The 57,671-nt window shown below is 70.5% G+C and carries 42 protein-coding genes and 2 pseudogenes (1 of these 44 running past the window's edge); 28 read left to right on the forward strand and 16 right to left on the reverse strand.

The features are described from left to right. The 3 genes and pseudogenes from FREUN1FDRAFT_RS15865 to FREUN1FDRAFT_RS15875 form a co-directional block, all read right to left on the reverse strand. A pseudogene (locus tag FREUN1FDRAFT_RS15865) lies at positions 1-231 on the reverse strand (transposase); the annotation flags it as partial. A 278-nt stretch (positions 232-509) separates the two neighbouring features. Further along, the gene (locus FREUN1FDRAFT_RS15870; protein ID WP_006541114.1) at positions 510-1,901 is read right to left on the reverse strand and encodes a cystathionine beta-synthase; all 1,392 of its coding nucleotides are present in this window, start codon (positions 1,899-1,901) and stop codon (positions 510-512) included. 409 nt (positions 1,902-2,310) lie between these two features. Next, a complete protein-coding gene (locus FREUN1FDRAFT_RS15875) occupies positions 2,311-2,724 on the reverse strand; it encodes a YccF domain-containing protein (protein WP_006541115.1) in 414 nt (137 codons plus the stop codon). Positions 2,725-3,366: 642 nt separating this feature from the next. Between FREUN1FDRAFT_RS15875 and FREUN1FDRAFT_RS15880 the strand changes: the two genes are divergently transcribed. The 3 genes from FREUN1FDRAFT_RS15880 to FREUN1FDRAFT_RS15890 all read left to right on the forward strand — a co-directional run bounded on the left by FREUN1FDRAFT_RS15880 (position 3,367) and on the right by FREUN1FDRAFT_RS15890 (position 7,868). Then, positions 3,367-5,478, forward strand: a complete 2,112-nt coding sequence (locus FREUN1FDRAFT_RS15880) for a bifunctional diguanylate cyclase/phosphodiesterase (protein WP_006541116.1) — start codon at positions 3,367-3,369, stop codon at positions 5,476-5,478. Between the two features lie 228 nt (positions 5,479-5,706). Next, on the forward strand, positions 5,707-7,302 hold the full coding sequence (locus FREUN1FDRAFT_RS15885) for an AlkA N-terminal domain-containing protein (protein WP_304412148.1): 1,596 nt from the start codon (positions 5,707-5,709) through the stop codon (positions 7,300-7,302). A 38-nt stretch (positions 7,303-7,340) separates the two neighbouring features. After that, a complete protein-coding gene (locus tag FREUN1FDRAFT_RS15890) occupies positions 7,341-7,868 on the forward strand; it encodes a methylated-DNA--[protein]-cysteine S-methyltransferase (protein ID WP_006541118.1) in 528 nt (175 codons plus the stop codon). 168 nt (positions 7,869-8,036) lie between these two features. Here FREUN1FDRAFT_RS15890 and FREUN1FDRAFT_RS15895 read toward each other — a convergent pair whose 3' ends face one another. The 3 genes from FREUN1FDRAFT_RS15895 to FREUN1FDRAFT_RS45140 all read right to left on the reverse strand — a co-directional run bounded on the left by FREUN1FDRAFT_RS15895 (position 8,037) and on the right by FREUN1FDRAFT_RS45140 (position 11,442). Then, complete coding sequence (locus tag FREUN1FDRAFT_RS15895; protein ID WP_050795887.1) at positions 8,037-8,873, reverse strand: hypothetical protein; 837 nt, start codon at positions 8,871-8,873, stop codon at positions 8,037-8,039. A gap of 1,030 nt (positions 8,874-9,903) precedes the next feature. Then, positions 9,904-11,094, reverse strand: a complete 1,191-nt coding sequence (locus tag FREUN1FDRAFT_RS15900; protein WP_006541120.1) for a serine hydrolase — start codon at positions 11,092-11,094, stop codon at positions 9,904-9,906. 204 nt (positions 11,095-11,298) lie between these two features. Beyond that, entirely contained in the window at positions 11,299-11,442 is a 144-nt protein-coding gene (locus FREUN1FDRAFT_RS45140) for a hypothetical protein (RefSeq protein WP_006541121.1), read from the reverse strand. 463 nt (positions 11,443-11,905) lie between these two features. Between FREUN1FDRAFT_RS45140 and FREUN1FDRAFT_RS15905 the strand changes: the two genes are divergently transcribed. The 8 genes from FREUN1FDRAFT_RS15905 (at position 11,906) to FREUN1FDRAFT_RS15940 (ending at position 23,136) form a co-directional block, all read left to right on the forward strand. Beyond that, the gene (locus tag FREUN1FDRAFT_RS15905) at positions 11,906-12,373 is read left to right on the forward strand and encodes a hypothetical protein (RefSeq protein ID WP_006541122.1); all 468 of its coding nucleotides are present in this window, start codon (positions 11,906-11,908) and stop codon (positions 12,371-12,373) included. A gap of 307 nt (positions 12,374-12,680) precedes the next feature. Then, positions 12,681-14,417 (forward strand): ABC transporter ATP-binding protein, encoded by a 1,737-nt coding sequence (locus FREUN1FDRAFT_RS15910; RefSeq protein WP_006541123.1) that lies wholly within the window; start codon positions 12,681-12,683, stop codon positions 14,415-14,417. Further along, positions 14,414-16,363 (forward strand): ABC transporter ATP-binding protein, encoded by a 1,950-nt coding sequence (locus FREUN1FDRAFT_RS15915; protein WP_006541124.1) that lies wholly within the window; start codon positions 14,414-14,416, stop codon positions 16,361-16,363. Before FREUN1FDRAFT_RS15910 ends, FREUN1FDRAFT_RS15915 begins: the two co-directional genes overlap by 4 nt. Positions 16,364-16,523: 160 nt before the next feature. After that, positions 16,524-18,059 (forward strand): lysine--tRNA ligase, encoded by a 1,536-nt coding sequence (gene lysS, locus FREUN1FDRAFT_RS15920; protein ID WP_006541125.1) that lies wholly within the window; start codon positions 16,524-16,526, stop codon positions 18,057-18,059. 181 nt (positions 18,060-18,240) lie between these two features. Then, on the forward strand, positions 18,241-20,010 hold the full coding sequence (locus FREUN1FDRAFT_RS46360; RefSeq protein WP_006541126.1) for a bifunctional NAD(P)/FAD-dependent oxidoreductase/class I SAM-dependent methyltransferase: 1,770 nt from the start codon (positions 18,241-18,243) through the stop codon (positions 20,008-20,010). Between the two features lie 121 nt (positions 20,011-20,131). Then, a complete protein-coding gene (locus FREUN1FDRAFT_RS15930) occupies positions 20,132-20,953 on the forward strand; it encodes an SDR family oxidoreductase (protein WP_006541127.1) in 822 nt (273 codons plus the stop codon). Between the two features lie 250 nt (positions 20,954-21,203). Continuing rightward, entirely contained in the window at positions 21,204-22,718 is a 1,515-nt protein-coding gene (locus FREUN1FDRAFT_RS15935; RefSeq protein WP_006541128.1) for a DHA2 family efflux MFS transporter permease subunit, read from the forward strand. Between the two features lie 49 nt (positions 22,719-22,767). Then, positions 22,768-23,136, forward strand: coding sequence for an RNA-binding S4 domain-containing protein (locus tag FREUN1FDRAFT_RS15940; protein ID WP_006541129.1), 369 nt, complete (start codon positions 22,768-22,770; stop codon positions 23,134-23,136). A gap of 38 nt (positions 23,137-23,174) precedes the next feature. Here FREUN1FDRAFT_RS15940 and FREUN1FDRAFT_RS15945 read toward each other — a convergent pair whose 3' ends face one another. Together FREUN1FDRAFT_RS15945 and FREUN1FDRAFT_RS15950 are read right to left on the reverse strand one after the other, a co-directional pair. After that, positions 23,175-23,651, reverse strand: a complete 477-nt coding sequence (locus FREUN1FDRAFT_RS15945; protein ID WP_006541130.1) for an HIT family protein — start codon at positions 23,649-23,651, stop codon at positions 23,175-23,177. A gap of 509 nt (positions 23,652-24,160) precedes the next feature. Then, positions 24,161-24,436 (reverse strand): hypothetical protein, encoded by a 276-nt coding sequence (locus FREUN1FDRAFT_RS15950; protein WP_157474832.1) that lies wholly within the window; start codon positions 24,434-24,436, stop codon positions 24,161-24,163. A 381-nt stretch (positions 24,437-24,817) separates the two neighbouring features. On the opposite strand from FREUN1FDRAFT_RS15950, the gene FREUN1FDRAFT_RS47705 reads away from it, so the two are divergent. The 3 genes from FREUN1FDRAFT_RS47705 (at position 24,818) to FREUN1FDRAFT_RS15965 (ending at position 30,165) form a co-directional block, all read left to right on the forward strand. Next, the gene (locus FREUN1FDRAFT_RS47705) at positions 24,818-27,199 is read left to right on the forward strand and encodes a hypothetical protein (protein ID WP_006541131.1); all 2,382 of its coding nucleotides are present in this window, start codon (positions 24,818-24,820) and stop codon (positions 27,197-27,199) included. A 206-nt stretch (positions 27,200-27,405) separates the two neighbouring features. Next, entirely contained in the window at positions 27,406-28,821 is a 1,416-nt protein-coding gene (locus FREUN1FDRAFT_RS15960; protein WP_006541132.1) for a glycosyltransferase family 4 protein, read from the forward strand. Between the two features lie 276 nt (positions 28,822-29,097). Next, complete coding sequence (locus tag FREUN1FDRAFT_RS15965; RefSeq protein WP_232295217.1) at positions 29,098-30,165, forward strand: ABC transporter substrate-binding protein; 1,068 nt, start codon at positions 29,098-29,100, stop codon at positions 30,163-30,165. A 91-nt stretch (positions 30,166-30,256) separates the two neighbouring features. Here the strand turns inward: FREUN1FDRAFT_RS15965 and FREUN1FDRAFT_RS15970 are convergent, their stop codons facing one another. Continuing rightward, positions 30,257-30,964, reverse strand: a complete 708-nt coding sequence (locus FREUN1FDRAFT_RS15970) for a DUF2599 domain-containing protein (RefSeq protein WP_006541134.1) — start codon at positions 30,962-30,964, stop codon at positions 30,257-30,259. Positions 30,965-31,236: 272 nt separating this feature from the next. Here FREUN1FDRAFT_RS15970 and FREUN1FDRAFT_RS15975 point away from each other — a divergent pair, with 272 nt between their 5' ends. The 3 genes from FREUN1FDRAFT_RS15975 (at position 31,237) to FREUN1FDRAFT_RS15980 (ending at position 35,043) form a co-directional block, all read left to right on the forward strand. Then, a complete protein-coding gene (locus tag FREUN1FDRAFT_RS15975) occupies positions 31,237-32,802 on the forward strand; it encodes an acyl-CoA synthetase (protein ID WP_006541135.1) in 1,566 nt (521 codons plus the stop codon). A gap of 361 nt (positions 32,803-33,163) precedes the next feature. Beyond that, positions 33,164-33,340 (forward strand): hypothetical protein, encoded by a 177-nt coding sequence (locus FREUN1FDRAFT_RS43885; protein ID WP_006541136.1) that lies wholly within the window; start codon positions 33,164-33,166, stop codon positions 33,338-33,340. Between the two features lie 41 nt (positions 33,341-33,381). After that, positions 33,382-35,043 (forward strand): HEXXH motif domain-containing protein, encoded by a 1,662-nt coding sequence (locus FREUN1FDRAFT_RS15980; protein ID WP_006541137.1) that lies wholly within the window; start codon positions 33,382-33,384, stop codon positions 35,041-35,043. 83 nt (positions 35,044-35,126) lie between these two features. On the opposite strand, the gene fxsT is transcribed toward FREUN1FDRAFT_RS15980, so the two are convergent. From fxsT to FREUN1FDRAFT_RS16000, 4 genes are all read right to left on the reverse strand, one after another. Next, on the reverse strand, positions 35,127-39,860 hold the full coding sequence (fxsT, locus tag FREUN1FDRAFT_RS15985) for an FxSxx-COOH system tetratricopeptide repeat protein (protein ID WP_006541138.1): 4,734 nt from the start codon (positions 39,858-39,860) through the stop codon (positions 35,127-35,129). After that, positions 39,857-40,939, reverse strand: a complete 1,083-nt coding sequence (locus tag FREUN1FDRAFT_RS15990; RefSeq protein ID WP_006541139.1) for a MoxR family ATPase — start codon at positions 40,937-40,939, stop codon at positions 39,857-39,859. Before FREUN1FDRAFT_RS15990 ends, fxsT begins: the two co-directional genes overlap by 4 nt. Positions 40,940-41,081: 142 nt before the next feature. Then, positions 41,082-42,659 carry a hypothetical protein gene (locus FREUN1FDRAFT_RS15995; protein ID WP_006541140.1) on the reverse strand — a complete coding sequence of 526 codons (1,578 nt, stop codon included), beginning with the start codon at positions 42,657-42,659 and terminating at the stop codon, positions 41,082-41,084. 107 nt (positions 42,660-42,766) lie between these two features. Then, a complete protein-coding gene (locus FREUN1FDRAFT_RS16000; RefSeq protein WP_006541141.1) occupies positions 42,767-43,471 on the reverse strand; it encodes an effector-associated domain EAD1-containing protein in 705 nt (234 codons plus the stop codon). Positions 43,472-43,813: 342 nt separating this feature from the next. Between FREUN1FDRAFT_RS16000 and FREUN1FDRAFT_RS16005 the strand changes: the two genes are divergently transcribed. Then, the gene (locus tag FREUN1FDRAFT_RS16005; RefSeq protein WP_006541142.1) at positions 43,814-44,674 is read left to right on the forward strand and encodes a Sir2 family NAD-dependent protein deacetylase; all 861 of its coding nucleotides are present in this window, start codon (positions 43,814-43,816) and stop codon (positions 44,672-44,674) included. Here the strand turns inward: FREUN1FDRAFT_RS16005 and FREUN1FDRAFT_RS16010 are convergent. After that, positions 44,618-45,442, reverse strand: coding sequence for a TetR/AcrR family transcriptional regulator (locus FREUN1FDRAFT_RS16010; protein WP_006541143.1), 825 nt, complete (start codon positions 45,440-45,442; stop codon positions 44,618-44,620). The two genes, FREUN1FDRAFT_RS16005 and FREUN1FDRAFT_RS16010, sit on opposite strands and share 57 nt — an antisense overlap. Before the next feature lie 182 nt (positions 45,443-45,624). Between FREUN1FDRAFT_RS16010 and FREUN1FDRAFT_RS16015 the strand changes: the two genes are divergently transcribed. From FREUN1FDRAFT_RS16015 to FREUN1FDRAFT_RS16040, 6 genes are all read left to right on the forward strand, one after another. After that, positions 45,625-46,425, forward strand: coding sequence for an SDR family NAD(P)-dependent oxidoreductase (locus FREUN1FDRAFT_RS16015; protein WP_006541144.1), 801 nt, complete (start codon positions 45,625-45,627; stop codon positions 46,423-46,425). A 63-nt stretch (positions 46,426-46,488) separates the two neighbouring features. Next, complete coding sequence (locus tag FREUN1FDRAFT_RS16020) at positions 46,489-46,779, forward strand: cytochrome P450 (protein WP_006541145.1); 291 nt, start codon at positions 46,489-46,491, stop codon at positions 46,777-46,779. Between the two features lie 80 nt (positions 46,780-46,859). Further along, positions 46,860-47,765: a nitroreductase family protein gene (locus FREUN1FDRAFT_RS16025; protein WP_006541146.1), complete on the forward strand. Its 906-nt coding sequence runs from the start codon at positions 46,860-46,862 to the stop codon at positions 47,763-47,765. A 62-nt stretch (positions 47,766-47,827) separates the two neighbouring features. After that, positions 47,828-48,730 (forward strand): sulfate adenylyltransferase subunit CysD, encoded by a 903-nt coding sequence (gene cysD, locus FREUN1FDRAFT_RS16030; protein ID WP_035951803.1) that lies wholly within the window; start codon positions 47,828-47,830, stop codon positions 48,728-48,730. After that, entirely contained in the window at positions 48,730-50,652 is a 1,923-nt protein-coding gene (gene cysN / locus FREUN1FDRAFT_RS16035) for a sulfate adenylyltransferase subunit CysN (RefSeq protein WP_006541148.1), read from the forward strand. Before cysD ends, cysN begins: the two co-directional genes overlap by 1 nt. Before the next feature lie 44 nt (positions 50,653-50,696). After that, the gene (locus FREUN1FDRAFT_RS16040) at positions 50,697-51,413 is read left to right on the forward strand and encodes a 3'(2'),5'-bisphosphate nucleotidase CysQ (protein WP_035951804.1); all 717 of its coding nucleotides are present in this window, start codon (positions 50,697-50,699) and stop codon (positions 51,411-51,413) included. Between the two features lie 56 nt (positions 51,414-51,469). On the opposite strand, the pseudogene FREUN1FDRAFT_RS16045 reads toward FREUN1FDRAFT_RS16040, so the two are convergent. Continuing rightward, positions 51,470-52,413 (reverse strand): annotated as a pseudogene (locus FREUN1FDRAFT_RS16045) (AraC family transcriptional regulator). Positions 52,414-52,501: 88 nt separating this feature from the next. Between FREUN1FDRAFT_RS16045 and FREUN1FDRAFT_RS16050 the strand changes: the two are divergent. After that, on the forward strand, positions 52,502-53,422 hold the full coding sequence (locus FREUN1FDRAFT_RS16050) for an NADP-dependent oxidoreductase (protein WP_006541152.1): 921 nt from the start codon (positions 52,502-52,504) through the stop codon (positions 53,420-53,422). A 206-nt stretch (positions 53,423-53,628) separates the two neighbouring features. On the opposite strand, the gene FREUN1FDRAFT_RS16055 is transcribed toward FREUN1FDRAFT_RS16050, so the two are convergent. Then, positions 53,629-54,084, reverse strand: a complete 456-nt coding sequence (locus FREUN1FDRAFT_RS16055; protein ID WP_006541153.1) for a helix-turn-helix domain-containing protein — start codon at positions 54,082-54,084, stop codon at positions 53,629-53,631. A 129-nt stretch (positions 54,085-54,213) separates the two neighbouring features. Between FREUN1FDRAFT_RS16055 and FREUN1FDRAFT_RS16060 the strand changes: the two genes are divergently transcribed. The 3 genes from FREUN1FDRAFT_RS16060 to FREUN1FDRAFT_RS16070 all read left to right on the forward strand — a co-directional run. Continuing rightward, positions 54,214-55,110 (forward strand): NmrA family NAD(P)-binding protein, encoded by an 897-nt coding sequence (locus tag FREUN1FDRAFT_RS16060; protein ID WP_006541154.1) that lies wholly within the window; start codon positions 54,214-54,216, stop codon positions 55,108-55,110. Between the two features lie 36 nt (positions 55,111-55,146). Beyond that, positions 55,147-56,331, forward strand: a complete 1,185-nt coding sequence (locus FREUN1FDRAFT_RS16065) for an NADH:flavin oxidoreductase (protein ID WP_006541155.1) — start codon at positions 55,147-55,149, stop codon at positions 56,329-56,331. Between the two features lie 205 nt (positions 56,332-56,536). Next, positions 56,537-57,671: the 5' portion of a toxic anion resistance protein gene (locus FREUN1FDRAFT_RS16070; protein WP_006541156.1), read on the forward strand. The gene runs 110 nt beyond the window's last position; the window shows 1,135 of its 1,245 coding nt (coding positions 1-1,135); it begins with the start codon at positions 56,537-56,539; the stop codon falls past the right edge of the window.

Genomic DNA, 57,671 nt, shown 5'->3' on the forward strand with positions numbered 1-57,671 from the left:
CGGGCGACGGCCAGCGGCAGGGCGCCGATGGAGGCAGGTTGGTCGACGACGACCGAGCACGGTGCCGTGCTTGGCTTGCAGCCGGGTGAATACCTCCCGCAGTTTCGGTTCGTTGTTGGGTAGCCGCTTGTCGAACGCCTTCTTCCCGGCTGGGGTGAGAGCGGTGGCATGGTGTTCGCCCTTGCCCACGTCCAGGCCCAGGTAGACGTCGATGCCACCGGTATCGATCACGTGCTGTCTCCCGCGAGCGCTGTCTACTTTCCCGGCCTCACCTGCGGCATCAGCGTGCCGGCATCCACGTTACGAAGAGCCTGTCTCGCTCACGATGAGTTCGACGGTCATGCCCCTGATCAGCGGTCTGCCGATGCCTCCGGAACTTGGTGACACCACTTTTTCGATCATGACCGACGAGGGGCTCAAGTCATGCCAGGTCCGGAGGCCGGGAGCCCCGTTGCGGGGCCATCCAGAAGGTAACGGGGCTGCTGAAAAGGGGCTACTGAGGTGCGCCACTACCGGACGGCGAGAAAGCCCAGCAGGTCGGCCCGGGTGAGGATCCCGCTGGGATTGCCTTCGTCGAGGACGAGTGCCGCCGGGTCCTCGCCGAGGGCCGACACGAGCACCGAGAGCGGCTCGCCGACGCCGACGGTCGGCAGCGGCGCGGACATGTGGTCGACGACGAGGGCGTCGACGGCCGCGCGATCGGCGAAGACGGCCTCAAGCAGGTCGCGCTCCACCACGGCCCCGGCCACCTCCGCGGCCCGGACCGGGGGTTCGTGGCGCACCACCGGCATCTGCGAGACCCCGAACTCGCGCAGGTAGGAGATGGCGGCGCCGACCGTCTCGTCGGGATGGACATGGACGAGGTTGGGCGGAGCGGAGGTCTGGGCGTTCTTGTGGGAGAGAACGGCGGCGACGGTCGGCTCGTTCGAGGGCGGGTCGAGGAAGCCGTTGTCGTACATCCACTCGTCGTTGAAAATCTTGGAGAGATACCCGCGGCCGGAGTCGGGCAGCAGCACCACCACACAGCCGTCCGCGGTCGCGGCGGCGTCGAGCTCGCGGGCGACCCGGATCGCCGCGATGACCGCCAGCCCGCAGGAACCACCGACGAGGATTCCAGCCCGGCGAGCGAGCTCCCTGGTCATCAGGAAGGAGTCGCGGTCGCTCACCGCCTCCACCCGGTCGACCACGGACTTGTCGTACGTCGTGGGCCAGATGTCCTCACCGACGCCTTCGACGAGGTACGGCCGGCCGCTGCCGCCGGAGTAGACCGAACCCTCCGGATCGGCGCCGATCACCTGGACGGTGCCGCCGCTGACCCGCTTGAGGTAGCGGCCGATTCCGCTGATCGTGCCACCGGTGCCGATGCCGGCCACGAAATGGGTGACCCGGCCGTCGGTGGCACGCCAGATCTCTGGACCGGTGGTGGCCTCATGCGCCGCCGGGTTCTGCGGGTTGGAGTACTGGTCGGGGCTCCAGGCCCCGGGCGTCTCCCGCTCGAGCCGGCGCGCGACGGAGTAGTAGGAGCGGGGATCCTCGGGCGTGACGGCCGTCGGGCAGACGATCACCTCGGCGCCGTAGGCCCGCAGAACGGCCCGCTTCTCCTCGCTGATCTTGTCGGGCATCGTGAAGACGCACCGGTAGCCGCGCCGCGCCGCGAGCATCGCGAGGCCGACGCCGGTGTTGCCGCTGGTCGGCTCGACGATCGTCCCGCCGGGGCGGAGCCGGCCCTCCCGCTCGGCGGCGGCGACCATGGACAGGGCGATGCGGTCCTTCACGGAGCCGCCCGGGTTGAGGTACTCCAGCTTGCCGAGCACGGGGGTAGTGGTCTCGGCGATCGTCGGGGTCAGCCGCACCAGCGGCGTGCCACCGACCAGATCGGTGATGTCGTCGTACACGTCCATGGCCCGCCCCCTCACCGAGGATCCGCGCCGACCGTTCGGGCGATCGTTCGGATGACCGATCGTCACCGAAGGTGACACGGACGACGCTACCGGTGGCCTCCCCGATTCGCCGCCCGGACGCCGGCCGACACGGGAACTCGCCGGAGACACCGGTAGGCCGGTGCCGGGCATGGCTGGGTGCGTACGGCTTAGGTGCGTACGGCTTCCACGCCGGCCGTCATACTTGCCGGCTCCGTCGGGTTCTCGGCCGCCGCCAACAGCGCGGCTGCCCCCTGGTTTTACATGGCGCAGCGCGAAGATGGAACCCAAGGGGGATTGTGCGCAGGAAGTGGAACTTCGCGGGATTTGGGTAAATCTATGGCGCAGGGGAACCGGGTCGGGCGGATCAGCCGCGGCTGGTAGCGCGCTGTTACCGGCTGAAGGACGCGCCGTAATGGTCCTGGTCGCCGTCCTCGATGCGGACGATGTCCTTTCCGAGGGGAAGCAGCGATATCGGGATGAGCTTGAAGTTGGCCAAACCCAACGGTATGCCAATGATCGTCAGGCAGAGTGCGACCCCGGTTGTCAGATGGCCGAGCGCCAGCCACCAGCCGGCAAACAGGATCCACAGGATGTTGCCGATCAGTGAGGCGTTTCCAGCTGTCGGCTTGTCGACAACTCGACGCCCGAACGGCCACAGTGCGTAGTTGGCCATTCGCAGCGAGGCGATGCCGAACGGAATCGTGATGATGAGGATGAAGCAGATCAAGGCTGCGAGCGTGTAGCCGATCGCCAGCCAGACTCCGCACAGCACCAGCCAGATCACGTTGAGTAGGATTCGCACCCCTATCGCCGCCTCTCTGCTCCGCCCGCTGCGGGAACCCGTGGGAGTTGACCGGCGCCGCGGGCGTCAGTGCCCGGATGTCGGCGCTGTCGCTGGATTGCGGCGGGGCCGCCGGGAAGTCCGGTGTTGATGGTGAACCAGTTTCGGTGGCTCCGACCGGCCCGGACATCCTTCCCCGGACGGACCTGCCCGGACGGGGCTTCGGTCACCAGTTACGCATTACCACGGTCACCAGGGTTGGGTGCCGCTATGATTGGCCACGGCGACCGCCCGGCAGTAGCCGCGGGGCCGCTCTTTCCGTCTCCTTCATGCCTTTCCGGTGGGCCGTCCGGGGTCTCGAGTGTCGGGTGGGGTGGCACTCCTCACAGGCAAAGCGTGGTGGTGCCGGCCTCATGGTGCTTTCGGGCGTGGTCGCGGTGGCTGGATGCCCCGTTCCTGGGTCGTCAAACGATGGCGGCCTGGCAATCGTGGCGCTGGCGCGTATGGGCTGCCGCCCGCCCAGGCCGCGCAGACTGGAGTACGGTTTGCGGCGTTGGCGGAATGGACTGTTTTGCCCAAATGATAACGCGATGTGAGTGCACGGTTTCAGTGAATGAGTGGCGACGCGGAAGCGGTACTCCACGGGCGGGACTGAGGTATCCGGTGACGATCGAGACCGAGACGGCGGACCTGGCGGACCGATGGTTCGCCGAGATCACCGCGGTCGATCTCCTGCCGCTCGCCGTCGCGGACGCCCGAGCCTGGCTCGCGGGCCTCGCTGCCGAGCTGCTCCGGGCGGTGCGCGGCGATTCCTGCCAGCCCGAGGTCGGCTATGACGTCGGCGCCAGGCTTGCGTACGGCCAGGTGGCGTCCGGCGAGGCCCTGGGGCGCACGGTGGCCCTGCTGGGGCGCCACCTGGCCCAACCGTACGGGTCACCGGCGCGGAGCCTGCCGAACGAGCGGATCATGGACCTGCTCGGTGAGCTCGTCCGGGGCCACACGGAGTCGCTGCGTGAGCGCGCCCGGGACGGTCAGGCCGCGCTGCGCCGCGCCGACCGTGGGGCCCTGGTGCGTGCCGAACGGGAACGCCGCATTTCCCAGAGCAGGCTCAACGCCATCGTGAACGGCGCCGCGCTGGGTGTGCTCGTAGTCGACCGCGCCGGCCGGATACTCGAGGCGAGTGACGTCGCCCTGGACATTCTCGGCCTGTCCACGCATCGCCCGCCGGTGTCATGGCCGCTGCACGAGATCGTCCATCCGGCGGATCGGGAAATAGTCGCCCGGCTGTGGCAGGAGGCTCGGCACGGCCGTTCCCGGGGGGAATGCCGCATTCTCCGGCCGGACGGGACGCCGATGTGGGTTGTGATGACCCTGTCGACAACGCAGGCCGGAGCCGGCGCGGGCGGGTGGTTCGGCGTCGCGACGCTCGAGGACATCACCGAGCGCCACCGCCTGCAGGAAGAGGTCCGTTTTCACGCCCGGCACGACCCGCTGACGGGGCTGGCGAACCGGGCGGCGTTCCTCGACCGGCTGGAGACCGCGTTCCGGGAGGCCGGGCCCTCGGCCCGGATCGGCCTTTGCTTCCTCGACATCGACCGGTTCAAAATGATCAACGAGGGTTTCGGGTACGAAGCGGGTGACCAGCTCCTGGTCGAGGTCGCCCGCCGCCTGGACCGAGTCGTCGCCGCGCCCGGGTCGGTGCCCACCGTGGCGCGGATGGGCGGAGACGAGTTCGTCATTCTCGTGCCCGACAGCGCCGGGCTCGACGAGATCACCGCAATCGCCCGCCGGTGCCTGGCCGCGCTGCGCGACCCCATCCGCGTGGATGAACGTGATCTTCCGATTACCTGCAGCATCGGTGTCGTTGAGATGGCCGTCGCCGACACCCGTCCCGGTGACCTGGTCGCCGCGGCCGACGCCTCCCTGACCTGGGCGAAGCGCGGTGGAAAGAACCAGTGGACGGCCTTCGACCCGGACCGGGGAACCCGGGAGGCCACCCGGGGCCTGCTGTCCCGCTCGATGAGCCCGGGCCTGGCCAGGGGCGAGTTCTCCCTGGCCTACCAGCCGATCGTCGACCTTCGCGATGCCACGATGGCTGGCGCCGAGGCACTGCTGCGATGGGACCACCCGCACCTCGGCCCCACCCGCCCGGGGGAGTTCATCGACCTGGCGGAGGACTCCGGCTTCATCGTCGAGCTCGGGCAGTGGGTGCTCGAACGCGCCTGTGAGGTCGCGCGAGACTGGCCCGCGCACATGTTCGTCAGCGTGAACCTCTCCGGCCGCCAGCTGCGGGAACCGGGCCTGGTCAAGGTGGTCGAGCGCATCCTGGCCCGGACCGGGCTCCCCGCGCAGCGCCTCCAGCTGGAGCTGACGGAGAGCGTCCTGATGGATTCCGGAGGCAGGCAGGTCGGCGCACTGCATGAGCTGAACGCGCTCGGTGTCCGCATAGTCATCGACGACTTCGGCACCGGCTGGTCGAACTTCGCCTACCTTTCGACGATGCCGGTGCGTGGCCTGAAGCTCGCCGGCCTGTTCGTCGCGAAGCTCGGCAAGGGCACCGAACCCAGCCGGGACGACCACCTCGTCGAGGCGATCGTGGAGTTCGCGCGCAAGCTCAGGCTTTCGGTGACCGCCGAAGGCATCGAGACCTCCGAACAGGCGGCCGCGCTGCGTGCGTTCGGCGCGGATCTCGGCCAGGGCCACCTGTTCGGCGAGCCGGTGTCGGCGGGCGAGTTCGCCGCGACGACGCTGCCGCGCGCCTGCGCCGCGAGCTGACAGCGGGGGCGTCGCCGATCCGGCGTGATGTCGGATTCTCGCTGGACCTGGCCGGTCCCGCACGCGAATCCTGGACAGGTGCCCGCCACCGACGAGCTGCCTGACACCGGAGAACCCGGCGAGCTGGCCCACACCGGAAAACTGGCCCACACCGAACAACTGGCCCACACCGGAAAGCCCGGCGAGCCGGCTGGCGCCGGCGAGCTGCCGAACGCCGCCGCGGCCACGGTGTGGAGCCTGGGCGGTCGCGACTCGGCCGCGCCGCATCGTGATCCCGAGCTCTGCGCGCGTGCCGTGCGGTCCCGCGACGCCCGCTTCGACGGGTGGTTCTTCGTCGCGGTCACCTCCACCGGCATCTACTGCCGGCCCAGCTGCCCGGCGAGAGCGCCGCGGGTCGAGAACATGCGTTTCCACCCGACGGCGGCCTCAGCCCAGCGCGCCGGCTTCCGCGCCTGCAAGCGGTGCCGGCCCGACGCGAGCCCCGGCTCGCCTGCCTGGAACCACCGCGCCGACGTGGTCGCCCGGGCCATGCGGCTGATCGCCGACGGTGTCGTCGACCGGGCCGGTGTGCCGGGGCTCGCCGCCCGGCTCGGGTACAGCCCCCGCCAGCTCGAGCGGCAGCTGCTGGCCGAGCTCGGTGCCGGGCCGCTCGCCCTCGCCCGCGCCCAGCGTGCACAGACCGCCCGGCTGCTGCTGGAGACCACGACCATGAGCATGGGGGACGTCGCGACGGCCGCCGGGTTCCGCAGCATCCGCGCCTTCAACGGCACGGTGCGCGAGATCTTCGCCCTCGCTCCGGGCGATCTGCGGCGGCGGGCGCTGTCGGGCCCGGCTGTGCCCGCTCGGGCTGTGTCCGCTCGGGCTCAGCCTGCTCGGGCTGTGTCCGCGGCGTCGGCCGATGGTTCGGCCGGTGGTTCGGACCTCATTGCGACGATCACGGTCAGGCTGCCGTTCCGAGCTCCGTTGCACCCGGACAGCCTGTTCGGGCATCTTGTCGCAACCGCGGTACCCGGCGTCGAGGAATGGCGGGACGGAGCCTACCGGCGGACGCTGCGGACCCCGCACGGGCACGCCATCGTCGCGTTGCGCCCGCTGCCCGACCACATCGCCTGCCGGCTCGCGCTCAGCGACATGCGGGATCTCGGTTTCGTCATCGCACGCTGTCGCCGCCTGCTCGACCTGGACGCCGATCCGACGGCGGTCGACGCGCACCTGTGCACCGACCCGCACCTGGCCCCGCTCGTCGCGCGGGCCCCGGGCCGGCGGATTCCCCGGACCGTCGATCCGGCCGAACTCGCGCTGCGCGCGGTCCTCGGGCAGCAGGTGTCGGTCGCCGCGGCGCGCACCCACGCGGGGCGCCTCGTCCGGGCAGCCGGGCAGCCGATCCATGATCCGGATGGCGGGCTCACCCACCTGTGGCCGACGGTCGCCGACCTGGCGGACGGGCCGGCTCCGGCGGTGCCGGCGGGGCGCCGGCGGGCCTTCACAGCTCTGGTCGCGGCGCTTGTGTCCGGGGAGGCCGAGCTCGACGAGGGCGGCGACTGGTCACGGACCCGATCGGCCCTGGCGGGCCTGCCCGGCATCGGCCCCTGGACGATTGAGACCATCGCCATGCGCGCGCTCGGTGACCCGGACGCATTTGTGCTCGAAGACCTGGGCGTAAGGCGCGGGGCGGAACGGATCGGCCTGCCGGCCACCCCGGCCGCGCTGCTGCGGCGAGCCGCGGCCTGGCGCCCCTGGCGAGCGTACGCCGTCCAGTACCTGTGGGCAGCGCTGAACCATCCGATCAACATGATGCCGCCGAGGGAAGGGGACCATTCGTGATCCGTGACGCGCAAGTACCAGAGCATCCACTTCAGGTGATGTCTCCGGCCCGGGCTGCGCTACCGGACGCCGCCGGGCGTACCCATACCGTTGTGGACAGTCCGATCGGTCCGATCACCCTGGTGGGCCGGGATGGCGCCATCGTCGGCCTCTTCATGGACGGCGGGCGTCACGTGCCCGACCCCGCATGGTTCGGCGACCGGGACGACTCCGCCTTCGCAGCGGCGACCGATCAGCTCGCCGAGTACTTCGCCGGCCGACGGACGATCTTCGACCTGCCGCTGCGCCCAGCCGGCACGGAGTTCCAACGGGAGGTGTGGTCGGCACTGCGCGACATCCCGTACGCCCAGACCATCTCGTACGGGGAGCTCGCCCGCAGGATCGGCCAGCCGCGGGCGTCCCGCGCTGTCGGGCTCGCCAACGGCAGGAATCCGATCAGCATCATCGTGCCCTGCCACCGGGTGATCGGCTCGAACGGCAGCCTGACCGGGTACGGCGGTGGCCTGGAACGCAAGCGCCATCTGCTGGCCCTGGAGCAGCGGTCCGCAGGGATCTCGCTCCTCTAGCCCAGCGAGCCCAGCCGCTGCCGCCGGCGGCCTTGGGCTGTCCGGCAGCCCATCGGGCGGCCCGAGGCTGTGCCGGATGGCCCGGGACGGCCGCCGGATCGGCGGTCCGCGGGCCGGCCGGCGTCGACGCGCACCCTCACCCCCGGCCGACCAGGCGGTGTCAGCGCCTCATCGTGGCCGACCGCGGCGCCGCTTCTCCCGCCCGACCAGGATGTCAGGCCCCAGATCGTCGGGCGGGACCTCGGTGCCGGGCAGGCGCCGAGGCGACGCGGGTGCCGGCCGGTAGCGGGTCAGCGCCGCGAGTGAGTAGCTCGTGGACGGCGTCGGTACCACCGGGTTCGCCGAGGCCGCTCGGTGCCCGGGCGGCAGTGCCTCGCCGGACCCAGCGGGTGAGCCGGAGCGGCGGCGTTGCGCGGCCCGGTAGGCCTGCCTGCGGGCGATGGGCGCGGTGACCGGGTCGATCGAGCTGGCGTCGGAGCCGGCGGCTGGGATCGGATCGGTCTGGACTCTGCCGCCCGAGCCCGAGCCCGAGCCCGAAGCTGTCGCTCGCCGTCGCGTGCGGTTGGGCGGCGCGGGCTGATCGGCTCGCGCCGTGGTGCCGAACCAGTCGAAGGACCGACCGCGGCCCCTCAGAGCGGTGTTCTCCGCCTGGACGATGACCAGCAGCGCGGTCGCGAAGGCCGCTCGGGTGCGGGCCTCGTCGAGCTGCCGTGAGAGCTCCGCGACGTACGCTGCGTCGATCACGGGCTCGTCGGCCTCCGGCGCGGGTTGGCCGTCGGGCGCGACGGTCTGGCCGAACGCCTCGGCATGGAGCAGGCGCAGGTGCTCCAGAAGCTCAGAACGCTCCGTGCCGGGGCCGGGGTCGGGGAACAGCAGGTGGACGTAGATCTCGACGACCTGCCACTCGATCGCCTTCTCGCCGCGGAACTGGCGGCTCAGGTCCCTGGTCCGCGACCTCTGGATCTTCGAGGGATCCGTGTCGGCCCAGAGCTCGCGCGCAACCATTTCGTAACTGACGCGATAGGGGTTGTTCAGTTCATTTAAGCGCGTCAGAAGTACTTTCTGCGGCCCGTCCTTGAGGTCTGCGCGCGGCCCTTTGGGGCGGGCCCCCGCGAGAGTCACCCACACCCCGTCCGGGCGAGGGGCGGCATGTCGGCCGGCGGGCGAGTTCGCGGCACTGCGCGGATCCTCTCTCTGCTTCGTTCGCCCGCGTGCTCTCGGCGCATCGGGCGGTGGGGCGGTGGGACGGGCACGTTCCCCGGCGACCCACTCTGATTGTTGCGCATGATACGGCTCAGGTGCGCCTGATGCGGACGCGCGCTGAATCTGCGCGGTTTCGTTGTACAGCGAACGATCATGCCTGGTGAAGCGTGGTCCCTTGTGCGGTCCGCGGGGCCGGTTAGCTGGTGCCGGGTCGGCCTCGTTCGCGCGGCGTGAAGTGCGACTCCTGGTCGCGTCGCCGTGTAAGCGCTCCCGCATCTCCTTTACCCCTTTTCCGAGCGGCGGCCTGTTGCCGGTGGGCTCTGGGGGACGAGGAAACTGGGTGGCGAGATGCGCGGCAAGTTCGCACAACCAGCTGACCGAGAAAACTTCGGGTCGGTCGCGGCGGGTGCCTGTGTCGCGGAAGGCCGGCGCAACCGGAGCGCTCGATGATCGGCGTCGGCGCAACTGTCGCAGCTGGTCGGATCGAGACGGTGCCGTGCTGACGACGGGCGTCGTGGTGGCGGCGGTGCCGATGCTGGACCGGCCGGTGCTGGCCGGTCCAGGGTGAGGGCCCAGGTCGTGTCGGCGGTGTCGCAGTCCCGGTGGGTTTGTCGTGGGTTCGTCGGTTCGCTGTGCCGTGGGTGCCGCCGAACCACGGCCGAAGAACGTTCTCGTGCTCCGCATCGTGATTGTGTCGATCCTGGAACTCCGCTCCCTGCTCGGGGAGCGGCGTTCCTTGGCGCGGCTGATCCACCCTGATCGAATGAGTGATCTTTTTCATCTCACGGTACGACCGAGGACGCCGCTGGTCCGAGTCGACGATGGAGAAGGATCAGCCGACAAGTGCTTCGGTCACGACCCGGGCCGCTTCCGCGGTGCCGAATGTCGGCGGTACTGGTCGGGCCTCGGGAGTCCCCAGGCGCACCACGACTGTTCCCGACCCGGGATCGATCTGCAGGATCTGGTTTCCGAGCCCGATTGCCCAGAACATGTCCGCAGGGGCGCCCGGCACGAGACGCCCGTTCTTCTTTGTCGTATCGGCTGCGGCGGAAATGTCGGAAGCCGCGAGCGGCTGGGCGAGAACACCTTCGCGATTGAGCCACCAAAGATATCCGTAGGCTGCGTTCATCTCTGTCGAAGAGGTCCCGGTGGCCGCGTCGACCCAGTCGCCGGAGACAATCTGATCGCCGTTCCAGCTTCCATGCGCCAACATCAGATATCCCAGCCGGGCGATGTCACGGCAGGTCGACTGCAGCCCCATGAAGGTCAGGGTGTTGCCGGCCGTGTCGGTCGTCATCCGGCTGTCGTCCATGCCGAGCGGCTCGAAGAGCCGCTCACGGGCGAAGTCGGTCACCTCCTCACCGGTGGCTGTGCGCAGCACCTCCTCGAGCGTCTGGACGGCCGAGTTGTTGTAGGCCCAGACCTGCCCGGGCTCCTTCTCCTGCGGCAGCGCCACGGCGAACGCGGTCTTGTCCGGGGCTCGGATCAGGTCCTCGTAGTCGATCTTCAGGCTCCACTGCCGGCCCGAGTCGTTGCTGACCAGGTCACGGATGGTCACGGCTTCGGACTCCGTGCCCTTCCACTGGGGGATCCAGGTGGCGGCGGCGTCGTCCAGCCGCAGGTCACCGTCGTCCTGGGCGATGCCGACCAGTGTGGAGGTGAGCGATTTGGTCACGGAATACACCGCGCTGGCAGTGCTCGGCGTGCTGCCCCGGAAGTACCATTCGCCGGCGATTTTCCCGTTTCGGGATACCAGTAAACAGGTTGACTTGCCCCGCTCCGCGGTGCCGGCGATCTCGTTGAGCTTTGCCGGGTCGAGACCGACCTCGGCCGGATCCACCGTCTCCCAGGTATCGCCGGGAACGGCGACCCGCGTCGTCGGCGGGGCCGCGGCCGCCGTCGACGTACCCGGGTCGGTGGCTGTGCGACCGTCGGATGACCCGTCACTGGTACAGCTCGCAGCCAGGACCGCCACGCACGCGGCCGTCGCAATACCGATGGCAGGGCGGAAAGGACGTCGCATCGCTGAACCTCGCTCGGGCCGAAAGCTACGGATCGCGGGGTGCGACCGTATACGTCCCGATGCGGAGTGAAAACCCGGAATCCGGATCGCGGGTCCGGATTCCGGCCGATGTGATGGGTTCGTCGCGCGGTCGGAGGCGTCAGGCGGACGCCGCCGACCGGTGCGACCGACGCGACGGACGCGACGGAGCGGTGTCGCGTCGGATCAGCAGTGGCTCCGGTGCTTGCCGGGCGGATACGGGCAGGGCTCTCCCGGCTGGCAGCCGGCCGCGGTGGTGAGCAGCGCGAGTGATCCGGCGGCGAGGATCGCCAGAACGGTTCTGCGTAGGTTGCGGACGGAGCGCTTCATGGGCGACGCCTCTCTCATGCCAGCCCCGATCCGGTATTTCCTACCGGCTCCGCGGTGTGAGCGCGCCGCGCCGCGCTGCCAGGTTCCATAGCAGCCACGGAGGGTGCCATTTCGAGCACTTCGTGTGGATGTCCCCTGGGTGGCCGTCGCTGGAAGCGGATGTCACCTGGGTGGCCGCCGGGCCATCCTGGATTGTGATGATCGGCGGATGCAGGTCGGCTGCGGGTGGGTATCCGTGATAATGGGTGTGTCCAGGTTGGTGGAATTCGGGCAATCAGGTCAGGTACTTGCGGGTTCCTCCCAAGGTGGCGGATCCGGCCGCGATGGCGGCCGGTTCTGATGGACGATGCGAAGGTGCGCACCTGCAACCGGGGGTGCACGGCCCGCGATGTCCGGGCGTCGCGGGCTGTGGGGAGTTCAGCGGGTCAGGACGGACTGGGGGCCGTCGAAGGAGGAAAGGTCGATGGTCAACATGAACCCAGGTGACGGCGCTTGGCAGGGAGAGCGCTTCGCGCAGGCCCGCCGGTTCGCCGGGCAGGCCCGGCAGGACCGCACGACCGGTTGGTACATCCCGCTGGCGATCACGGTGGTCGGAGCAGGTTCGTCGTTCGACGCGTTCGGGCGGGGTCTCGGCTTCCTGTACGGGTGGGGCCTGGCGATCGCGTTCGTCGCGCTGACCTGGTCCACCATCAGGGCGATTCCGATCATGATTGATGATCTCAACGTGGCGCGGGAGAGCTGGCCGCGCAAGATCACCACCCTTCTCAACACTCCGGTACGCAGCCGCGGGATCTTCCTGCTTGCGGCCGCGCTACCGATCTTCGTCGCGTTGGTGAAGACGGTGGGCTTCTACACGTTCGGCGGTCTGCTGATCGTCGGTGTGGTCCTGGCAGTGGCTCTTGGAGTCTCCTGGTTCCTCGAGCGTCGCTGACGTCGCGATCTGATCGGCCCCGGTCCCGGGCAGCCGACGCCTCCCGTTGCCGGAGGCGGGGCTGCTCGGGCCGGGGCCGACTCATTTCCTGATCCGTCCGGAACCTGCCGGCCGCCAGCCGTCGGCCGGGTCCGCCGAGCGGGCCGACTCCGGCCGGTTGAGGTCGCCACGTCGCCGTGGCCGCGAAAACGGTCGTACTCTCCGTATCGGTCGAACTCACGGATCCGATCGACCTGCGCGTACCGGTCGTACAGTTCCAGTTGGCTGCGGTGGCCGCCGACCGGGACTATTCGCCGACGGAGATCACATGCTTGTCAGACTTCTGCGGAGTCATCTCGCCCCCTACCGACGGTTGGTGTCCCTGCTGGTGGCGCTGCAGTTCACGGCCACGCTGGCCATGCTCTACCTGCCGACGCTGAACGCGGACATCATCGACAACGGGGTCGTCCCGGGCGATACCGGCTACATCTTCCGCCTCGGCGGGCTGATGCTCGGGGTGACGCTGGTGCAGGCCGCCTGCTCGGCCGCCGCGGTCCTGTTCGGCGCGCGCACCGCCATGGGCATCGGCCGCGATCTTCGTGCCTCCGTGTTCGCCCGGGTCCAGTCCTTCTCGGCGCGCGAGGTCGGGCGGTTCGGGGCGCCGTCGCTCATCACCCGGGCGACGAACGACGTCCAGCAGGTCCAGATGGTCGTGCTGATGGCGTTCACCATGATGATCTCAGCGCCGATCATGTGCCTGGGCGGGATCGCGCTGGCCGTGCACCAGGACGCCAAGCTCTCGCTGCTCCTTGTCGTGATCGTGCCGATGCTGACGGCGACGGTCGTCCTGATCGTCCGGCGTATGGCGCCGCTCGGCCGCCGTATGCAGGACCGCCTCGACGAGGTGAACCGGATCCTGCGCGAGCAGATCACCGGTCTGCGGGTGATCCGGGCCTTCGTGCGGGACGGGCACGAGAAGCAGCGTTTCGCCACCGCCAACACCGAGCTCACGGACGTCTCGCTGCGCATCGGGCGCCTCATGGCGCTGATGTTCCCGCTGGTCATGGCGGTGGTGAACATCTCCAGCATCGCGGTGATCTGGTTCGGCGCGCACCGCATCGCCAGCGGCGGCATGGAGGTCGGCGCACTGACCGCGTTCCTCAGCTATCTGATGCAGATCCTGATGGCGGTGATGATGGCGACCTTCATGTTCGCGATGCTCCCGCGGGCCGAGGTGTGCGCGGAGCGCATCCAGGAAGTCCTGGACACGGAGTCCACGCTCGCCCCGCCCGTGCAGCCCGTGCGGGAGCTGGCCGGGCATGGTGAGCTGGAACTGCGGGGCGTCGGCTTCCGCTACCCGGGCGCCGAGGAGCCGGTGCTGCGCGGAGTCAACATCACGGCTCGCCCGGGGCAGACCGTGGCGATCATCGGCAGCACCGGCAGCGGCAAGTCCACCCTGATCGGCCTCGTCCCCAGGCTGTCGGACGTCTCCGAGGGAGCCGTCCTGATCGACGGTGTGGATGTCCGCGAGCTCGACCCGGCGCTGCTGGCCCGGGTGGTCGGGCTCGTCCCGCAGAAGCCCTACCTGTTCACCGGCACGATCGCGTCGAACCTGCGTTACGGCAACCCGGAGGCCACCGACGACGACCTGTGGTGGGCACTCGACATCGCCCAGGCCCGGGAGTTCGTCACCGCGATGCCGGACGGGCTTGCGACCCGGGTCGCCCAGGGCGGCACCAACGTCTCCGGCGGCCAGCGCCAGCGCCTCGCGATCGCCCGGGCGCTGGTCCGGCGCCCGGAGATCTACCTGTTCGACGACTCGTTCTCGGCGCTGGACTACGCCACCGACGCCCGGCTGCGTGCCGCGCTGGCCCGGGAGACCGCCGACGCCACGAAACTGATCGTCGCCCAGCGGGTGGCGACCATCCGGGACGCCGACCAGATCATCGTTCTGGAGGACGGTGAGATTGTCGGTACCGGGACCCATCATGAGCTCCTGGCCGAGAACCCGACCTACCAGGAGATCGTCTTCTCACAGCTGACCGAGGAGGAAGCGGCGGCATGACGCGTCCACCGGCGGGTGGCCCCCGCCCGATGGTCGGCCCCGCCCGTTTCATGGGCGGCGGCGGAGAGAAGGCCGGCGACTTCGCCGCCTCGACCAGGCGGCTGTTCGGGCTGCTGAGCCGCCAGCGGGGCCTGCTGGTGCCCGCGGTCATCCTCGCCGTGATCAGCGTCGGCCTCACCGTCACCGGGCCGCGGCTGCTCGGGCACGCCACCGATCTGGTGTTCGCCGGCCTGCTCAGCTCGCGGCTGCCCGCGGGCACGACGAAGGCCGAGGCGATCGCACGGCTGCGGGCCGAGGGGCACGGTACCCAGGCCGACCTGCTCGCCTCCGTCGATGTGACCCCCGGGAAGGGAATGGACTTCGCGGCGATCGGGCTGGTGCTGCTGGCCGTGCTGATCGTCTACCTGGTCGCCACGGCCTGCGCCGTCGCGCAGGCCCGCATGGTGAACATGGCCCTGCAGCGGATGCTGAGCGACCTGCGGGCCGAGGTGCAGGTGAAGATCACGCGGCTGCCGCTGCGGTACTTCGACCGCAGCCAGCGCGGCGAGGTGCTCAGCCGGGTCACCAACGACATCGACAACCTGGGCCAGACCCTGCAGCAGAGCTTCTCCCAGATCCTCGCCTCGGTGCTGACCATCATCGGCGTGCTCGCGATGATGATCTGGATCTCCCCGCTGCTCGCGCTGATCGCGGTCGTCACCGTACCGGTGTCGATCTTCGTGACCGCACGGGTCGGCAAGCTCGCCCAGCCGCAGTTCGTGAAGCAGTGGAAGACGACCGGGCAGCTCAACGGTCACATCGAGGAGATGTACACCGGGCACATGCTGGTTCGGGCGTTCGGGCGGCAGGACGAGGCCGCCGAGATCTTCCGCGAGCACAACGAGCGGCTCTACGAGGCGAGCTGGCGGGCCCAGTCCATCTCCGGCCTCATGCAGCCGGCGATGATGTTCATCGGCAACCTGAACTACGTGCTGGTGGCGGTGGTCGGTGGCCTTCGGGTGGCCTCCGGGTCACTGTCCATCGGTGACGTCCAGGCGTTCATCCAGTACTCGCGGCAGTTCAGCCAGCCGCTGACGCAGCTGGCCAGCATGGCGAACATGGCGCAGTCCGGGGTCGCCTCGGCGGAGCGCGTCTTCGACCTGCTCGACGCCGCCGAGCAGGAGCCCGACCCGCTGGTGCCCGCCATACCGGAGCAGACCCGCGGCCGGGTCGCGTTCGAGCACGTCTCCTTCCGCTACGAGCCGGACAACCCGCTGATCGACGACCTGTCGCTCGTCGCGGAACCGGGCCACACCGTCGCCATCGTCGGCCCGACCGGCGCCGGCAAGACCACCCTCATAAACCTGCTGATGCGGTTCTACGAGGTCACCGGCGGGCGGATCACGCTGGACGGCGCCGACATCGCGGGGATGTCCCGGGCCGACCTGCGCTCCTCCATCGGCATGGTCCTGCAGGACACCTGGCTGTTCGGCGGGACGATCGCGGAGAACATCGCCTACGGCGCCGAGGGCGCCACCCACGAGCAGGTCGTCGAGGCGGCGCGTGCCGCGCACGTCGACCGGTTCGTGCGCACGCTGCCCGACGGCTACGACACCGTGCTCGACGACGAGGGCGTCGGCGTCAGCGGCGGCGAGAAGCAGCTCATCACCATCGCCCGCGCCTTCCTCGCCGAGCCGCTGATCCTCGTCCTGGACGAGGCGACCAGCTCGGTCGACACCCGGACGGAGGTCCTCATCCAGCGGGCCATGTCCCGGCTGCGTCACGGGCGCACCGCCTTCGTCATCGCCCACCGGCTGTCCACCATTCGTGACGCCGACACGATCCTCGTCATGGAGAACGGTGCGATCGTCGAGCAGGGCGACCACGCCAGCCTGCTGGCGGCGGAAGGGGCGTACGCCCGGCTCTACCAGGCCCAGTTCGCGCAGGCCGTCGCGGAGGCCGGGTGATTCCAGCCGCCGCGGACACGGAACACGGGCAGGGAGGAGGCGGCCAGTAGGCTTGTGGGTGCGGGCCGTCGGCGCTCCCGCGGAGGCGTCGGGCCGTGACGACGTCCGGGTTCCCCCGGGCAGCGAACCTCTCGGAACCTCTCGCAAAAGGGTGTTGTGCATGGCGACGGACGAGTTCACAGCCGGTCCCCGTTCCGGGTATCGCACCGACTCGGTGACCGCCGCCGCCGGCGCCGCCGAGGACGGCGAGGTCGTTCGCCTCGCCGGCCGTGTCGTGCTGTGGCGGCGGATGGGCGGCCTGGTCTTCGGGCACATTCAGGACCGTGCCGGGCGTGTCCAGGTCTCGCTCTCGCGTGACGAACTGGGCGTCGACACCTTCCAGGAATGGGCCCGCGCCGTCAAGATCGGCGATTTCGTCGGCGTCACCGGGAAGCTTTACACCACCCGCCGCGGCGAGCGGACGGTCGGCGCGTCCGAACTCGTCGTGCTGAACCGAACGGTGCGCGCTCTGCCGGACAAGTGGCTGGGCCTGTCGAACGTCGAAGCCCGGCTACGGCGCCGCTACCTCGACCTGCTGGTGAACAACGACTCCCGGGAACGGTTCCGCATCCGGGCCCGGACCATCTCCCGCATCCGTCGCTTCCTCGACGACAACGACTTTCTCGAGGTCGAGACGCCGATGCTGCAGGAGGCCGCCTCCGGAGCCGCCGCCCGGCCGTTCATCACGCATCACAACGCCCTGGGCGAGGACTTCTACCTGCGCATCTCGCCGGAGACGTTCCTCAAGCGGGTCGTCGTCGGTTCGCTGGACCGTGTGTACGAGCTCGGCCGGAACTTCCGCAACGAGGGCATGGACCCCTCGCACCTGCAGGAGTTCACGATGCTCGAGTGGTACGCGGCCTACTGGGACTACCGCGACAACATGCGTTTCGTGCGGGAGATGATCCTCGCCGTTCTCGACGACGTCTTCGGGTCCCGGACGGTCACATACGGCGGGGTGAAGCTCGACTTCGGCGCCGAATGGCCGGAGCTGGACTACCGCGCCGAGGTCGCCCGGCACAGCGGCATCGACCTGACGGTCGTTCGTGATCTGCCGACGCTGCGCGCGCGGATCGCCGAGCTCGGCCTCGAGGTCGACGATGCGGCCTCCTACGCGGGGCTCGTCGACCTGCTCTACAAGAAGACCGTCCGCCCGCATCTGATCCAGCCGTGTTTCCTGCTGCACCACCCGGCGGAGCTGGTCCCGCTGGCCCGGCGCAGCGACTCCGATCCGTCCCAGCTGGACATGTTTCAGGTGGTGGTCAACGGCTGGGAGCTGGTGAAGGCCTACTCGGAGCTGGTCGACCCGGTCGAGCAGCGCCGCCGGCTGGAGGAGCAGGCCGAGCTGCGCGCGGCCGGCGACGACGAGACGATGATGCTCGAAGAGGACTTCATCGAGGCGATGGAGTACGGCATGCCGCCGATGTCGGGGCTCGGCATCGGCATCGACCGGCTCATCGCTCTTCTCACCGACGCCCCGACGTTGCGAGAGGTGGTCCTCTTCCCACTGATGCGTGACTCGCGCCGAGGCCGGACGGATCCGACCGCGGCCGGCGCGGATGACTCCGCTGACGGGGATGACTCCGCTGGCTCGGCTGACACCGCTGGCTCGGCTGACACCGTGGATGCTGCCGTCGAGGCGGCGGATCCGGTCTAGGCGCGGCCTCGCCGGTGGGCGCCCGGCCCCCGCGGTCCTCAACCGACCTCACCACCCCGTTCGTTTGCTGATTCGGCAAAGATTTTTGTCAGCTCCGTGGACGTTCGCGCAGGGTCGCCGGCAGGCGGTTGTCGTCCCTGGCTGGCACCGCCCTCATCGAGGGATCCGAGGAGCGAGCGGGATGGACGCGACGTACGACGTGGTGATCGTGGGCGGGGGCCCGGCTGGTCTGAGCGCGGGGCTCACCCTCGCGCGGGCGCGCCGGGCGGTGCTCGTGGTCGACGCGGGTGATCCGCGAAACGCCCCCGCGACACAGGTCCACACCTACCTGGCCAGGGAAGGCACGCCACCGGGGGAGTTGCTGGCCATCGGCCGCGGGGAGGTCATCGGCTACGGCGGCGAGGTGGTGACCTCGCCTGTGGTCTCCGCTGAACGGCTGGGTGAGGGCGGCGAAGGCGGCGAAGGCGGCGAGCCCGGCTTCCGGGTGGTGCTGTCCGACCGGCGGGCCGTTCGGGCCCGGCGTCTGATCCTGGCCACCGGCCTGGTTGACGAGCTGCCGCCGGTGCCCGGGGTGGCGCAGCGGTGGGGGCGCGATGTCGTGCACTGCCCGTACTGCCATGGCTGGGAGATCCGCGACCAGACGATCGGGATTCTGGCGACCGGTCCGCTGGCCGTGCACCAGGCCCTGCTGTGGCGCCAGTGGAGCCGGGACATCCTGCTGTTCACCCACACCGCACCCGCCCTCGGCGCCGAGGACGCCGAACGGCTCTCGGTCAGCGGCGTGACCGTCGTGGACGGCGAGGTCGGGGCGCTGGAGGTGGTCGACGACCGGCTGGCGGGCGTCCGGCTGCTGTCCGGACGTCTCATACCGTGCCAGGCGGTAGCCGTGCAGGCGCGGATGAACGCGCGGGCGGACCTGGCTGCCGGTCTGGGTCTGGGGACCGTCGACCTGCGGATGGGTGAGCACGTGGTGGGCAGCCACATCGAGGCGGACCCGACCGGCAGGACAGCGGTGCCCGGTGTGTGGGTCACGGGCAACGTCACGGACCTGCGGGCGCCGGTTCTGGTGGCCGCCGCGGCCGGCCTCAACACCGCGGCCGCCGTGAACGCCGATCTGATCGAGCAGGACACGGCCAGCGCGGTGGTCGCCCGCCGACAGGGGCTCCGCCACGGCGACGGCCAGGCGAACGGTTCCGGCCACGAGCACCGCCACGACCACGACCGTGGCCACGACCACGACCACGACCACGACCGTGGCCACGGGCACGGCCACGGGCACGGGCACGGGCACAGTGATCACGACTGGGAGAGCGAGTTCAGCGAGGAGGCCTGGGACGAGCGGTACCGGGCCCGGCCGAAGATCTGGAGCGGTCGGCCGAATCCGGTGCTGATCACCGAGGTCGCCGAGCTGCCCGCGGGCACCGCGCTCGATGCCGGATCCGGGGAGGGCGGGGACGCGTTCTGGCTGGCCACCCGTGGCTGGAGGGTGACCGGCGCCGACCTGTCGACCCTCGCGCTGAGCCGCGCGGCCGCGACGGCCGAGGAGCTCGGGCATGACATCACCTGGCTGCACATCGACCTGTCGGAGCGCGAAGCGCCGGGGACGTTCGACCTGGTCACCGCGCACTACCTGCATCTGCCACCGGCCCGCCGCCCGGCGCTGTTCGCCCACCTCGCGGCCGCCGTCGCGCCCGGCGGAACGCTGCTGGTCGTCGGTCACGACCTGAACGACCTCGGTATCCCGACATCTCGACCGGGGGTGGCGGAGACGGGCTGGACCGCCGCCGATGTCGTCGCCTCGCTGGGCGCGGGCTGGGCCGTCGAGGTCGCGGAGCGCCGGCCACGGCGCCTCACCGCCCCGGACGGGCGGGAGATCGACGCCTACGACGTCGTCCTGCGGGCCCGCCGCGCTGGTTCGACGGCCCGTCCGCTGCCGGTGGCGGGCCCCTGACCTGCGGGGCTTCCGCACGCGGACTGGCCGTCGTTCGGCGCCGGGCGTCCAGCCCCGCACCGTACGGGGCGCAGCCGTATAGTCCCCACCGTTCTGGGAGCGGCAAGACGGAGGTCGTCAGGTGGACAGGGACATCGTTGTCGTCATCGGCGTCGGCGGGATGGGGCGGGCGATCGCCCGCCGGATCGGCAACGGCCGCAAGATCCTGCTGGCCGATGTCAGCGAGGGCGCGCTCAGCGTGGCCGACGTGCTGCTGGGTGAAGGGCAGGACGTCGTCACCCAGGTCGTCGACGTCTCCAGCCGTGACTCGGTGGCCGCGCTCGCCGACACCGCCGCCGGGCTCGGGCGGGTGACCCAGATCGCGCACACCGCCGGACTCTCCCCGACGCAGGCGTCGACCGAGGCGATCCTGCGGGTCGACCTGCTCGGCGTCGCGCTGGTGCTCGACGAGTTCGCCCGGGTCGTCGCCCCCGGCGGTGCCGGAGTCGTCATCGCGAGCATGGCCGGCCACATGGGCGGCCTCACACCGGAGGAGGAGCGGATCGTCGCCGTGACACCCACGGACGAGCTGCTCGCCCTGCCCTTCTTCGAACCCGACGTCCTCGGCTCGCCGGGTGCTGCCTACTCCAAGTCGAAGCGGGCCAACATCGTGCGGGTGCAGGCCGCGGCCGGGCCCTGGGGGGACCGCGGCGCACGGATCAACTCGATCAGCCCGGGGGTCATCTCCACCCCCATGGGCCAGGAGGAGCTGGCAGGGGAGTCGGGGGAGCAGATGCGGACGATGGTGTCGATGTCCGCGGCGAAGCGTCTCGGCACCCCGGACGACATCGCCGCCGCCGCGGCCTTCCTGCTCGGCCAGGACGCCAGTTTCGTCAGCGGCACCGACCTGCTGGTCGACGGCGGCACCGTCGCCGCCATCCGGCCGCTGCTGCCGGTGGGCTGAGCTGCCGGTGGGCTGAGCTGCCGGCGGGCTGATCAGGGCGGCTTGACCTGAACCTCGGTTGAGGAAGGAGGCTGGCCCGACTGACGTGCCGGCCGGGGCCTCCCCGCTGGCCTCGCGGGAGGAGACAGCTGTGGCCGTGCTGCCAGCCAGGCCGCCGAGCGCGGACGACGGGTCCGCTTCATCTCCGGACACATCGGGAGACGGAGCGGGTGGTGCCTCGTCCGCGGGAACGGCCGGGATCCGGCCCCGGATGGTCTTCGCCGCGCTGATCCTCGGCGGTCTGCTCGTCGTCCTGGACATCACGATCATCAACGTGGCCATCCGGACGCTGGCTCGGGACCTGGAGGTCTCGCTGCCGGTGATCCAGTGGGTCTCGACCGGCTACACGCTGGCTCTCGCGATGACAGTGCCGACAAGCGCCTGGCTGGTTGGCCGGTTCGGGGTCCGCCGCGTGTACGTCGGTGCGCTCGGCGGCTTCGTGCTGGGATCGGCGCTGTGCGGGCTGGCGTGGGACATCGGATCGCTCATCGCCTTCCGGGTGCTCCAGGGCGTCGGCGGCGGCCTGGTGCAACCGGTCGGGATGATGATCGTGTTGCGGGCGACGCCCCCTGAGCGGCGGGGGCGTGCGATGGGCCTGCTGGGGCTCCCGGTGCTCGTCGGGCCGGTGCTGGGGCCGACCGTCGGCGGTTGGCTGGTCGAAATCTCCTGGCGATGGATCTTCCTGGTGAACCTGCCCGTGGGCCTGGCCGCGCTGCTGCTTGCCGCGCGGGCGCTGCGCCCCTTCACCGGCTCGGCGGGTGGTGCCGCCGCGGCGGCCAGTGGTGCTGTCGGTGATCGTGCGACCGGCCCACGACTTGATGTCGCCGGTCTCGCCCTGGTCGCGCCCGGCCTGGCCCTGTTCGTCTTCGGGCTGGCCGAGAGCGGCCGGCTGGGAACGGTCGCGTCCAGCTCCGTGATCGTGCCCGCCCTGGTCGGCATCACGATGGTGGCCGGATTTGTGGTCCGTGCCCTGAAGACACCGGCTCCGCTGGTCCGGATCACGTTGCTGGGGCGGCGGGCGGTCGCCTCCGGCGCGGTCACACTGGTGCTGTTCTCGTCGGCCTACTTCGGATCGATGCTCGTCCTGCCGTTGTACTGGCAGGTCGCACGGGGGCTCAGCCCGGCGGAGACGGGCATGCTCGGGATACCGCAGGCTCTGGCCACCGGACTTTCGCTGCAGGTGGCAAGCCGGCTCGTCGATCGGCTGCAACCGGCGCGGGTCGTCGGATTCGGTATCACCCTGGCGGCGTCCGGGCTGCTCGCCGCGGTGCTTCTGCTCGACGCCGACACTCCGTACTGGCAGCTCATGCTCGCGATGTCTGTCACGGGTGTCGGGGCCGGTTCGACGATCATGCCGACCATCACCACCGCGCTGCGTAACCTCGATGATCGGGACTCCCCGTCGGGGAGCACGCTGCTGAACATCACCAGCCAGGTCGGCGTGTCGATCGGCACCGCCGCGACCTCGGTCGTGCTGGCCTCCGGCCTCGCCTCGCGGGGGCTCGCCGCGGTGCTCGCCGGAGGAGACACCGGCGGTGGATCTGACACCGCTGTACCAGGCACAGGCCCGGCGCAGGCGGCTGTCGACGTCGCCGCGGGCTTCGCGGCCGCCTGCCGCACCACCCTCGGCGTGCCGTTGGTTCTCATGGCAGGCGCACTGGTCGCGGCCGTGACGGTGCTCCCTCGCCGCGCCAGCCAGACCTCAACAGCCGTCGTCGAAGGGTAGCCGGCCCGGCCGCCACCAGAACGCGCCGTCGGTTCGTAGCATCCTCTCCATGACGTCCGAGGAAGGGACCACTCGGGTTGACATCTGGATCTGGTCGGTCCGGCTCGTCAAGACCCGAACGATGGCGGGGGATGCCTGCCGGGGTGGTCACGTCCGGCTCAACGGTGAGCGGGTGAAGCCGGCCCGGCCCGTGCGGGTCGGGGACGAGGTCCGGCTCCGGCAGGACGGCCGCGAACGTGTCGTCGTGGTGACCAAGGTGCTCACGAAGCGGGTCGGCGCCGCCGTCGCGGCGGAGTGCTACCTCGACAACAGCCCGCCACCGCCGGAGCGCCAGCCGCTGATGGCGGTGCGTGATCGGGGTACGGGGCGCCCGACCAAGCGGGACCGCCGAGCCGTGGAACGGCTCCGTAACCGCTGAAGGGTAACCGCTGAAGGTCACGGAACAGACCACTCGACCTACGGAGCGGCCGAGACCTGTGCGGAGAGCGCTCGGGCGAGGTCGTTCATCGCGGCCTCGGGCACCCAGGCTGCCGAAGGCTCGCGCAGGTATCGGAAGATCGACGGGCCGCGCTCGTCGACGGGAAGGCCGTGGGCCCGGGGAATGACATGCACGTGCAGGTGGTCGAATCCCGGGGCCTCGGAAAACGCCGCGACGTAGGTTTTCGCGCACCCTGTCACCTCGGTCAGCGCCAGGCTCAGCGTGCGGCACAGAACGCCGAGTTCGGCGGCCGCGGCCGCGTCCAGATCGGCGATCGTGGTGATGTGCCGACGGGCGACGAGCACCAGCCAGCCCGGAAGCGCGCAGCGGACGGCGTGTGCCGCGCGCCATCCCGCACCGACCAGGATTCGCTCGCGGATCGGCAAGGTGGCCAGCGAAGCCTCCTGCCTGCATGAATAGCAGCTGTCCGAACCGGTTGCGTGGTCGTCGAGCACGGCTGTGATCCTACGAGCGCCAGAGCTCTCGCTGGCCCGTATTCGACGATGAGCTTCGGCGGAGACGGCAGCTCGAAGCCGTAGCTCGAAGATCTGAGGATTTCCGTCGTTTCCAGTTTCCAGAGCCTGTAGCAGAATTCTGGGCCGCTGCGGATCCGGGTCACCGGCATGGGTTTGGCGGAGCCGCGCTGATGGAATGCGAACCCCACCGGCACGGCAACCCGTCGAGGAGCCCGCACCGCCGCGCAGCTTCAGCAATTCACCTCAAGAATGGAAAAAGGGGCGCAGCTTCACCTGGCGATCCGCAAGAAGTGAGGATTTTGGTCGTCGGAACGACCAAAATCGTTCACACTTGCGACTCGCCAAGCCGGGCCACCGGGCTGCCGGGCCACCGGGCTGCCGGGCTCTCGGAGGTCCGGCCGCGTTCGTGGAGTGCGAACCTCCCCATCCACCGACTAGCGATCTTGATCGACGTCCATCCGCGACAGGCTCTCCAGCGACCAAAGCCCTCAGATCTTGCCCCGGCGCGACGGGAGGCGGTGAAGATCTGGTGCGGCGGTGGTGGCGGCGGCGATGCTGTCGGCTCGGCACCCCTGCGGGTGCCACGGGCCACCAGCGAGATCGGCCACCAACCGCGGTGGTGCGGCGGGGAAGCGTTGCGGCGCGGCGCGGGGTGGCGGCATGGCGCCGGCCTGATCCACGATCACGCCGGTGATCGCGTAGGGGTTTGCGGTGACGCAGCGCGCCCACGGGCGCGGCCGCAGCCCAGGCCGCACAGGCGTCACGGGTCTCTGCGATCTACGAGCGGCGTGCCCGCCCACCTGTGAACAGCGCACCGACCAGGCCGTCGCCACCCCCACGGACCAACCGCCCGGAAGACCGGATCTATCCGACAAAGCGCGAGCATGCCCGGGCCTCGGGTTGCCGCATTGGCCTATGTACCAGGTCAGGGCACCGAAGTGACACTTTTCCGACCCCGCTGCAGGAACCCGTCAATGGGTTTCTATCATTCTAGGTACTGCATACGGATCATTTGTTGCAAACGGCTGGGTGCGAGGAATCCGCCCAGCGGCCTTGGATGGGGTCGGGCAGGTACATGATCGGAAAAGGTTCACGCCGCACCGTGGCCTGCGCATGACAAACGCCGCCAAGTCCCACCGCGGCCGATGACCATCGAGCCGATGACCGTCGACACCACGGTCGACGAGTCGACCGTGCACGCATCGACGGTGCGCGAGGCACCCCTCGACGCGGCGGCACCCGACGAGGCGGCACCCGACAAGGCTGCCGTGGCGGGGGCGTCCCGCAGCCTCGGCGTACGTGGGCGGGTGGTGTCGCGACCCGCACGCACGAGACGGACCCGGCTGCGGCTCTCGCGTCCAGCGATCGCCGTCACTGTGCTCGCACTGCTGTCGTTCGTCGGCAGCGTGCTCCTGCAGAAGATCCTCTTCCCGGACGGATCCGGTGACGCGGACGAAGCCGCCTACGTCCTGCAGGCCCGGATGTTGCTCCAGGGGCGGCTGACCCTGGACGCCACGGTGGTCGAGCCGTTCTTCCGGCCCTGGCTCACCGGTGAGCACGACGGCAGGGTGTTCACGAAGTATCTGCCTGGCTGGCCGGCGATGCTCGCCGGGTCGCAGGCGCTGTTCGGGACGATGGTGGTCGCGCCCGCGGCGGTGGCGGCCGGTTGGGTCGTCGGGACGTTCCGGCTGGCCAGAGAGCTGTTCGCCGATGTGCGCACGGCACTCATGGCGGCGGCGGGCGTGGCACTGTCGCCGATTGTGCTGCTGCACACCGCGCTTCCGCTTGCGTATGCCGCGGGTGCGGCGACGCTGGTGCTCGCGGCTGCCGAGCTTCTGCGCGGGGCCCGGACCGGCTCGCGGCCGGCGCTGCTCCTGGGCGGTGCCAGTGCGGGGTTCGCGCTGCTCATCCGGCCGTTCGACGCGGTCCTGGTGCTTCTCCCGGTGTTCGGGCTGGTGCTGGTACGGGCACGGCAATGGTCAAAGCCGGCGGTACGGCTGGGGGCGCTGTCGGGGGCCCGGGCGTGGGAGTGGGTGCGGGTGCGGGTGCGGACCATGGCGCATCGTGCGGGCTGGGTCGGGATCGGTGCGCTGCCGTTCGTGCTGGTGGCGGCGGCCTACTGCTGGTACGTCACGGGGTCACCGCTGCGCATGCCCCTGTCGGCCTCTGATCCGCTGGACCGCTTCGGCTTCGGGCCGCGGCGGATCCTGCCGTCCGAGCCGAGTTTCCTGTTCACCCGCCGGCTGGCGCTGGACGCGCTACGCGAGACCCTCGCTGCCGCCCCCAGCTGGTTGTTCGGTGGCACCGTCCTGGTCGGGTTGGCGGCCGCTGGCCTGTTCGCGCCACGGCGCCGGCCCGAACGGATCATGCTTGTGGTCACGGCCGGCGTGGTGCTCGGTGGTTATTCCTTCTGGTGGGGCTCCGCGTTCGCGATGCCGGGCCTGCGTAACGGGCTCGGACCGCATTACCACCTCGCCGCGTTCACCCCGGTCGTCATTCTCGCGGCCGAGGGTGCGCGGTGGCTCTGGGACCTGTCGCGGCGCCTCACCGAGTGGCTGGGTCTGGCCGGGCGCGCGGTGGGCGAGCGTGCGGTGGCCGGGCGCGCGGTGGGCCGGCGCGCGACGGCCGGGCATGTGATGGCCGGGCGGGCGGGGGACTGGTGGGCGGCGGGGTTGCGCCTGGCCCGGCCGGGGGTGGCCGTGGTCGCCGGGGTGGGACTCCTCGCGATCACCTGGTCGAGTCTGCCGGGGCGCATCGACGTCCAGCGTGGTGTCAACGAGAGCAATCATTTTGTGGACGAGTTGATCCCCGACGAGCTCGACACACCCGCAGTGATCCTGGTGACGCCGCAGACCCCGAGTCGGTACACCCAGATCCCGTACCACACGCTGCGGAACTCTCCAGACCTTGATGATCCGGTTGTCTACGCGGCGGACATCGGTCCCGGCTCGGCCGCGCTGTCCGACCGGATGCCCGGCCGGACGATCTACCGGCTGCGGCCGGAGGAGATTGTTGACCCGACCGTTCCCGGCAGCTTCCGTGGCTCCTTCGAAGCGTTGCGGCAGGTCACCGGCACTCGTATCGAGATCCAGGTGAACGTGCGGGCGCCCGTTGGCGCGGGCCAGCGGCAGGGGCAGGGGCGGGGGCCGCGACTGTACGTGCGGCTCGATGGTGCGCTGCGGGAGATCGACGGCGCCACCAGCCACACCTTTGTTCTCACCACGAGCGATCCGGCGACCGGTCCGGACGAGATCGGAATCTCGCGGGCGTCGCTGCCCGAGGAACTCGTCGTCGGCTACGCGGAGGGCTCCGGCGCCGGGGCCGCCGTCTGGGAGGAACGGATCCCGCTGGTCCAGCGCTCAGACGGCGAGCTCGCGTTGCTCGCGCCCGGGCTCGGCTGGCGGCGGCTGCCCACGGGCTCCGGTACCGAGTGGATCGCTGCGGCGACTCGGCCGGTCCTGCAGGTCTCGCTGACCCGGCTCGATCCGGGCCTTTCGGGCCCGGCCGCCACCGGCGGCGGCCGGTAGACGTCCGACATCCAGGTCGTATCAGGTACACAGCGAGAGCTTGGCGACAGCTCACGTCGAATTCGGCCGGGCGCTCACGCAGGTGACAAGGAAGGTTGTCGTGCGACCGGCCGGGCCGGCCGACCCAAGTAGTCTTTGCATGCTCTTTCCGGTACTTGACTTCTTCCGGTACCTGATCCGCTCCCAGGTCCGGGTCTGGGGATGCGATGGGGCTACTCGGAACATTCAGGAACCTAACGGTCCTCTTCTTCTGCGAGCAGTATCCGCCCATTGTCTGGGATGGTGCCGGAACGTACACGGCGGCTCTTGCCGCCGCCCTTGTCGGGCTCGGGCACAACGTACACATTCTATGTGCTCAGGGGCGGCGGATCTCCGACACCGTGGAAAACGGAGTGCACGTGCACCGGCGGCCGTTGCTGCAGGCTCCGGCGACCCGTGCGCTGGGCGGTCTCGGTTCCCGGCTGCGCGGCCCACTCCACCCGCGTGACTCGCTCGCGCTGCGGACCAGCCTCGCGGCTTCCTACAGCTTCTGGATGCGCCAGCTCCAGCTTCGGCCGGACGTGATCGAAACGCAGGACGGCGAGACCCGCGCCCTCATCGAGGCGGTCTGCCACACCAGGCCGCTGGCCATCCACCTGCACTGCCCGACGATGCTCGCGGTCCGCCTCGCCGGGCAGCCGATCGGCACCCGCGGCCTGGTCGCGGACCGGCTCGACCAGGTCTCGGCGCGGCGGGCCGACGTCGTGACCGCACCGTCCCAGCTGCTCGTCGACGAACTGCGCCGGGACGGCTGGCTGGGCGACCGTGCGGTCGAGGTGATCCCCAACCTCTTCGACGCCACGCCGTGGCGTGGGCTGCCGGACGCCCGGGCGACCGAGCCGACGATCGCCGTCGTGGGTCGGCTGGAGCCGTTCAAGGGTGTCGACGTGCTCCTGGACGCCGCCGCCCGGCTGCGGGCCGCCGGCGTGGCGCACCACCTCGTCGTCGTGGGTCGGTCGGCGGGCGCGATCGGCGGGGTGGAGTCCGGCACCTGGCTGCGGGGCCGGGCCCGTGAGCTGGGTGTTGACGCCGAGTTCACCGGTCACCTGACGGCCGCGCAGATCCGTGAGGTCTTCGGCCGGGCCCGGGTCGTGGCGGTGCCCAGCCGGTTCGAGAGCTTCTCCCTCGTCGCCGTGGAGGCGATCGCGGCCGGACGTCCTGTCGTCGTCACGAGCCGGACGGGAGTCGCGCCGTTCGTGCAGCGCTGGAACGCGGGCAGTGTGGTCCCGACCGGTGACCCGGCCGCCCTGGCAGACGCGCTCGCGCCCTTCCTGCTCGACGCCGGCTGGGCGGCCGCGGTCGGCGAGCACGGCCGGCACGGTGTCACCGAGCTCGAGCCCGAAGCCATCGCCCGCCGCAAGGAGGCCGCCTACCTGCGCGGAATCAAGGAGTTCCACGCGCGGCAACGGGGCGCCGCGACGATTCGTCCCGGTCTCCGTCTCCGTCCCCACCGCGGGCCCGCCGTCTGGCTCCCGGAGCCGAGACCGCCCGCCACGGACGATCGAAGTCGAGATGGCGCCGCGAGCCGGCCGGAACACAGATCTCGTATCGACGTGCCGGAGTCGTCAGCACGGACCCGCTGAGCGGCGGCGTGGCCGACCACGTGACGCGCTGAGAACGGGCCTGTGTCGAAGGTGTCTTTTTCGTTAGGATTTCGCCGATATAGGGGATGTGCTGCTGCCTGTAAGTAAGCGAGAGGGCATATCATGCGCTTGTGTCGTCAGACTGGCCTGTTAGGTATGGCGGCCGCCGTCCTTGTCGCCGCGAGTGCTGGCTGCTCGGCTACCAGCACTGTTGACAGTCAGGGTGGCGCCGCCAAAATCTGTACGAGCCCCGGGGTATCGGCGGACCAGATCACGTTGGGCTTTGTCTACCCCGACTCCGGCCCGGGCAGCGACGCACTGTCCTCGACCCGTGCCGGTGTCGACGCCCGGCTCGGCCTCGCCAATGAGCAGGGCGGAGTCCACGGCCGGCGGATCACCTATGACTGGCGGGACGATGCCACCTCGCTGACCCAGAACGTTCAGGTAGTCACGAGCCTTGTTCACGACGAGTCCGTGTTCGGCCTTCTCACGGCTTCGGTGACGATGGGCGACTCGATGGCCGCCCTCTCCGCGGACGGAGTACCCGTGGTGGGGCTCGCGGCCGAGTCGTCCTGGTCGAACTACCCGAACATGTTCAGCTTCGTCTACGCGGACTCGCCCGAAGTCGTCGCGCAGTATGTCCATACAAGCGGCGCGGTCAGAGCGGGCATTGTCATCACCGGCGACGCGCCCTCGACGCTGCAACTGGCGGCCAGGTACACCTCCGCGCTGGAGGCGGTGGGCATCGCGTCGGAGTCGGTCCCCTTCAACCCGGCGGTCGACAGCGCCACCCAGACGGCGCGGCGCCTCGCGGCGGCGGGTGTGAACGCGCTTGTCGGACTGTCGAGCCTGGACGATCTCGCCGCCATCATGCAGGCCGCTCACACCACGGGAATGGAGATCGCCGCCAGTGTCGCGCTGAGCGGCTACGACCAGCGATTGCTTGCGGCCAAGGGGAAGCAGCTCGCCGGTGTTTCCTTTCCTGTCGCGTTCCGCCCGTTCGAGTCCGGCGGCCCCGCCATCGACCGCTATCGGCAGGCCATGAACGCGTTCGCGCCACAGGCCGGCGGGCCCGACCAGCAGCTGGCGATGTTCGCCTACATCTACACCGACATGTTCCTGCGCGGCCTGGAGCTGGCCGGCTCCTGCCCCACCCGCCAGGGATTCATCAACGCATTGCGAGGAGTCACCGACTACGACGCGGGCGGCCTCATCTCCCCGGTGAGCCTGCGTGACAACGTGGGCAAACCGAGCCCGTGTTCAGCGATCGTCCAGATAAATCCCGCCGGCGATGCCTTCGACGTCGTCAGGCAACGCGTCTGCGCCGACGGAACGAGCAGCTGATCCGATTCCCGGCGCTGGTGTTCGGGCAGTGCTGCATCGGGTAGTGCTGCATCGGGCGGTGCTGCATCGGGCAGTGCTGCATCGGGCAGCGCTAGGCATGCTCGCCGGTGGGCTGCGAACGGGGCGGGACGCCGTCCGGGCGGTAGGTCTTCATCGGGGCGGTGGTCGGGTCGGCGCCCAGGGTGTTGCCGCAGCGGGTGGAGATCCACCGCCGGCGCCCCGGAGTCGGCCGCCAGCTCTCGATGTCGAACGTCGTGCCGGTCGCGTACCGCTCCCCGCCGGACCCGGGGACCAGGGCGAGGAACTCGTGGCAGCGGAGCTGGTCCTGCAGACTCTCGGTCACCGTGGTGTCCAGCGTCCCGACGCACCTGTTGATCGCCGCCCACATCTCCGAGGCTGCTCCGTCGCGGTCATCGGCGTGCCGCGCCGCGTCGGTGGGCCACAACGAGATCCGGAAGTCGCCGCCGGCCCACCGCTGCACGGTGATCTCCTCGGCGTAGCGGCTCGCGCCGCAGTAGGGTGCCGCGCCCGCGGCGTCGGGCCGGGCCGCGGGCGCGGCGCTGGCGGCTGAGGCCGGGCCGGTTGCTGAGGCTGTGGCGGTCGGGCCGCGGTCCGACGAACCGGCGCCGGTCGAGTCGCGCGGCGTGCCGGTGGCCGGCAAGGTGGTCCGCTGGTCGCTGGGCGTTCCGGCGTCGGAGGCTGTGTCGCTGCCTCCGGCATTGGCTACCGTGATCGCCACGGCGGCCAGCAGCCCGGCAGCGCCGATCAGGCCCACCGTCAGGCGGCGCTGCTGTGTCATTTGTTGAGCGTAGGGCCTGCCTGGAGGATTGCCCGCCGGATCGGCGACAGGGCACCGGGAGTGTCCTGACCTCGATGTCAACACCTATCTCCGGGTTGGAGAATCTGATATTACGTCCAGAAGAGCGTCGTTCTTCTCAGTACGAATGCTTCTTCCGTAACGGAAGGTGGCCGCGGGTCGGGTGGGTGGCGGTCTGCCGGCGGTGCCCCTGCGCCGCGGGGAACCGCCGGTTGCCCGCGGCGGTCACCCGCACCGCAGGAACCGGAGGATCCATGTACCCGCCCGACTTCGTGACACTGACCCCTGACAAGCCCGCGGTGATCCTCACCGGTGGCCCCGACGGTGCGGACCGCGTCCAGACCTACCGTGAGCTGGTCGAGGGTTCCGCGCGGTTGTCCCGCTTACTCGTCCACTCGGGCCTGCGCCCGGGTGACTGCCTGGCGATTCTCGCCGAGAATCATCTGCGCTACTTCGAGCTGGTGTGGGCGGGTCTTAACTGTGGGCTCTACATCACGCCGATCAACTCCCACCTCACCGCACCCGAAGTCGCCTACCTGGTGAACGACAGCGGTGCGAAGGCACTGGTCACCACCCAGAAGCTGGCCGGTGTCGCGGAGGCGATCGTGGCGGAGACGCCGGGGGTCCTGCGCCGGCTCATGCTCGACGGGTCGTCCGAGCACCACGAGGATCTCGACGTCGCCACCGCCGGCTACGACAGCGGGCCCCGCGAGGACGAGATCCGCGGCTCGTTCATGCTCTACAGCTCGGGAACCACCGGCCGCCCGAAGGGCATCCGTTTCCCGCTGCCGGACACTCCCGCCTCCGCCGGCGACGTCCAGTTGCTGAACGGGACGGTGCGGATGTACGGCCTCGACGCCGACTCCGTCTACCTGTCGCCCGCGCCGCTTTACCACGCGGCACCGCTGAGGGTGTCGGCTGTGTTGCACAGCGTTGGGGGAACCGTCGTGGTGCTCCCGAAGTTCGACGCGCAGGAGGCGCTGCGCGCGATCGAGCGGTACCGGGTTCTCGCCGCGCAGTGGGTGCCGACGATGTTCGTCCGGATGCTCAAGCTCGCCCCGGAGATCCGGAACCGTTACGACCTGTCGAGCATGCGCATCGCCCTGCACGCCGCGGCGCCATGCCCGGTCGACGTGAAGCGCCAGATGATCGAATGGTGGGGGCCGATCGTCTACGAGTACTACTCCGGCTCGGAGAACTTCGGCAACACCGGTATCTCCAGCGAGGAATGGCTCGCCCACCCCGGCTCGGTCGGGCGCGCCCAAGGCGGCGGTGTGCTGCACATCTGCGCCGAGGACGGCACCGAACTGCCCGCCGGCGAGACCGGGACGGTCTACTTCGAGAGCCCTGGTGCCGGCTTCAGTTACCACAAGGACCCCGGGCGGACCAAGGCTGTGAGCCACCCCGGCCATCCGGGCTGGCGCACACTGGGCGATGTCGGTCATGTCGACGAGGACGGCTATCTCTACCTGAGCGACCGGCGCGACTTCACGATCATCGCCGGCGGTGTCAACATCTACCCGCGGGAGATCGAGGACGTCCTGGTCATGCACGAGGAGGTGGCGGACGTCGCCGTGTTCGGAGTACCGCACCCGGAGCTCGGTGAGCAGGTCAAGGCCGTCGTCCAGCCGGCGACCATCGCCGACGCGGGGGACGCGCTGGCGGCCCGTCTGCTGGACTACTGCCGGGACAGGCTGGCCCCGTTCAAATGGCCGCGCTCGATCGACTTCGTGCCCGAACTGCCCCGCCTCGACAACGGCAAGCTCTACAAGAAGGCGCTTCGGGACGCGTACTGGGCTACCGAGTCGTCCAGCGTGTAGCGGCGGCCCGTCCGCGTGGTGCGGCCTGTCGGAGGCACCTGGAACGTGGCCTACGGTTGTGGACGAGCAAAATCGCCGGATGATTCGAAATCCGTACGCAATGGCCTCCTGGGCGATTGTCATCGTTGGCTGATCGGTGCCGGGCAACGGACTCCTCTGGATACGGCCAGCGGGATCCGTGGCCCCATTCCTCGGCGGTGGTTCGTCCTTTCCAGGTGGGGCTAGAACCGGCCGCGTGTGCGGCGACGCCGTGCGACACTTCTGGCAGCGAAGCCATCTACGTTCCCGCGGCGTGCCGTCGTGATATCGGCACGTCGCCTCGCACCGGTGGTCAGCCATGCCCGAAAGGAGACCGACGGTGATGACCCAAGGCCCGGTCAACATCCAGAGCTCATTCCTGGACCTGAGCGAACTCAGCCTTCGTGACCTGCGTCATCGCCACGACGTCGAGTTGGATGAAGGGCTGCGCCGGGTCCTGGCGGGAATCGACGAACCGGACAGTCGGCTGATCGGGGGCGTTCGGGCCGGGTGGGTGTGACCTACCGCCCAGCAACGGGCGTCGACGGGCCGCGGGGGCCCATGGCCGATGGGGCGCACGCACAGCAGGAGCTGTCGGCCGCGGCCTTCGATGCGCTGGCCGCGGGGACGGACGACGGCGCGCCCAGCCGGATCCTGTGGCGAGCCGAGCGGAGCAGGCGGCGGCTGCTGCTGCGGGCGCTCCTGGACCAGACACGGGCCCGGGCCGGCGCCTGCGGGCCGTTACCGTCGCTGGACGTCGCCTGGGAGCTGCTGGAGGCCGCGGAGGCTCGGGCCCCCGCCGAGGCCCGGGCGGTGCTCGAGCACCCGACCGTCGGGCGCTGGGTCGCCCACGTGCTGCGTCGCCTGCGCGGGGTGGCCCACTCCGACACGCCACTGTGGGTGGATCTCGGCTATCTGCACACCGTCGCCGCGTCCGCCGCCGTGCGCGCCGGGCTCGACTTCGTGCTCGGGGTGCCCCTGCGCCATCGGCTTCTGGTGTTGCCGACGTTGGGCTCGGGTAGCGTGCCCGGCCACGGGATCTGGGCTGTCGTGGCCCTGCGCCACGAGGCCGGTCGGCTGCGGGCCGATCCCGGCGGGGAGATCTGCCTGGACGTCACGGTGGCCGGCGTCGGATGGCGGCCGATGACGGTGCTGCGCGCCGAGTGCGGGGACCGTGTCCTGACCGTGGCACTTGACGACACGGACCCGTTCCGCCATATCGCCACCCCGGCACGTCCGCTGCGGCTGGAAACTTCCTCGGTACGGCATTGGGAGAAAACCCTTGCCGCTGCGTGGAGGATTCTGGTGAGTCATTTTCCGCGGCAGGCGGTGCTGCTGTCGCAGGCTCCGCTGATGTTAGCCCCGATACCGAACAGGCAGCGCTTCCGGATCAACAGCGCGTCGGATGGTGACGCGGTCGGCTCGATCGGCCTCGCCGAGACGAATCACGGGCCGTGGCTGGCGGAGACGTTGTTGCACGAGCTGGCGCACGCCCGACTCGGCGCTTTGTTCAACCTGACAGAGCTGCTGGTCCGCCGGCCGGGACCGGTCGGCTACGCGCCCTGGCGCGACGATCCGCGTCCGCTTCAGGGAATGCTGCACGGGATATACGCCTTTCTTGAGGTCACCGCGTTCTGGCGCACCTGGCGGACGGCACTGGACGGGGCGGCGCGCCTGCACGCCGACTTCGAGTTCGCGCTGGCGCGCGGGCAGGTCGACGAGGCGCTCCGCCAGGTGCGGGTGCACCCGGATCTGACCCAGGCCGGTCACCGTTTCGTCGCCGGCCTCGTGCTGCGACTGGAGAGCTGGCTGGGGGAACCGGTGGCCTCAGAGGCCGAGCGGTTCGCCGGTCTGGCACGTCACGTGCATCGGACGCGCTGGCGGCTGCGGCGCCGAACCGCGGACGTCGTCCGGCCGGTGCCGCTGCAGGGGCTGACCGACCTGTGCCGGCTCCAGCTGCTCGAGCCGCGCGAGTTCCGCGCCGGGGCGGCACGAGCGATCGCCCGGGCCGCCCGCCCCGGCGACGCACTGCTGCCCGCCGACTGGCTGCTGGTGGCAGGCGATCTCGCGGGCGCCCGCGGCGGCTATGAGCGGGCGGCCCGCGCGGATCCGGCGGATGACCGGGCCGTCGCCGGTCTCGCCGCCTGCCGCATCCTGCTGGCCCGGCCCGGGCCGACGAGCTGGGATGACGGCGTCGGCGATCTCAGCGGCCTCCCGGTCTGACACCGCCGCGCCTCGGACATGCCAGCCTCCTGATCACGCCAGCCTCCTGGTAACGACGTGGCGCCGCTCGCCAGGAGCCGATGTCACAGTGGCATCGGATCGACGTCGCAGTCGGAGCGCACCCAGCTCATCGCCGACTGGGTCGCCAGATGGTTGACGCCGAGCGCGTGGTCCAGCTGTGAGACGACCTGGGCGTGCAGCTCCTCCGCCCGCTCCCGCTCGCCCAGCGCCCGCAGGTCCATGGCCAGGTTGGACAGCACGGCGAGTGTGGACGGGTGGTCGGCACCGAGATGGACGCGTGACCGCTCCAGCGTGTCCTCGTCGAGCCCGCGGGCCTCGCCTGGCCGCCCGAGCGCGTAGTGGTCGCTCGCCAGGTTCGTCGCCGAGATCAGGGCCAGCGGATGGTCGGGACCGATCGTCGCCGCGAGCGCGGCGCAGGACCGGAGGTCGATCTCGAACGCGGTCTCCGCGTCGCCGGCCAGCCGGTAGACGACGGCCAGGTTGGTCTCGGCGCCCAGCGTATGCGGGTGGGTGTCGCCGAAGCTGTTCCGGTAACGCCGGTGGGCGTCCTCGCACAGGCGGCGCGCCTCGTCGAGATCACCATTGTGGCGCAGGTCCATCGAGTAGCAGAGGATCGCGGCGAGGGTGTCGGGATGGTCCGGCCCGTACCGGGACAGGAGCCGCTCCCAGGCGAGGCGTGAGGTCTGCAGCGCCACGTCGTGGTCACCGGCCTTGCGCTGGTCGATGGCCAGATTGCGCAGTGCCCGCAAAAGGTCGGGGTGGTACTCGTTGCCCAACAGCGCACGGAGCCGCGCGACCAGCTCCTCCTGCCGGGCCCGCGCACCCAGGTAGTCGCCCAGCTCACGCAGGTTGAGGTTCTGGCTGCTGTGGGATTCGAGGCTGATGACGTTGTCCTCGCCGAGCAGGGCGCAACGTCGGCGCCAGGTGTCGTCGTCGATCTCCTGCGCGCGCCGGAAGTCACCCACCAGCCGAAGCGCGGCCGCCAGGTTGTGCGCGGCGTTCAGGGACTGTGGCTGGTCAGCGCCGTAGACGTTGACCGCGCGCTCGCGGGCCGTCTCGCTCAGCTCGACCGCGCCCGCGAAGTCGCCGCTGACCTTGCGATCCATCGTGACGTTCGCGAACGCGGCCAGGGTCTCGGGATGACGCGGGCCGTGTACCCGTTCGCACAGCTCCAACATCCGGGTGTTGATGGGCGCGGCCTCGGAGTAGTTGCCGACCACCTGGAGCAGCCAGCCGTACCAGCCACCGACGGAGAGCGTGTGGGGATGCTCCTCGCCGAGGGTGACCCGCCAGCTCTCGTAGGCCTGGCGCGCCAGGTCGACGCCGACCTCGTGGTCGCCCCACTTCCACAGGTAGCGCACCTCGTTGACGAGCAGGTCCCGGATGAGGGGATCGTGGCCCTCCACCGCGCCTGCCGCGATCACATGCGGGTACAGCTCCGCGTAGACGCTCCACCATTCGGGGTTCATCGGCTCGTCCGGGTCGCTGGCCGCGAGCAGGCGGTGAGCCCCGTGGCGCATCGTCTCCTGCTCGTCGGGGCTCATCCGGCCGATGAGGACGGCCTGGACCAGGCGGTGCATCTGCAGGGAGTTGGTGCGGTGGTCGATGCGGGCCAGGGCGTACTGGTTGATCTCGCGGATGGCCTCGTTCAGCCGGAACGAGTCGCGCAGCGCCGCGTCGAGCTCGGGAACGATCGAGATGTGTCGGCCGCGGCGGAAGACCTGCCGGGAGATCGGGTCGGGCGCGAAATAGGCACAGACCTGCAGCAGCCGCAGGGCGGCGGGGTTCGACGTCGCGAGGCGGTCCAGCGAGACGTTCCAGGCCGCCCGGACGGGCATCCGGTAGTCCAGCGGTGGCGCGGTGCCCAGCAGCTCCTGACGTTTGTCCTCGAAAAGCCGCAGATACTCGTCGGCCGGCATGCCCGTCTCCGCGAGCCAGGTCGCCGCCTGCTCGATGGCCAGCGGCAGGTCGCCGAGCGCGGCGGCGACCCGGTCGGCGTCCACCTCGCCGATCGACGTTGTTCTCCGGCGGAGCAGCTCGATGCTCTCCCCGCGCTGGAACACATCGACCTCCAGCGCACGGGCGGCCCCCGCCCACTGCGCGTTCCGTGACGTGATCAGGATGCGGCCGGTGCCGCTCGCCGGGAAGAAGTCGCGCACCGCCCGTGGGTCGTCGGCGTTGTCGAAGATCAACAGCCAGTTGCTGAAGGGCTTGCCGACGCGCAGCGCCTCGATGACGGCGGGCACCGCGGCATTGGCCTCCTGACCGACGCCCAGGCCGAGACGTTGGGCCAGCTCCACGAGCGCCTGGTTGATCTGGGTGGTCCGCTCGGACGGGATCCACCAGACGACGTCGTAGTCGGCCAACTGCCGGTACACGTACTCGATGGCGAGCTGCGACTTGCCGACTCCACCCATGCCGTGGAGCGCCTCGGGCAGCACGGCCGTGGTCCCGGTCTGCAGCCGCTCGTGCAGGGCGTCGAGCAGCTCCGCGCGCCCGGTGAAGTTCGGGTTCCGCTGGGGCATGTTGCCCCAGACCGCGGGCTGCCCCCCGGGCCGCCGCGCCGGGGGACGTATCTCCGGCGCGATGCCTGCCGCGGTCGGGCTGGTCACGATTGTCGGCGCGTCGTACTGCGCCACATTCCCTCCTCCAGGGTCAGCGGAAGCAACCTCGGCCGCGGTGGGCTGGTCATCTATGGGCGTACGTGCGGCCGGAGCGCGTGATGTCGAGTCGTTACTGTGGGTCACAGGCTCTACCTCATGTCGACGGCCAGGCCTGCGCGTGCCAGACACGCCGGCCTGCGCGGCGCCGGCCGACGAGGGCACCGGGCTGCCGCCGGTCCGGACCTCACGCTCCGCTGTCCGAAGGGCGTCGCGCAGCATCCGTGCGCGGGATCGGTAGGGCCCTGACAGGGCGCTCAGGACGACCTCCTCGACCCGGACGAAGGGCGCGCTGTGCGGAGTGATCACGGGCAGCGGGGCGCCCACCGGGTCGTCCAGGACGACGTCGACGTGCCGGAGCGCCGCCACCGCCGGACTCAGCAGACGTCCGGCGGAACGCCACGTCCGGATCGTCTGGGACTGTCTGCCGCAGGCGAGCAGTTCGGCGGGAACCCCCTCGCCGAACTCGAAGGCGACCTCGTCGGCGGCCGTGGGCAGGGCGGCGGCAGCCGTGACGGGACGCAGCAGGCGGTGGACGAGGATCTCGCCGAGCTCGGCCCGGCCGGCCTGTGAGACCTGGTCACAGACCATGTGGATCGCGTCCCGGGTCAGCGGGACGGCCGCGAGCCGCACCGCGAGGTCGAAGGCCGCGGGGCTCAGAGTCGCGCGGGCGCGGCGCACGATCTCCAGCGGCGTCAGCTTCGTCAGCGTCACCCCGACGCCATCCGTCACGCGGGCGCCGTCCCCACCTGTTCCGGCTCCCGCGTTCCGGCCAGCGGCTGTGCCTTCCCCCGTGTCCCGACCCGCCTCCGTGGCGCCCGCGCCGGTGCCGCCGGGTCCTACCAGCACAGCCGGCGCGTCCAGCCGACGCTCGTGCTCCGCCGACTGGAAGCGGGCCCAGCTGGCGATGCTGCCTCCGTTCACGCCCAGCATCGGAATCGGCGCCACGGCGGCCTGATCCGATACCGCGTCACCGGTCAGACCGGCCCAGGCATCCTGGAACCGCCAGCGCACCGCCACTGAGCCCGGCCCGGCGGCGGCGAAGATGCTCACCTGGTGCGGGGCGAGGCCGGTCAGATGCCACAGGTGGGCCGGCAGCGGGCTCACCACCGCCACCGGAAGGCGGCGGCTCCACCACCAGAGCTGCCTGTGCAGCGCCCCGTTGTGCCAGCCTCGCCCGACGCCGTCGGTCAGGACCCAGATGATCCTCCGGCCGCTCGGATCGATGATTTCCCGTGGGGACCGGTGCAGGCCGCCGGCCCGGGACTCGGGCCGGAGCGTGACCTGGCCCGCCTCCGCGGCGTCTCCGTCGAGGAAACAGACACGGATGTCGCGGAAGACGCCCTCGCGGACGAGGTAGTCGCGCAGCAGCGGCACCAGGTCGAGCCAGGCCACCTGCATGGACGGACTGTCGTCCACCAGCAGGACAAGCTCCCAGCGGCGCTCCGGGGCTGGTCTGCGGACCGGAACAGGCGTCGGCCCGCGCAGAAGACGTTCCGCGGTGGCCTCCTCGTCCAGCACCATTTGGACCTTTGAGGCGACAGTCTGCCGTAGCGGCCGCAGGCTACGACGGGCACCCGATAATTGCCTCTCCAACGACGCGAAACCACTACGGGGCCGCATCCAGGGGAGGGGTGTCCATAAGGACTCCGCGTCATCCTCCGGGGCACCCCGAAGGTGTCGGGTGTTCGTCGATACGGGAGCTGCGAGCGCAATGTCTCGGTCGGCCCGCGGAAATGGCGAAAATTGTTCTTCGGTGTCGGTGTTTCCGGCATTGTCGCCGCGGGTGTCCGGCTGGGGCACCGGAGGGTCGGACAGGTCGGTCGGGTGCACCTCGCCTCGGGTGTCCTCCCGGTGGTCGGCGCCCAACGGTGACGGCGCCGGTGGTGGATCGCCGCCAGCGGTGGAGCCCTGCGCGTGCGAACCGGTGCTGGCCATGAGGCCGTAGAGCCAAAGCGCCTCGGCGTGCTCGCGGGCCGTGATCGCCACAGCGGTCGCGGCCCGGCCGACCGCGGAAGCGGCGGAGGCTCCAGCGGCGGAGCCGGCGGACGAGCCGGAGATCGGCCCGGTTTCCACGGAAGCCGCAGGAGGCGGCAGGCGTGCGGATGGGGCGGGGTCGGATCCCTCGCTGGTCATCCCGGGTCCGTGTCGGGGGCGAGGCGGTGCCAGAGCTGTTCGCGCAGATCTGGCCAGGCCTGGGAACCGTCCGTGTCGGCGCCGAGCGTCAGCAGGTAGGCCGCGTTGAGGAGCTGGTCCGCGGCGAGCGGCCCGGCGAGGGCCCGGTGCCGGGTGAACTGTTCGACCAGCTCGGCGCGCCCGGCGACGCCGTGTGGGAAGTGCGCGGCGATCAGCGCCGCCAGCCGTTCGGTGTCGGGCGGCGGGATGTCCAGGCGGGTGCACCGGCGCAGCAGCGCCGGCGGGAACTCGCGCTCCCCGTTGCTCGTGATGACGACGACCGGGAACTCGTGGCACTCGACGATGCCGGCGTGGACCGTCGCCGTGCCACCGGGGTCCGCGGTGTGGACCCGCACCTCGGGTGTGGCGTCTCGAGTCCGGACCAGCTCGGGGATGGAGAACTGCCCGTCCTCGAAGACGTTCAGCAGGTCGTTGGGTAGATCGATGTCACTTTTGTCGAACTCGTCGACAAGGAGCACCCGCGGCCGGCGATGCGGGAGCAGCGCTGTGCCGAGAGGCCCGAGATGCACGAAGTCCCCGACCGGCGGGATGGTGGCAGGCCCGGTAAGTTCGGCGTCGGCGAGATCCTTGGCGCGTATCGGCGACCGAGCCCGCGTTCCGGTGGGTCGGCCCGACGGCGCCGCCTGGGCACGGCCGACCGCCTCGTACTGGGCACGGCCGATCGCGTCGTAGTCGTAGAGGCCCTGTGCCAGGGTGCTGCGGCTGGTGATGGGCCAGCGCAGCACCCGGCCCAGCCCCAGGCTCGCCGCGATCTGGTACGCCAGGCTCGACTTCCCGCTGCCTGGGCTGCCTGTCACCAGCAGCGGCCGGCGCAGCACGAGAGCGGCGTTCACCATCCCGAGCGCGGTGTGGTCGAGCAGGCGTACACCGCCGAGGCCGAGTCGCCGGGTGGTTTCGCGTTGTTCCTCCGGGGGCTCCGGTTGGTCGGGACCCCCGGAGAACGTCCGCCACGGTGGTGGCGGAGGCCATTCCCGGACCTCGGACCGGGTTCCACCGTCGAACAGCCACCAGCCCGGCACTGACGGTGTCTGCGCAGGTCGCGTGCCCGGCGCGGCGTCCGTGCCAGTCGGCCCACCGCGTCGGGGAGGGCTGGTAGGCGCAGGATCGCCGGCGTGTGCGCCACCATCGGCGGAACCCGGCCGATCGCGACCCGGGGCATCGTCAGTCACGGTGGTGTCCCCCTTCGGGGTGGCTGGGAGAACCGGCCAACCCCCGTTCCGGCAGCCTGTCGGGGTCATCCCATAGCAGCGCAAGATACCCCCCGAGGCTATTGTCCGGTGCGGTTTCCAGGAAAGCCGCACGGCGGGCGGAGGTGACCCGGTCGGGAAGGGTGTCAACTTTCTGGGTGCCGGCGAACTCATGGATCCCCGAGGCGGCGTCCCTCGCATCAGGGGAATAGGACCAGAGAATTCCCGGAATTCCGCAGCGTAGGGCTATGATGAGCTGTTCGTGCGGCGGTGTGGGATGGTGGGCCGCAGGCACGCGGGCCACGGGCACGCGGCTCGTCGGCGCGTGACCCGCCTGCATGTGACCCGCTGGCACGCTGTCGAACACCACCGCGACCACTCCCTCGTCCGAGAGCAGCCGTGCCTCCAGCCGGCGGAGGCTGCCGTCGGCTGGCTCACCACGCACGACGGCGGCCCGCGCCGGTTCCCGGGTGAGGATCCGCCACCGCAGGCGCCACGCCCGGTGCCATTCCCGCTGGCGCATCCGGTCGAGGCTGCGCAGCACGACCGGATAGCGCAGCGCGAGGGGGAGCGGCACACCGGTAGCCCACTCCACGCGGAAGGACTCAACCCGCAGGCCCAGCAGGTCCAGCGGTAGGATGAACTCGATCCGCGCGTCGACACCGTCGCTCGCGAGCGAGCGTTCGAACCGCTGTACCGCCGCCTCGACCTGCCATTCGAGGGCCTGGCGGGTGATCTGCACCGGTGGCGCCGCCGGATGGAAGACGGTCTCCTGGCCGTCCCACTGCTGCCAGGTGCGCAGCAGATAGAGGTCGGGGCTGGTGGCGATCCTTTCCAGCTGCAGTGTCAGGATCGCCTGTCGGCTCCGGCCGTCGCCGCCGCCCCGACCGCTGTCGGGGCTGCCGCGGCCCAGCCGCAGCGCACGCAGCGCTGCCGTCGCCTTCCAGTCGTCGGCGCAGGACTGGTGCCAGGCCTCGACCCGGCGCGCCACCCGCTGATCGATGTCGTGCACCAGATGCTCGAGGAACTCGATGCGGGGACCGAGCCGGCTGCCCGGAGCCGACCGGTCGCAGAGGAAGACGAACAGATCCCAGGCGGTCCTGCAGTGGTCGGACTCCGGCCCGCTGTGCCGGCCCTCGGTGACCTGGTGCAGGACGTCCGCGACCCGCGACGCCGGCACGGAGCTCAGCTCGCGCCGGAGCTCCTCCCACAGGCCCTCGGGAGCGTCGGCGGCGACCTTGGCTGCCTGCCAGGCGTCGTCCAGCCGCAGCAGTGCCGCGCGCAGCTCGCCGTCACCGGTCAGGTCGTTGACGGCCTCGGCCAGGAAATCGAAGCGGCCTTCGCGGCTGAAGGAGCCCACGAGGTCGACGAACCAGTGCCGGGCGTGGGGCAGGTCACTGATCGGCAGCCGTGTTCCCGACCAGGCGGCGCATCTGCGCAGCAGCACCGGTCGGCTTCCGGCCCCGTGCAGGTCCGGGTGGTCGTCGAGTGTTTCGACGATCTGCCGTTCGACCGCGGACCGGTATCGGTGCAGGAAAGCATCCCGAGTCATACGGTTGCGAGGTTCCTCCGCACCGGTCACGGGCCCCCGAGCCTCTCGCGCCGGCCGCGCAGGGAGATCTGCCGGGCGCGGCTGAGTCTTCTTCAGAGTGTCCTACATCAGCACAATTGAGGTGGCTGGAAACCCCCGAAATGCGGGTTTTCGGGTAGGCGCTCGGCCGCTGCGGCCAAAATTTTCCGCCGGCCGTCCACCAGTGCGCCGGCGGTCAGGAGCTGATTCACTTCGGTCCAGAACTCCAGGGCGCTGCGTGCGGCCCAGGACGGCTGCTGCTCCGGCGCGAGACCGGCGGCGGTGAGAAGGCTCTGCGACGCGGACCGGGCAGGAAAGGCGGCGGCCAGAGCCTGCACCTCGGTGATGGAGAGTCCGTGCACGTTCGGAGCGCCGGTGATCCTTTCCGGTGCGGGGCTCTCCCGTGCCGGCCGGATGCTCGGGCCTGCGGTTTCCGCTGCGGTGGCGTGCTTTCCGCGTGGAGTGCCGAGCTGCTCCCAGTGTGCGGCGAGCTGTGCGACGTCCTTCGCGGTGACTCCGCCGGGCTCCAGCTGCGCGACGGCCACGGCGAGTGCGGCCATTCCGCCAGGGCGCTCGGCGCAGATCTCCAGCAGTCGGATGAACCACTGCCGCGAGAGGGGAAGGTCGGTCACCCGGACACGGGTGTTCAGTTCCCGCTCGACCTGACGGGCCAGCAGCAGGCGGCTGCGTTCCGAATGCAGATCGGCGGCGTCGTCGAGCACCTCGACCAGACGCCGTTCGATGAGTCGGCGTGAACTCGGGCCGGGCTGCTCCCGATCTTGATCCGTGCACATCCGCGCCCCCGAAGAGATCAACGGGGTCACTTCACCGGGCGGTAAGGCCGACAGCGCCCGAAATGGGCACAGGAATCCGTCCGAGAGTGTCCGTCCGAATGAAACTCTGCCAGGACTGTACGACGGGCCGGCATGGCATGGGCTGGAATTGTGAATCCGGTCGCGGTGATGGTGTGTCCGGCAACGGCGCAACGGCGCAACGGCCCGGCGGCGCGGCGGCGGTGGGACCGGGTCCGGGGGCGCCCCGATCGAGGGGGCGGGACCGTGAGTGGTCCGCCCCCGACCGCGATGATGGGTGACTGGTGGGGTCACTCGATGACCTGACGGGTGCTGGAGGCGAAGATGACGGCGTCGCGGGAGCAGCCGCCGGTCGAGGTCCGCGATGCCCTGGACCGGGCGGCCGAGCTTCTGGGCGAGGCGGACGCGCTGCTGGTGTGTGCCGGAGCGGGCATGGGGGTGGATTCCGGGTTGCCCGACTTCCGTGGCGACACCGGGTTCTGGCGGGCGTACCCGCCCTACGCGCGCCTCGGTCTGTCCTTCGTCCAGCTCGCCGATCCGGCCCACTTCGGCACGGATCCCGCCCTGGCCTGGGGTTTCTACGGGCACCGGCTCGCCCTCTACCGGGAGACCGTGCCACACGCCGGGTTCGGCATCCTGCGCCGGTGGGCCGATCGGCTGCCCGCCGGGATGTGGGTGTTCACCTCCAATGTCGACGGCCAGTTCCAGCGGGCCGGCATCGCCGAGGTGGCCGAGGTGCACGGTTCGATCCATCACCTTCAGTGCGTGCGGCCCTGCACCTCGGACGTCTGGTCGGCGCAGGGGGTCGACGTCGCGGTCGACCCGGAGTCGATGCGGGCGCGGGAACCGCTGCCCCGCTGCCCGCGCTGTGGCTCGCTCGCCCGCCCGAACATCCTGATGTTCGGTGACTGGACCTGGGTCGGGCTGCGCACCGAGCAGGCGACGCGTGCCTGCATGTCCTGGCTCGACGGGCACTTCGCCGGGGGTGGCGATGCCCGGCTGGCCGTGATCGAGCTCGGTGCCGGCACCGCGGTGCCGACCGTCCGGCGGCTGGCGGAGTCGGTCGCGGGCAGCCGGCTGATCCGGGTCAACCCGGTGGAGGCCGGTGTCCGTGCCGGCGGCGGCGTCTCACTCCCGCTCGGCGCCCTGACCGCCCTGACCGAGCTCGACGCCCGCCTGCCCTGACCCCGCCTGCCCTGACCCTGCCTGCCCCGGCTCGGTCTGCTCTGGCGCCGTCTGCTCTGGCCCGGGCTGAGCGGGGTCTGCCGGTGGTGGCGCGGCCTGCTGGTGCTGGTCAGCCTCGGGCCGGCCGGTACCGGGACGGTGGCCGGCGCGGATCGCCTCCACAACCAGATCGAGGACCCAGCTGACGGCCTCGGTCGCGGTGCTGGGCGTGAGGTTCCACGTCCGAACCAGTCGTTCGTAGGTCGGCACGTTCCACAGGACGTCGAGCATGCCCGCCGCCGCCGCGCGCTCGTCGTCGCTCCAGCCGACGCTGTGCGGGGCGACGGCGGCGAGGAGTGCGTCCCGGCGCCGCTGGTCCTCGGCGACGAGTGCCGGCTGATGCGGCTCGGTGCGGTCCCAGCGCGCCACCGCGTAGGACGAGAGCGTCGCGAAGGACCGCGCGGTGATCTCGGTGAGTCGGTCGAGACCCAGATTGTCGTAGGTGACGCCGGCCTCCTCCTGCAGCCGGCGCATGACCGCACCGTGCAGGTCGACCTCGGTTGGGAAATGGCGGTACACGGTGCGCTCGCCGACTCCGGCCCGCTCGGCGACCGCACGGAAGGTGAGGTCGCTCCAGTCCCAGACCGGGAACCCGTGGACCAGTTCGGAGCCGGCGGTGACGATGCGTTCCCGCGTCTGGATGGCTCGCTCGCGGCGGACCGGGCTGTTGTAGCGCCGACGGGCCCGCGCCTGGCCCCCGTTCTCCGCGGGTGTTGCGGGCACGCTCATATTGGTGTCATCATACTGTCGCGAAATTCATTCGGGTGAACCGGTCCTCGGGTATCGGTCGGCAGGCACATCGGTCGGCAGGCACATCGTTCGTCCGGGCGGATCGCTCGTCGGAGGGATCGTTCGTCACGCGAATTGTTCGTCGGCGAATCGTTCGATTGTTGGATGGGAGAGCGGTCAAGGTGGATCTTGGCTTAGCCGGTGCCGCGGTCGTGGTGCAGGGTGGTATCCAGGGAATGGGCCTGGCCGCCGCGGAGTGCTTCGCGGCCGAGGGCGCGAAGGTCGGAGTGCTCGCCCGCGGCCGGGCGAACCTCGACAGAACTGTCGCGCGGCTGCTGGAGCTCGGGGCGGCCGACGCCGTCGCCCTCCAGGCCGACATCACCCGGGCGGACGAGGTGACCGCCGCCTTCGACGTGGTGCGGGGCCGCTGGGGTGTGCTGAACAGCCTGGTGAACGCCACCGGTCCGAAGGGCGACCGGATGGGCCCGTTCGAGGAGCTCACCGACGACGACTGGCTCGCCGCCGTCGATGTGGGCGTCCTGGGGATGGTGCGCTGCGTACGTGCAGCCCTCCCGCTCCTGCGCGCTGCCGAATGGGCCCGCATCGTCAACATCTCGGCGCATTCGACCAAGCGTCAGACCGCCTCCCTGATCGCCTACACGGCGGCCAAGTCGATGGTGACCAGCATCAGCAAGAACCTTTCGCTGACCCTGGCTGACGACGAGATTCTGGTCAACACCGTGTCGCCCGGTAGTTTCGCCTCCGAGGGCCTGGCCACCTGGGCACGTGGTGTCGGCATCGATCCGGGAGACCTGCGTGCCGTCATGAGTGGCATTGCCGAGCATTTCGGTCATCCGGCGCACCTGCCGCGAGCCGGGGCACCGGCCGAGATAGGCGCGGTGATCGCCTTCACCGCCTCACGTCGCAACACCTACATGACCGGCGCGAACGTCAATGTCGACGGCGGTTCCGACTTCTGCTGACCGCGGCCTGCCGCCCTGCCGTGCCCGCGTGCCCCGCGTGCCCCGCCACACCGCGACATTGCTGTGCCGCTGTGTAGCTGTGCAGCGGTACTCAATTCCTCCGCGGACCGTGATGAGTGCCACTTCGCGGACCCGGATTCGTTCGACATCCACTGGCGGATCGACCGTCACCTGGCCTTCGGGCACGGCCCGAACTTCTGCCTCGGCGCCTCGCCGGCAGGCATGGAAGGCCGGCTGGCGCTCGACGAGGTGCTGCGGCGTTGGACCGACTGGGACATCGACTACGAAGGCACGGTGTTGCACCACACATCCACGACGACGGGATGGAAGCGCCTGCCCGTGGTTGCTTCATAACAACGAGCCAGTCGGACGGGCGCGGCGACCGAGCGGGAGGATGGACGGATGCACCGCGAGCGGACAGGTGGATCTGACCGATGACCACGGGGGAGAGCCCGGCGCTTACGGCGCCACCGGGGCTTCCGGCGGGCACCGTGCTTCCGGTGGACACGGTGGGCCTGCTGGAGGGCCTGACGACGACGCGGGCCATCCGTCGCTACACCGACGAACCGGTGCCTCGGGAGGTCCTGCGGACCATCCTGTTCGCGGCCACCCGGGCCCCCAGCGGGTCCAACCGCCAGCCGTTCCGGTTCGTCGTGCTGACGGACGGCCCGAAGGCCCAGGCCGCGAAGGCGCTGATCGGGCAGGCCGCCCGGCGGGTCTGGGATGCGAAGCGCCAGGCGGACGGCTACGACCGCGGCTCCGGCGGCGTCGCCGACTCGCCGAAGGCCCGGACGGCCCGTGCCCTCCAGCGGTTCGTCGACGGGTTCGAGCGGATTCCGGTGCTGATCCTGCCGTGCCTGGTGCGCTACCGTGAGCCGACGCCGTCCGAGGGCGCGTCGGTGTATCCGGCCTGTCAGAATCTTCTGCTCGCCGCCCGCGCGCTCGGATATGGTGGCGCGTTCACTGGTTGGAACTTCGCCGTCGATGCCGAGCTGCGGGCCCTGCTGGGGGTTCCCGACGGCACGTTCATCGCCGGCACCATCACGCTGGGCCGGCCGGCGGGCCGGCATGGCCCGGTGCGCCGCAGGCCGTTGGCCGAGCTTGTGTACGAGGAGGAATGGGGCTGCCCCGCGGACTGGGCCGTGGATCCGGCTGGGACGAGGTTCACCACAGCCGGCCCACCCCGGCCGGCTGCTGGTTCGCTCGGATCGGCTGCCGATCCCGGTCCGGCTGCCGATCCCGGTCCGGCCGCCGAGGCCGATCTGGCCGCCGACGCCGATCCGCCTCGACAGCCTCGACCGGCAACGGTCACCGGACGTGACGAAGGACCGCAGCGATGAGCCAGACCGACCGCGTGGACGCGCCGGCACGGAGAGCACGAACGGAGAAGGGCAACCCCGGCATGGGCCGACTGACACACCTGCAGCGCCTTGAGGCGGAGAGCATTCAGATCTTCCGGGAGGCGGTCGCCGAGAGTGAGCGACCGGTGATGCTCTACTCCGTCGGCAAGGACAGCTCCGTGCTGCTCCACCTGGCTATGAAGGCCTTCTATCCGTCCCGGCCGCCGTTCCCGCTGCTGCATGTGGACACGACCTGGAAGTTCCGGGCGATGTACGAGTTCCGCGACAAGATCGTGGCCGACCTCGGTGTCGATCTGCTTGTCCACCAGAACCCCGAATGCGTCGAGCGGGGGATCAACCCGTTCGACCACGGCTCCGCGACGCACACGGACATGTGGAAGACGGAGGGTCTCAAGCAGGCGCTCGACAAGCACGGTTTCGACCTGGCGTTCGGCGGGGCCCGCCGGGACGAGGAGAAGTCCCGGGCGAAGGAACGGGTCTTCTCGATCCGGTCGGCGCAGCACCGGTGGGATCCGAAGGCGCAGCGCCCCGAGCTGTGGCGCCTCTACAACGCGAGCAAGGCCCCGGGCCAGAGCGTGCGGGTGTTCCCGCTGTCGAACTGGACCGAGCTGGATGTGTGGCAGTACATCTACCGCGAGCAGATCCCGATCGTCCCGCTGTATTTCGCCGCCCAGCGTCCGGTGGTGGAACGTGACGGAGCGCTGATCATGGTGGATGACGACCGGATGCCGCTGGCCCCGGGTGAGGTTCCCGAGCAGCGCAGCGTCCGGTTCCGCACCCTGGGCTGCTACCCGCTCACCGGCGCGGTGGAAAGCAACGCCGCGACCCTGCCGGAGATCATCCAGGAAATGCTGCTGACGACGAGCTCGGAGCGGCAGGGCCGGGTCATCGACCACGACTCCTCCGGGTCGATGGAGAAGAAGAAGCAGGAGGGGTACTTCTGATGGCGCACGCGACCAACGACCTCGTCGCGGCCGACATCGAGGGCTATCTGCGCGCGCACGAGAACAAGTCGATGCTGCGGTTCATCACCTGCGGCAGCGTCGACGACGGCAAGAGCACGCTGATCGGCCGGCTGCTCTACGACTCGAAGCTGGTCTTCTCCGACCATCTCGCCGCGCTGGAAAACGACTCGAAGAAGGTCGGCACCCAGGGCGACGGGCTCGATTTCGCGCTGCTCGTCGACGGGCTCGCCGCGGAACGCGAACAGGGCATCACGATCGACGTCGCCTACCGGTTCTTCTCCACCGAGCGGCGCAAGTTCATCGTCGCGGACACCCCCGGGCACGAGCAGTACACCCGGAACATGGTGACCGGCGCGTCCACCGCCGACCTCGCCGTCATCCTCATCGACGCCCGCCGGGGTGTGCTCACCCAGACCCGCCGGCACAGCTATCTGGTGTCGCTGCTGGGAATCCGCAACGTCGTCCTGGCGGTGAACAAGCTCGACCTCGTCGACTACTCGCAGGACGTCTTCGACGCCATCGAGGCGGACTACCGCGAGTTCGCCGCCCAGATCGGTCTCACCGACATCGTCGCGATCCCGATGTCGGCGCTGCGCGGGGACAACATCACCGAGCTGAGTCCGAACATCCCCTGGTACACCGGGCCGACGCTGGTCGGGCACCTGGAGACCGTCGAGATCGCCGACGATCTGCACGCCGGCCCGTTCCGGCTGCCGGTGCAGTGGGTCAACCGCCCGAACCTTGACTTCCGCGGCTTCTCCGGCCAGATCGTCGGCGGCAGCGTCCGTCCCGGTGACCGGGTCCGGGTGCTGCCGTCGGGCCAGGAGAGCACCGTCGAGCGGATCGTCACCGCCGACGGCGACCTCGACGAGGCGATCGCCGGCCAGTCGATCACCCTCACCCTCACCGACGAGATCGACGTCAGCCGCGGCGACATCATCGCCACCGCCGGCGACCCACCAGGCATCGCCGACCAGTTCGAATGCCACCTGGTCTGGATGAGCGAGGAGCCGATGCTGCCGGGCCGGCCCTACCTGCTCAAGATCGGTAGCCGGACCGCCAGCGTGACCATCGCGCAGCCCAAGTACAAGGTCAACGTCAACACCCTGGAACGCACCGCGGCCCGGACGCTCGAGCTCAACGAGATCGGCGTCGCCAACATCAACCTCGACCGGCAGATCCCGTTCGACCCGTACACGGCCAACCGTGACACCGGCGGTTTCATCCTCGTCGACCGGTTCACCCGGGCGACGGTGGCGGCCGGGCTGCTGCACTTCGCGCTGCGCCGCGCCGACAACGTCCACTGGCAGGCCGTCGAGGTCGACAAGACCGCGCGGGCCCGGCAGAAGGGCCAGCGGCCGGCGCTGCTGTGGTTCACCGGGCTTTCCGGCGCCGGCAAGTCGACGATCGCCAACCTCGTCGAGAAGCGGCTGCACGACCAGGGCTTCCACACCTATCTGCTGGACGGCGACAACGTCCGCCACGGCCTCAACAAGGACCTCGGCTTCACCGACGCCGACCGGGTGGAGAACATCCGCCGGGTCGCCGAGGTCGCGAAGCTGATGGTCGACGCCGGGACCATCGTCCTGGCCTCGTTCATCTCCCCGTTCCGGGCCGAGCGGCAGATGGCCCGCGAGCTGCTCGGCGCGGGCGAGTTCATCGAGATCTTCGTCGACACGCCGCTGTCGGTGGCGGAGTCCCGCGACCGCAAGGGGCTCTACGCCAAGGCCCGCCGCGGCGACCTGGTGAACTTCACCGGCATCGACTCGCCGTACGAGGCGCCCGAGAACGCGGAGATCGTGCTCGATGCCAGCGGGTCCGTCTCGGCCGAGACCGCGGCCGAGACGGTCGTGGACTACCTGCGCGGCACCGGCATCCTGACCCCACCGGAGGCATCGTGAGCACACGCCCGACCGCGGCCGCCAGCCTGGCCGACCTGGCTGACCTGGACGACCACAGCCTCGCCGCGGCCCTCGCCGCCCAGGCCGGCACCCATCTGGTCGCCATCCGCGATCAGGGCGGCGCCGAGGGTGACCGGCAGTCGAACGAGCTGCTGCTGGCCGGGCTGGCGGCGGCCCGGCCAGCCGACGCCGTCCTCTCCGAGGAGAGCGCCGACAGCCCCGAACGGCTCCAGCGCGAGCGGGTCTGGATCATCGACCCGCTCGACGGCACCCGCGAGTACGGCGAGCCACCCCGCGAGGACTGGGCCGTCCACGTCGCGCTCGCCGTCGGCGGCCGAGCCGTCCTCGGAGCCGTGGCGCTGCCGGCCGCCGGCGGGCTGGTCCTGCACACCGGCCAGCCGCCGGCGCTCCCGCCGCGGGAGGCGGGGCCCCTCCGGCTGGTGGTGTCCCGGACCCGCCCGCCGGCCTGCGTCGACCATCTGGTGCGCCGGCTGGACGCCACTCTGGTGCCCATGGGCTCCGCCGGGGCGAAGGCGATGGCGGTGGTACGGGGCGAGGCGGACGTCTACGCCCACTCCGGCGGCCAGTACGAATGGGACTCGGCCGCCCCCGTCGCGGTCGCCGCCGCCGCGGGCCTGCACACCTCCCGCCTCGACGGCTCCCCGCTGGTCTACAACCAGGCCAACCCGTACCTGCCCGACCTGCTCATCTGCCGCCCCGAGCTGGCCGAGGACGTCCTCGCCGCCCTACGCGACCAGTAGCCCGGCGCCGAGCGCACCGCGTCCGGGGTGGCGATCCGCACCAGGAGGCACTTCCGCTACTCGCCGTGGCGGTACTTGCCGGGTGCGGTCCCGTAGCAGCGTTTGAATGCGCTGGCGAAGGCAAATTCCGACGTGTAGCCGACCCGGGCTGCGACGGTGCTCAGCGGCGCGTCGGACTCTCGCAGCAGCCGGGCGGCGGTGGTCATCCGCCACCAGGTCAGGTATTTCAGCGGCGGCTGCCCGACAAGGGAGGCGAAGCGCCGGGCGAAGGGCGCCCGGGACAGTCCTGCCTCGGCGGCCAGCGCCGCGACTGTCCAGGGCCGCGCCGGGTCGCGGTGTATGGCCTGTAGTGCGAGGCTGGTCGCCGGGTCGTTGAGTGCAGCTGCCCAGCCGGTGGCGGGTTCGCATGTGGGCCGCTCGTCGAACCAGGTTCGCAGGATGTGGACCAGCAGGGTGTCGAGCAGTGCGGGGACGATGGCGTCTCTGCCGGGACGGGGGTGCTCCAGTTCGGTAGCGAGCGCATCGACGGTGGCGCGTAGTTCGGGATGCCGCGCGAGATGTGCAGGGAGGTGTACGAGTTCCGGCAGATCGCGCAGAAGCGGATGGGTCCGGGCCGGGCCGGATCGACCTGGTAGGCACCGCAGAGCGTCACCGCAGCGGGGGCAGGCGTACCAGAGGGGGTGCCGACGGTGTCGGTGATGTGGATCTCGAGAAGCCGCGGGTCGCTCGGATCGCAGGGGGTCGCAGCTGGTGAGGCCGTCAGGCTGTCCGCCAGGGTGTGCCCGCGCCCGTGCGGCCGGAACACCACGTCCCCGGCGGCCAACGGCACCGGGACAGTGCCCGGCGCGACAAGCCAACACGGTCCCCGCATGATCACCTGGAAGCCGACGGAGCCGGGCACGGATCCGAACCGTTGCGCCCAGGGGGCGTGCCAGGTCACCCGCGCTGAACGCGGACGACCGGTACGCATGACCGTGATCACGTCGCTGAGCACATCCATCTGCGCAGTATTACCGGTGAGACGATCGAATATGAATCAGGCACTCCTGCACATGGGCTGGATCGTGTTTTCGTCCTAGGTTCGGTGTATGCGCGCGATCCGCATTCACGAGTACGGAGACGCTTCTGTCCTTCGCCACGAAGACGTCCCGCGCCCGCTTCCCGAACTGGGCGAGGTACTGATTCGCGTCGCCGCGACCTCCTTCAACCCATCCGAGATCGGGTTGCGTTCCGGGCTGCTGCGCTCCGTCTTTCCGCTGGAACTGCCGCACGTCCTCGGCTGGGACGTCGCCGGCACAGTCGTCGAGGTCGATAGCAACGTCGGTACGTTCACCGTCGATGATCGAGTCATCGGACTTCTCGACAGCGGCGCCGCGGCCGAATACGCGGTTGCCCCGGCCGAGACACTGGTACCGGCACCGACCTCGACCCCGCTCACCCACTCCGCGGCCATCCCCGTCGCCGGTCTCACCGCCTGGCAGGCGGTTTTTGACCACGCCCACGTCACAACCGGGCAGCGGGTCCTTGTGAACGGTGCTGGCGGCGGGGTCGGTGGGTTCGCTGTCCAGCTCGCCAAGCACGCAGGAGCACACGTGATCGCCACGGCAAGCCCACGCAGTACCGTAGCGGTCGGTCGCCTGGGCGCCGACCAAATCATCGACTACACCGCCTCACCCATTGCCGATCAGCTGGATGAGCCGGTCGACACGGTACTCAACCTCGCCGCGATCACCCCGCGGAAGGCCGATGCCCTGGTCCCATTGCTCCGCCCCGGCGGCATTTTCGTTTCCATCACCACCCCGATCGAACCGCCCACCAGCATCCCCGTGACAGCCAAGAACTTCGTGGCGCGCAATGACACCAGCCAGCTTGCCGCACTCGTCGCACTCGTCGACACCGGCGCGGTCCACATCGACATCGCCGCGTCCCACCCCCTCGCCGACCTCGCCGCGGTGCATCGCGACGCCGAGTCCGGCCGCAACCGCGGCAAGATCATAATTGTTCCGTGAGGGGACCCCCAAACGACTGCAGGCCTGCGAGCAGACCGCGATCGTGCGGGTGGCTATGGTCATCTGCTCGTTGACCCAGGCGACGGCGTCCGTCCCGGCTGTCGAGTCCCACGCGGTTGATCGGTACGGATCTGTTCTCGTGTCGTGATTTGTTGTGCGTCGTCGACCGCCCGATTCCGGGCCGCCGCGCGATATCGGCCACCGCCTCAGGTGGGCTGCGCCGAACGGGCCACGATCTCGTCCGCGTGCCGCGCGATCCAGGTCATCAGGGGTGCCAGCCGGAGGACGAGATCGTCCCCGAGGTCGGTGAGGCTGTACTCCACATGCGGCGGGATGACAGGGAACGCCTCGCGGTGGACCAGCCCGTCCTGTTCGAGTGTCCGAAGGGTCTGGGCGAGCATCTTCTCGCTCACCCCCTGCACGGCGCGGCGCAGCTCACCCCAGCGCAGGGTGCGCTCGGCCAGCGTCAGCAGGACGAGGACGCCCCACCTGCTCATCACGTGATCCAGGACAGTCCTGGTCGGGCACGACGAGGGAAAGACGCCGTCCGCGAAGTAGGACCGGAGCTCGCCGAAGTGGTCGGCGGTCGGTTCGGTGCCCTGGCTTGGTTCGCCGGTCCGGATCTGTCCGTCGGCCTGGTTGGTGAGCCGCGTGCTAACCATAGGGTCAGTACCTTACCTGAAGGTGGGTACTGTGCATCAGGAAGTGTCTGCGGGAGAGTCCGGGTGGGCGCGGCCGCGCCCTGAAAACGCAGCAATGCGGCAACGCAGACGCAGTCACCTGGAGATCTGATGTCCCTCGTCGTTACCGGAACCGGCGGCAACCTCGGCCGCCTCGTCGTGGAGAACCTGCTCGCGCGAGGCATCGACCCTCGGCGGATCGTTGCGGGAACACGCGATGTGGGCGCGCTGTCGGCGCTGGCCGAGCGGGGTGTGGACGTCCGGCGGATCGACTTCGACGACGCGGCTTCGCTCGCGGCCGGCTTCGCCGGCGCGGAGAAGGTGCTGATCGTTTCGGGGACGGACTTCGGCCGCCGGGTGGACCAGCACGTCGGTGCGGCAAGGGCCGCGCGCGACGCCGGTGCGGTGCTCGTCGCCTACACCAGCGCCCCCTACGCCGACACCACCGACCTGCAGCTGGCCGTGGAGCACCGGGGAACAGAGGAGGGCATCCGCGACATCGGTGTGCCGTTCACTTTCCTGCGTAACGGCTGGTACTTCGAGAACTACACCAGCCAGATCCCGGTCTACCTGGAGACCGGTGTGATCGTCGGCAGCGCCGGTGAGGGTCGGATCAGCGGGGCGGCCCGGTCCGACTACGCAGAGGCCGCCGCCGCGGTCCTCGCCGGCGAGGGGCACGAGGGTGCTGTGTACGAACTGGGCGGCGACACGTCCTTCACGCTCGCGGAGCTGGCCGAGCAGGTCGCCACGCACTCCGGCCGGCCGGTTGTGTACCGGGATGTGACCCAGGCGGAGCTGGAGGCCGTCCTGACCGGTGCCGGTGTTCCCGCGCCCGTCGCGGCCGTCCTCGCCGACGCGGACCGGGCCATCGGCGCCGGTCGGCTGCTGATCACCACCGGTGACCTGGCTCGGCTCATCGGCCATCCGACGACCCCGCTGGCCGACGCCGTGTCCGCCGCCACCGTTTCTGCCGCCACCGTTTCTGCCGCCACGTCCGCGGCTTCGTGACGGAACACGGGGGCCCGGACCAACCTTGAACGCGATGTGACTGTGTCCTCGAGCCCTGTCCCTGCCGCACCGAGCCCTGCGACGCAGAGCTCTTCCACCCTGGAGGCCAGCTCGCGCCTGCTGGACGGAACCGATGCGGCGCCGCTGTTCACGCCGTTCTCGCTGGCGGGCGTCGAGCTGGCCAACCGTTTCGTGATGGCGCCGATGACCCGGCAGCACTCCCCGGGTGGTGTGCCCGGCGCGGACGTCGCCGCCTACTACGCGCGGCGGGCCGCGCACCTCGGCCTGATCGTGACCGAGGGCACCTACGTCGACCATCCCTCGGCCGGGACGAGCGACCGGGTACCGCGCTTCTACGGCGACGACGCGCTGGCCGGCTGGCGCCGGGTCGTCGAAGCCGTGCACGGGGCCGGCGGGAGGATCGTGCCCCAGCTGTGGCATCTCGGGGCCGTTCGTGAGCCCGGGGCACCGCCGCACCCGCGGGCGCCGGTGCTCAGCCCGTCCGGCCTGCGGGCCGACGGTGCCGTGGCCGGGGAGCCGGCGACCACGGCGGAGATAGACGCGGTGATCGCCTCCTTCGCCCGTGCCGCGGCGGACGCGCGGCGGGTCGGTTTCGACGGCGTCGAGCTCCACGGTGCCCACGGCTACCTGCTGGACCAGTTCTTCTGGTCGCTCACCAACCGCCGCGCCGACGGCTACGGCGGGAGCCTGGCTGGCCGGGCCCGCCTCGGGGCGGAGGTCGTCGCGGCGGTCCGCGGCGAGGTCGGCCCGGACTACCCGGTGATCTACCGCTTCTCGCAGTGGAAGGGCGGGCACTACGACGCGGTCGTCGCCGAGACGCCCCACGATCTCGACACGCTGCTGAGCCCGCTCGTCGACGCCGGCGTCAGTGTCCTCCACGTGTCCACCCGCCGCTACTGGCTGCCGGCGTTCGACGACTCACCGCGCACCCTCGCGGGCTGGACGAAACGCCTGACCGGCCTCCCGACCATCGCCGTCGGTTCGGTCGGAGTGTCGACGGCCTTCCGTGGTGACCATGAGGGCGCGGCCGCGTCGCTGAGCCTCGCCCCGCTGCTGGAGCTGTTCGCCCGCGGCGAGTTCGACCTGGTCGGGCTCGGCCGGGCCGTGCTCTCCGAGCCCGCCTGGACCACGAAACTGCGGGAAGGGCGCCTGGCGGAGATCCGTCCCTACGACAAGGCGGACGAGACCCGCCTCACCTGACGGGCACCGCCCGCGCGCTTTCCACCGGTACTTGGGCGGACGTCGTGGCGGGGCCCGGGGGCTTCGTCGAGTCCGCTGGTCGACAAGGCATTTCGCGTAGGGTCGATGGTGGCAGACACTTCGTGCGGCCCACTTCATCCGGTTTGTGGTGGGCCACGCCGGCCGAGCAGGGTTACTGCCCGGCGGATGTCGGGGAGGGGACGCCGTGTCGGACTCGTTGGACCTTGGTGGCACGCCGGCTTCGGGGGCCGGTGCGGCCTCCGCCGGGGCTGCTGCCACGGGTGGCGTGCTGGAGCTGGTGCCGCCTGCCCCGGTGCCCGTCGTTGCCGACGACCAGGTGGACAGCATGGTCCCGCTCGACGAGGCGACCAAGGTGGCGCTGCGGGAGCGCGCCGCGGCGTTCGCGGCCGATCTCGCGGCGCAGGATCCGCGCAGCCCCGCCTTCCAGTCCAAGATCAACGACATCACCCGGATGGGCGAGCGGGAGATCGTGGCGAGCGCGCGGGTGTCCAGCCGGATGCTGGACCGGCCGGCGGCGGCGCTGCAGTCGAGCCGCGGGTCCCGGGGCGGCCGGGCCGGGGCGGACGCCCAGGCCCGGGTTGCCGGCACCCTGGTCGAGCTGCGCCAGACGGTCACCGACCTCGACCCGGGGAAGGCGGACCTGAAGGGCGCCCGCAAGCTGCTGGGTGTGGTCCCGATGGGGAACAAGATCGCCCGCTATTTCCAGCGCTACCAGTCCGCGCAGAAGCAGCTCGACGCGATCATCGGCGCCCTCAGCTCGGGTCAGGACGAGCTGCGCAAGGACAATGCCGCCATCGAGCACGAGAAGGCCACACTCTGGGCCGCGATGGGCAAGATCACCGAGTACGCCACGCTCGCCCGGGCCCTCGACAGCGCCGTTTCGACCCGGATCGACCAGATCAGGATCACCGACCCGACGACGGCGGACGCCCTCACCTCCGACGCGCTGTTCCCCATCCGCCAGCGCCAGCAGGACCTGGTCACCCAGCTGGCCGTGAGCGTGCAGGGCTACCTGGCCCTCGACCTCGTCCGGAAGAACAACATCGAGCTGATCAAGGGCGTCGACCGGGCGCAGTCCACGACCGTCGCCGCCCTGCGCACCGCCGTGATGGTGGCTCAGGCACTGGCCAACCAGCAGCTGGTCCTCGACCAGATCACGGCGCTCAACGCGACCACCAACAACATGATCCTGTCGACGAGCGAGCTGCTGCGCCAGCAGTCCGGTCGCATCCAGGAACAGGCCTCATCCAGCACCGTGGACGTCGAGACGCTGCAGAAGGCGTTCGACAACGTCTTCGCGACGATGGACGCGATCGACA

This window comes from Parafrankia sp. EUN1f, assembly GCF_000177675.1.
In the GTDB taxonomy this organism is placed as follows: domain Bacteria; phylum Actinomycetota; class Actinomycetes; order Frankiales; family Frankiaceae; genus Parafrankia.

Excerpts from the sequence above, each read along its gene's own strand:
- FREUN1FDRAFT_RS15900 (WP_006541120.1), bottom strand. The coding sequence starts at position 11,094 with ATGCGACGTCCTTTCCGCCCTGCCATCGGTATTGCGACGGCCGCGTGC.
- FREUN1FDRAFT_RS16000 (WP_006541141.1), bottom strand. The coding sequence starts at position 43,471 with ATGTGCACGGATCAAGATCGGGAGCAGCCCGGCCCGAGTTCACGCCGA.
- FREUN1FDRAFT_RS15870 (WP_006541114.1), bottom strand. The coding sequence starts at position 1,901 with ATGGACGTGTACGACGACATCACCGATCTGGTCGGTGGCACGCCGCTG.
- FREUN1FDRAFT_RS15895 (WP_050795887.1), bottom strand. The coding sequence starts at position 8,873 with ATGGTTGCGCGCGAGCTCTGGGCCGACACGGATCCCTCGAAGATCCAG.
- FREUN1FDRAFT_RS16050 (WP_006541152.1), top strand. The coding sequence starts at position 52,502 with ATGCGCGCGATCCGCATTCACGAGTACGGAGACGCTTCTGTCCTTCGC.
- FREUN1FDRAFT_RS47705 (WP_006541131.1), top strand. The coding sequence starts at position 24,818 with ATGACCATCGAGCCGATGACCGTCGACACCACGGTCGACGAGTCGACC.
- cysN (WP_006541148.1), top strand. The coding sequence starts at position 48,730 with ATGGCGCACGCGACCAACGACCTCGTCGCGGCCGACATCGAGGGCTAT.
- FREUN1FDRAFT_RS15890 (WP_006541118.1), top strand. The coding sequence starts at position 7,341 with ATGTCTCCGGCCCGGGCTGCGCTACCGGACGCCGCCGGGCGTACCCAT.
- FREUN1FDRAFT_RS15980 (WP_006541137.1), top strand. The coding sequence starts at position 33,382 with ATGGCCGATGGGGCGCACGCACAGCAGGAGCTGTCGGCCGCGGCCTTC.
- FREUN1FDRAFT_RS43885 (WP_006541136.1), top strand. The coding sequence starts at position 33,164 with ATGACCCAAGGCCCGGTCAACATCCAGAGCTCATTCCTGGACCTGAGC.
- FREUN1FDRAFT_RS15935 (WP_006541128.1), top strand. The coding sequence starts at position 21,204 with ATGGTCTTCGCCGCGCTGATCCTCGGCGGTCTGCTCGTCGTCCTGGAC.
- FREUN1FDRAFT_RS16060 (WP_006541154.1), top strand. The coding sequence starts at position 54,214 with ATGTCCCTCGTCGTTACCGGAACCGGCGGCAACCTCGGCCGCCTCGTC.
- FREUN1FDRAFT_RS16005 (WP_006541142.1), top strand. The coding sequence starts at position 43,814 with ATGACGGCGTCGCGGGAGCAGCCGCCGGTCGAGGTCCGCGATGCCCTG.
- FREUN1FDRAFT_RS15995 (WP_006541140.1), bottom strand. The coding sequence starts at position 42,659 with ATGACTCGGGATGCTTTCCTGCACCGATACCGGTCCGCGGTCGAACGG.
- FREUN1FDRAFT_RS15905 (WP_006541122.1), top strand. The coding sequence starts at position 11,906 with ATGGTCAACATGAACCCAGGTGACGGCGCTTGGCAGGGAGAGCGCTTC.
- FREUN1FDRAFT_RS46360 (WP_006541126.1), top strand. The coding sequence starts at position 18,241 with ATGGACGCGACGTACGACGTGGTGATCGTGGGCGGGGGCCCGGCTGGT.
- FREUN1FDRAFT_RS16025 (WP_006541146.1), top strand. The coding sequence starts at position 46,860 with ATGACCACGGGGGAGAGCCCGGCGCTTACGGCGCCACCGGGGCTTCCG.
- FREUN1FDRAFT_RS16055 (WP_006541153.1), bottom strand. The coding sequence starts at position 54,084 with ATGGTTAGCACGCGGCTCACCAACCAGGCCGACGGACAGATCCGGACC.
- cysD (WP_035951803.1), top strand. The coding sequence starts at position 47,828 with ATGGGCCGACTGACACACCTGCAGCGCCTTGAGGCGGAGAGCATTCAG.
- FREUN1FDRAFT_RS45140 (WP_006541121.1), bottom strand. The coding sequence starts at position 11,442 with ATGAAGCGCTCCGTCCGCAACCTACGCAGAACCGTTCTGGCGATCCTC.
- fxsT (WP_006541138.1), bottom strand. The coding sequence starts at position 39,860 with ATGACCAGCGAGGGATCCGACCCCGCCCCATCCGCACGCCTGCCGCCT.
- lysS (WP_006541125.1), top strand. The coding sequence starts at position 16,524 with ATGGCGACGGACGAGTTCACAGCCGGTCCCCGTTCCGGGTATCGCACC.
- FREUN1FDRAFT_RS15910 (WP_006541123.1), top strand. The coding sequence starts at position 12,681 with ATGCTTGTCAGACTTCTGCGGAGTCATCTCGCCCCCTACCGACGGTTG.
- FREUN1FDRAFT_RS16010 (WP_006541143.1), bottom strand. The coding sequence starts at position 45,442 with ATGAGCGTGCCCGCAACACCCGCGGAGAACGGGGGCCAGGCGCGGGCC.
- FREUN1FDRAFT_RS15915 (WP_006541124.1), top strand. The coding sequence starts at position 14,414 with ATGACGCGTCCACCGGCGGGTGGCCCCCGCCCGATGGTCGGCCCCGCC.
- FREUN1FDRAFT_RS15960 (WP_006541132.1), top strand. The coding sequence starts at position 27,406 with ATGGGGCTACTCGGAACATTCAGGAACCTAACGGTCCTCTTCTTCTGC.
- FREUN1FDRAFT_RS15975 (WP_006541135.1), top strand. The coding sequence starts at position 31,237 with ATGTACCCGCCCGACTTCGTGACACTGACCCCTGACAAGCCCGCGGTG.
- FREUN1FDRAFT_RS15940 (WP_006541129.1), top strand. The coding sequence starts at position 22,768 with ATGACGTCCGAGGAAGGGACCACTCGGGTTGACATCTGGATCTGGTCG.
- FREUN1FDRAFT_RS15970 (WP_006541134.1), bottom strand. The coding sequence starts at position 30,964 with ATGACACAGCAGCGCCGCCTGACGGTGGGCCTGATCGGCGCTGCCGGG.